The sequence below is a fragment of the Stieleria marina genome (genome assembly GCA_007741555.1).
In the GTDB taxonomy this organism is placed as follows: domain Bacteria; phylum Planctomycetota; class Planctomycetia; order Pirellulales; family Pirellulaceae; genus K23-9.
On the sequence record CP036526.1, the window covers coordinates 3,171,932 to 3,229,602 of the forward strand.

Sequence of the window (57,671 nt, forward strand, 5' to 3'; positions counted from 1 at the left end):
AGTTCCGCCACGCCCCAAAGACGCGCCCGTCTTGGCGTCATAAGCGACCAAGCCAATCTTGGCCGTGCCCATTTGCGTCGATCGCTGAGCGAACTTTATCTCGGGCAACTCGATTGGCAGGCCTGGAAAACCGATTGCGGGAATACCGATGTAGGCTTCTTCGCTATCGGTCCCGACGCCGCCGCTGCGAGGTTCCAGGACGATGTCAGCGTCTTCCACTTTGGTCGCTAGCCGTCCGCCACCCTGAAGTACTTTGTGTCGAATTTCGCCGACCAAATATCCCTTGTCGACCGCGCTGGCTAGAAACTTGTCGTCAACAAAAACGGTGTAGTTGGCGAAGTCGTTGAACCGAACGTTGGACATCGCACGATCGATCGCTGACGAGATCAAGATTTGTTCGTTGCCGGTCCGCGCGGTGTTGGACGTTTTGGTGGTCGCGCATCCGGTTAAGACGCAGGAAACTAACCCCAGCATCAGGAGGTTGCTGGCAATGTGTCGATTCAATCCGTTGATTTTCATTCTTATGTTTCCAGGGATAAGTGCGTGTTGAATAGCAATGATGCGGATGGCGCGATTGCGTCATCGGGCAGGTGAACATCCATTCTTCTTAGTGAGACATCGTCGAATCCGTTCTTGGAGCTAAGGGCGTCCCCTCCAAGACGCAAACCCAACACGCTTTTGCAAGAGTCCGCAGAAGACCCATTGTCTCGCGACGGGGTGGTGGGCGACTGGGGGTGTTTGCGGTGTTTTGCGAGAGACATCGAGATTGTGTCGAAAATTCGGAGAAAGTCTGTGTCACACCGGAGGTTTCACCGCGTAATAAGTTGCAGGCAGCGTTCCGCAAAGTTTTGCTGGTCAATTTAAGCACAGGGAACAAAAGTACAGTGACTTGCGTCTATATCAATCTGCCGCGTTAGATCGGACGTTTCGCCGCCGGCTTGCTCGCTTCGCTCGATCCGTCCGATAAGAGTGCCTGACTCACCACATCTCATATCCAACCACACGTGCGTGCCCCTTCGTGTGATGGGATGTGGTGAGCTGGGCACCCTGGGGGAGATTCAGTTGGGGCCTCCGTCCGTATCTTGTGTATTTGTGACGAATATTCGGATTAATCCAAACATTCGGGCCAGCTAAGCCGATCAATAGCGATAGACCTCCCTTGGCTGTTGTAGCCGCTGGGAACCGACAGATTGGCTGTCTTGACGACCCGATATCACGTCCCTAGACTCTCCAGAGTTAAGTTGATAGTGGCAAAGGGTTTACAACGATTGCCGCAGTTCGATTCTCGTTCGGTTGGGAGCCGGGATGACCAAGAAAGACATCGTGAGAGTAATCTCCGAAGAAGTTGGCCTGACTCAGCAACAGACAAAGCGGATCGTTCAAATGACCTTTGACGCGATCATTGATTCGTTGATACGAGAACGACGGATCGAGTTAAGGAACTTTGGCGTTTTTGAGGTCAAAGCTCGGGCGGCGCGAAAGGCGCGCAATCCGCGGACTGGCGACGAAGTCATCGTGCCCGAAAAGCACGTGGTGACTTTCAAGCCAGGCAAAACGATGGAAGCACGGGTGCGTGAATTGTCCGACAACGAACTGGCCAGCCAAGCGGCTGCGAAGTCTCAGTCTGATAGCAACGCACCAACCAAACCGGAAACGTCGGGTGAACCAGACAGCCACAGTGGCCGCTGGGATACCGATTGAAATTTAGACCGCTTGTTAAACCACCGGGTTAATCGCCACGGGGGATCAAGCAAACGTGATCGTTCACGGAGGAACGTCTCGATGCGACGAATTTTGCAACTGGCATTCTTGGCTGTCTGCTTCAGCTCCACAGTGGGCTGTTTCTTGCCAATCTACTCGGCGCGTCCCGAACGGCGTGTGCAGCAATTGCTGTATACCTCCGAAGACCTGCGATCATTGGTCGATGAATGGGAACGTTTCTGGTTCCTCGATTCGCCCAGCCACATGACGCCAATCCGTACTCACGGCGGCGTGATGTAGTCTGCTGTGGCAGTCCCCGACGACAACGCCGACGATCATTCGTCGGCATCTGTCTTGGCTGAATCCGGCTCTACTGACTCGCGAACCGTTTCGATGGCGCGGTCGATCTGTGCATAGGGCCGCTTTTCGTTCCACTGGACCTTTTCGACTTGATGTCGCTTCATCTCGGAGCGAAGGTTCCGTAGCGTCATCAATGCGCTGGCAGCTTCTTCAGCGTCTTTGGATTTTTCAAGGGCGTAGAATTGCAGTGCAAAGTTCCAGGTCGGTGAATTTCCTGCGAGCGAACTGACTGGCGTTGATGTCATCCCGCCATAGCCGCCCATCGAGCCGCCCATCGAGCCCGCGCCGCTGTAAGAATCTCCCACGCTTTCCTTGATGTCGGCGGATCGCGCGATGTAATTCTGTAGCGTCGAATCGATGCTGTCTAAGAAAACGATGGGAGCGTTGTTTTTGATCAAATCAAGCACTTCTTCGGGGCGAAACCTTTCGGCGTTGTAGTCAAGTTGCTGATTCAGGCAGGTCGCCGCGAGATAGTCCCACCACTTGCTGTCCGGTTTCGAGCCGGCCATCTGAATCGCTGATTTCAAAAGATCCGAATCGGGCCATGCATTACCAATGCCCATTTCAAATCCGATTTCGCCTTCTGGTTTCAGCTTCGATTTTTCCCACTGCTGGACGTAGCGATCCATTCGATTGCGAGTCATAGACTCCAGCCAGGGTACGCCCACCACGGAATCATTTACGGCAACCCCCATCACGTAGACGCTCCTATCGGCCAGCTGAATGACCGATCCTCGGCCGGCAAAGTTGGCGGGGAGAGAATCTCCGATCGTGCGCAGACGCTGGAGCACCGATTGGCAAAGAGTTTTCCCTTCTGCCGTCTGACTGATGATCCGTAGTTCGGGTCTTGCCCGGGAACGATCTTGCGATGATGCGTATGAGTTTCTGGCGCCGGTGATGTAGTTGTTAAGCGCCCATACCAGCGAAGATTTGCTGGCCGAGGTTCCTTCTGCAAGCTCGTGATTCAATATCGCCAGTCCAGGTTCGGCAAAGAACTTCGGAAAGACTTCGTTAAAATAAGCGGTGAAGCGATGCGAAGGACTCTCGTTGTCAAAAGCATTTGCATTCAACCCGAGGCCTGATGAAACGATTCCTCCCAACTTTCTTGCACGATCAGCCGCTAGCTCTGCGGCAGCCCGTCGCGCCTCGCTGTTAGCTTTACCGTTGACTGGCCGAGTGAGTTTTTCGACTGCATCCATTGCCAATCCGATCGCGTGAACGTCTTGTTCCCGACGTAGCTGCGACATCCAATGCTCCAGCGGTTTGCCTTGGTACAGGCGATCGCCGTCGTCATGAATTGGAAATTCGTGGTTGGACGTGACATTGACGCTGGCCACTTCGCCACGCCCGATCGTCACCACGTCTTCGCTTAGTTTTAGCGGCGCACCACCACCTTCGATTTCGATGCGGTAGGAACCTTTACGCAGAATCGTGCGGTTCTCGCCGGCTTGGTTGATGATCAGGCGTTCGATGACTTGATCGTCCTGTCTGACCAGGACCGTCAAGTCGCTTTGCTCGCTATGGATCACCAAAGTGCCTTTGTCCGTCTGAATTCTAAACAACAACCCAGCAACGATCAGAAACGCAGCTGCTGCAGCGGCAATTCCCCATCGCTGTCGTGGCGGAGTGGGAGGCAAACGATTCAGCGAAGCGGACGGCATGATGCTGACGGAATGATCTTCGCTCTTAGGGCGACGAAGAGCTTCCCGCAACATACCTTTCAGCCGACTGCCTTCTGAAAATGGTTCCAGCTTGGTTGCCAATTGCGACGCCGAATCAGGGCGATGGGCGGGATCTCGGGTCAGCATTTCGCCGATGACAGAGGCAAGTCCCGGGGCGACGTCAATTCGCAGAGTATTGATCGCAGGCGCATCCTGGTTGGTAATCGCCAAAACATGCGACGCCAAGCTTCGCCGTCGTTTGTGCGGCGGCCTGCCGGCGATCAGGCGATACAGCGTTGCGCCCAGCGAATACACGTCCGCTCTTGCATCGACTTCACGGCTGTCGACCAATTGCTCCGGTGCCATGTACGGCATCGTTCCCATCAAGTGGCCTACTGTCGTCAGCCGGTCGTCTTGCGAAAGCGGGTCATCGCCGGCAAGCACCAAGCCCAAGTCCAAGATTTTGACCTGACCATCGCGGCACAGCATTAAGTTCGACGGTTTGATGTCCCGGTGGATTAGCCCCGATTCGTGAATGTGGCTCAGACCTAGTGCGGTCTGGCGAACGATCTCACAAGCGTCAGCGATTTGGATCTGATTCATTCGATTGGCAATGCGGCCGACGTCCAGCCCGTCTAGATACTCCATCACCAAATAGTGCCAACCGTCTTGGTGCCCCGCGTCTGTCGCTCGAACAACGTTTGGATGTTCTAAGTTGGCGACCGATGTCATCTCGCGTTCGAAACGCTCCAGCCAACCCGCTTGGTCGACTCGCTCGCGAGGCAACAGTTTGACGGCACAGTTGCGTTTCAGTCGGTCATGCTGCGCCAAATAGACGGTTCCCATGCCGCCGCTGCCCAGAGTCTTAAGCAGCGAGTAGGGGCCAAGCTTTGTGCATGGCAACACCTCTGGTGCCAACTGGCTGGATTCGGATGACTGCAGCATTTTCCAAAGCGCGATCTGGCACGCGGTTTCTGCCTGCAGAGGATCGGCGGAAGGATCCGTGATTGATTTTGCGATCCAAGGTTCGTGCTTGTCGATCGATTCGATCGCGGAGCGGCAGTGGTCGCAGTCGTCCATGTGCGCAATTGCGGAATCAAATCCTTCGGCGGGAAAATTTCCGGACAGAACATCCGCTAGTTCAGAAGGGGCCAGGCAGTTTCGGCGGGCGGCAATTAGCATTGGAGGATTCATTGCTGGTCCTGAGGTTGGAGTACTCGCAAGACTGGTGGACCGTTTGTGACCCACTGGCCAAGGTGCTGGGAGCCGTTGCCAAACGTTGGCGGATCACGCAACTCGGTCAGTTCTCTTGCTGTTCACTTAGCACAACGAAGTGATTGGACAGCAAAACCAAAAAATCTTCGCAGCCTATGACTCCAGTCCCGCTAATTGACGCTGCAATCGCTGCAAAACGCGGGCTTTCGCTTTATAAACGGCCCATTTAGACACGTCCATTTCCTCGGCGACCGCGGCCGGTTCGCGTCCCTGTACAGCCGTTTCCCAGAACATTCGCCAGCTGCGTGGCTCGACCGTATGGCGAATCATTTCGCAGGCTCGAAGCTGAGCCGAAGCGACATCGCTGGCCAAATCGCTTGGCGGGTCAGCGTTTTCCAGCATGGCGATTTGATCTGCAACTTGATCGGCAATGGATCCCAGGCGAACTTGAGCTTCAGTGCCACCGACGCCATGTCCGTCGTCACGTCTCGCTTGATCACGAACCTTGTTGCGAGTGATCGTCCAGAGCCAGCCACGGAAACTTGCATCGGGTCTTTCATAATCGAAACGACCGATCGCAGCTGACACGGCCGCGAACGTTTCTTGCATCACATCGGCTGCATCAGCCGATTGGCAACCACAGCGACGCGCCCACGAATAGACAATGGGGCCGTAGATCTGCGCCAATCGACGCCAACTGTCCGCATCACCGTCACGTGCTCGCTGCAGTAGCGAGCCGGACGTCGACGGTTCGGGCGAATAGTCGGTTTGTGGCATCAGAGCATTTTTCCCCAAGCTACTTGGACAAGACTGGTTCGCCGTAAACGGGAGCTTTCCAGTCTGCGGGCAAGCGTCCTTGTGGGCGGACGCCTTTGGAGCCGGCTGAGATCAAGGCTTCGTCGGGAGTGATCAACGGCATGTCGTCTGGCAAATGTTTGACCTTGAAATCTTTGTACTGGATCTTCATCGCTGGACCGACATGGACTTGGACGGCTAAGACACCTTCCAACGTGCGGCCTTCGGGATCCAAGTCGATCAAGTCAGCGGTCGGATGTCCGTCGATCCAGTGCTGGTGATGATTGCCTTGGACCAAAACGCGGTAGTCATGCCATTGGTCGGCGGCGAATTGCTTGACCGGATACTTGTCAACGATCCACGGTTGGCCTTGAACGTCGACGATGACTTTCTCGCCCGTATGCGAAAGGATTCGGCGGCCTTTCTCTTCGTAGAGCATCCCGTTGTATTTGGGCGTGTTGCCGACCACATCGCACTGGTAGCCGGTGACTACGTGCAGCCCCAAGTCGGGACGCGATTTGCCACGGTACTGAATACCGCTATTGCCGCCTTCGGACACTTTGACTTTGACTTGCAAATCAAAGTTGCGAATCGTCGAATGTTTCCAACTAATGAAACTATTGGCCTTCAAGCTGCCGTCAGTCTTTCCCGTCAATGCACCGTCTTCGACCGACCAGTACTGGTTGTCGCCAGTCCACCCTCGTAGCGTCTTGCCGTCAAAGATTCGCACGAAACCATCTTTGCCGACGTTCGCGCTGACCGCTGCCGCCGCGATCGGATGGGGATCCGTTGACTTGGTAAACGGCACTTTCAATGGATCAAGCGGCCCGCCCAATTCGGCGACGCGTTTGGTCGTGCGCTCACGCATGGAGGCCAGTGTTTCGGCGTGATTGGGATCGTTGGCTAAGTTGACCAATTCGTCCGGATCGTTTTGCAAGTCGTGCAGGAATTCGTGGTTTCCGTGATCGATGTAGCGGACGTATTTGAACTGTTGATTGCGAATGCCCTCGAACGCTGGAATGCGGTTTCGCACGGCAAAATGCTCGTGAAAACTCTCCGTGCGCCAGTCCGACGGTTTGTCGCCGCCCACAATCGGTTTCAAACTATGGCCTTGGTATCGATCGGGAACCGCAACACCCGCTTCGTCCAAAAACGTTGCCGGCAAATCTAAGTTCAATGCGATGGCGTCGCTTACTTTGCCACGTTGCGATTCGGGAACGCGTGGGTCGGCGATGATCATTGGGACGCGTAGTGATTCTTCAAAGTGCGACCACTTCCCGGCTAATCCGCGATTGGCCATGTGGTAACCGTTGTCCGCCGAGTATACGACGATGGTGTTGTCGGCGAGTCCTGCTTTGTCGAGTTCCGCCAAGAAGCGGCCGATCGCACCATCAATGCCACTTACCATTCGGTAGTAGGCCCGCATGTTGGTTTGATATTTTTCGGGCGTGTTCCAGCGCCAAAAATATCGCTCCCGGTTGATAGTTGTTTTCAAAAAGCTGGGCAACGCATTGAAGATCGCCGGATCGCTCAGACGTGGTGACGTAAACGAGATGTCGTCGTACATGCCATCGACACTGCGTGGCCAAGCGAAGTGCCCGATCCCGGGGCGTCGGTCACCGTCTTCGGCATGGCACGCGTTGAACCACATGTTCAATGCAAATGGTTTGTCCTTGGGCTGCGATTTGATGAAATCGATGCCGCGGTCAACGATGACTTCCGTTTCGTGCCGCAAACTTCCGTCCGCTTGCTTTTTGTAAAACGGGTTTCGTCCAATCATCTCGAACTCATCGAAGTGATCTTCTTTCTTGTATTTCTTGGGCATTTTGGCGTGCCATTTGCCAAAGTAGCCCGTTCGGTATCCGTTGTCGCGAAGGATGTCGCTGTAGAGTGTTTTCACTGCGTCGGCGCGAGCCACGTCGGGCGTCGCTGCTGTTCCGTAACTGCGACCTGTCAGCCCGCTCAAGATCGTCGTGCGACTGACCCAGCAGATTGAGTGACTGACAAAGGCATTTTCAAAACGCACGCCACGCCTGGCCAGCGCATCAATGTTGGGTGTTTTGACAACCGAGTTGCCGTAACATCCCAGCGTGCTGGTGGTTTGGTCATCGGTAAAAAAGAAAACGATATTGGGCTTGTCGGCGGCAGCCAAATGGACAGCGGTTGATGCCGTTATGAACAGTGAAAGCAGAAAGTATTTCATTGTGTGTAAGTCGTTTTCAGGCAGAGAAAGTAGACGGTGACTTGTTGGGAGCCAATTGTAGTCGCAAACGTGATCGCTTAGCGGGGCATGGATTTCAGGGCCAGCCAAGGAATCAGAAAGAACACCAACACAAACAGTTTGATCAGACCCATCGCGCAGTAAAAGATGACGTCCAGTTCGTGGCTGCTGAGGTCAAACAATGATTGATGGATCTGATAGACGGTCCCAGCCATCAATTGTTGAACCACGAAAATGAGCAGCAAAAAACCGAATCCAATCAACCAGCAGCGAAGCAGGAAGGATTCGATCTGTTGGATCGGAACTTTGTTTGAATCAGGCATTTCCGTTTAAACCTTTCAGAGTTCGTGAGCTACGACGGTGTATCGACTTCGTCCCAGTCGGCGTTCTCGAAACGCGTAAGCCAGTTGAACGCATGTTGGCGTTCGACGATGACGCCACCATCTAGGTTGGCTGGGAGCGGTTGCTCGTTCAGCTTAGCGGCTCGTGCTGACCAAAGGAGACGCTGGTTAAAATCCATCGCTTCAAGGATCTGAGACACCGGTCGAAGTTTTGCCATTTGCAAGATTTGTCGATCGCCGCGTTGGACCATTGTTTCGGCCACCAGCGGTACATCGCAAATGCGGTCGGCCAGTGTCAGTTCTTCGTGGAAACCCAGCGTCCACTGGAGGACATAGAGCGCTTCGTACCGCCAAGCCATGTTGGCAACCGTTTGCTCCGACGGCGAGTCGTCCTTTAAGAACGCCGTTTCTATTGGGCTGGTCGCTTCCAACACCATCGGGCACTTGGCCTGCAACTGGGACAAAGGAATCGGTCGACCCGACGCCAATGACTCGGCACGTACCGCAACGATGAACATTGCGATCGCTCGCCACGCTGCGTCTTCGGCAGTGCGCAGGATTGTTTCCTGTTCGCCGACGACGGGAGGTAACACGTCCGGCGTCTCAATGCCCAGTTCTGCCAGACGCGATTCGCTGACCGATTTGCGTGCGCGAGCGTCGGCGGGAAACGGGATTTCTGCTTCGGCCGCCGGTGCGCCCGAATCGGGGTCGACCAAGACAGCACCCGCGGGATCACGAACGGTTCCATCGGGCAGATAAAAAATCGAATTGGAGTGCCATCCCCAGTCCGCCATCGAATCCAAATAATCATGCTGGATACGAAAACTATATTGATGATGCACGCGTTCGATATGCCGCATGATCGAATACAGCGACGCGGTCATTTCGCGTTTGCCGCCGTCCATGATGAAACCGATGAATCCGCTCAGGTGTTCCATCAAAGCGGGATCACTGTGGTCTCGCTGCACATCAAATTCGTGCGGAAAATCCAGCGGTGTTTCCGTTGCGATCGTTGAGTAGGCGTTGACCTGAATCGTCACAAAAAGTTCCTTGTCAATTGGCTCCCTGCGTTAAACAGTTGTGCCGAATCGCGGGGCAAGTGTTTGATTGGTTGCCGTGTCTTTGCAGCAACCGTTACCTGCATTCTATTGGCAAACATTCGACTTCCCCAGCCGACGCAATGCAATTTCCCTGTCGGCGATCTGGGCGTGCAAAACGTCGGGTGCTGCACGTCGCTTGCAATACGTCGCTTGCTGTCCATGTGCTAAGTCTTTAGGGAATAGTCGATGTAGCATCCAAGTCGCGCAGCATCCGAAATGGTGCGGCCATGACGGACCGCCTTGATCGATTGCAACCGTGCTTTGCGATAAAAGGGGATCGTGTTGAAATACGGCGTCTTGCGTTGTGGATCACACCGCAGACGATTAACCGGCGGTGAACTTGAATTCTGGGAGATCTAATTCGCGTGCACGATGAGCCCGGGATCAAGTGCCTGATGTGCAGGCTGATCGGAATCTCGCGATGGCTGCTGAGCAGGCTCTTTGCACGGCGGATTGGGGCGTTTGCACTTATCGAGAACTTCGCCGCCGGAATGCAGCACTAGGTCACCGATTTCCAGCTCGTAATGTATGGCTGCGTGAAGCGGCATGTTTCCAACGTCGTGGCACTGATTGCAAGTGGAGGCATCGTTTAGCGAGGCGTGGAACTGCAGTCGTCCCGATTCCGCCGTGTTGGATTCGTTGGCTCGGTGAAGTTCATTGGCTGGTTGGGATGCAAAGCTACTGGCTAGTCCCAGTAGTTTGGCGGGAGCCTTGAAATTGACCGTGGTCGAAATCTCGGCACCATCGCCGTCTTGAGCAAGTTGGATCGCTCGCTGGCGAAATTGATCGATCGCATCTCTTGCCAGGCTGTCAACCAAATCGCGATTCTCTGACAAGACTTTCAGGGGATCAATCTTGGTGCGGAGCAACTCGTCGCTGCGTGACGTCGAGGCCTCCACGCGATCATCGTGCGAATTGTGCAACGCGGGCAGAACGATCGCCGCGGCCAAGAGAATACCGGTCGTCGCAAAAACGCGCCGCCGCAGACCGCGATCCATGATCAGCGAAGACTCCAGGACTCCTGATCCCAACACCGCAATACCGCCGATCACTAACGCGACGGATCCCGTAATCAGCGAGATCAGAAAGAGCAGAATTGCGACCTGAAAATTCCGCCGCCGCTGACCATGGCTTAAGAAAGCGACTGACAAACCTACCGTGACCAATCCAAGTTCCAGAGCAAACATCGCCGAAGCCTCCTTGAATTTGAAGAGAACGCTTCGGCAGCTATCGAGCCGGCGAGCGTCATGAGACGAGGCTTCTAATTTAGGCGTTGGGTGACCAAGATTCTTTCGTATTGGATGGATGTAGTCAGAAAAACAAAGTGTAAAATTTCACAATGTGTTTGTGATCCAAATCACGAGCGTTTGCGATGGAGTAGAATCGCGGCCCCGGTGCACTTCCGTTGCGTTCAGGTTGCCATCGGACAGCGATGGACCGAGCAATCCGTGTTTTTGGGTGAGGTTTCCATAAGAGTTTTTCGAGCGGGGGTTTCGACCAGTGTTCGAAACCAATGTTTTTGATTCGTCTCTTGAATTTGCTGCAAATTAGCTGGCTCACGCATGCGTCCACAAAACCTTTCTGTTCGCTGTGATCTGTGTGGCATGCCGACGACGATTCTGTTTGGCTTGCATGCTTTCGTTGCATTGTGTCTGGCGCAGAATGTTGACGCTGACGAACCGTTTACCCCCGATGATGTCTTTCGGCACTGGCGAGCAAGGCAGTCGCGAACCGATCACGTTGAATGCCGTTTGGATGCGATCGTTCACTATTCCGCAGAGACGCAATCCAATGATGACGATTTAGGTCGGTCGTCGACGCCTGGTCGTTCGGTGAAAAAGACCGTGTCGATGCAGTTGGACGGTCCCGCAAAATTTCGCTTTCACCACGAAGGTTCGCAATGGCATCAGAGGTTTGGAAGGATCTTGCGAGTTGATTGGGATCGTTTTTGCAATGGCAATCAGTACGTCAATCTGGAACGCGCGTATGAAGCAATTCCTGATTGGACACCCAGGCCGCACGTATCGAACCGACCGAATTTAGAGTTTATGCATTTCGGCTGGGATGATCAGATTTGCACGCCGTTGCTACTTCACTATCGCGCATTCAATTCGCGTTTCTGCCCCTTTGAAAAGGTCGAAGACTGGCTCGTCGAAGGACGCGATGTCGTCGATGGCCAGACGTGCATCTTGCTGAGCGGCAAAGCGTTCAGAGGCGGGTTCCAGGTTGGTCACTATCAGGTCTGGGTTGCGCCGGATGCCGAGATGTCAATCAGGCGATTGAAGGTCATTTTCAATAACCAATTGGCTTGGCAATACGATATCGACTACACCGAAGGGGCCAACGGTTTGCAGCCTGCATCGTTTCGGTTCAAACGACTGCGAGGAGCAAGGATATTGCATTTCGCGAAGATAGAAGTCAGCGAGTTGAATCTGAAACGCCCTATCAATGCGAGTGTGTTTGAATTGAAAACGTACACTTCCGCCCCGCAAATTGATGTCAGTCATTAAGCAAATGCCGGCGGTTCGTGATCAAACGCTGTAGAAAACCTGCGGCGGAAAATACATTGAGCGTTAAAACGTTGGCTACCAATGTAGGTATGATGGCCAATCACATTTAGCACGCGTTTCGCCACGCATAATTTGTCTTTTGGAGACCCCCCCTCGATGTCGTCACTGACCCGTCGTTTCGCGCTTAAGTTGATCGGTTTTGGAAGTGCTTGCTTGGGGCTGAATCAGGAATCGCAGGGGCAAGAAACCGCTGCGCCCAAGAAGGCGAAGTCGACGATCGCGGAGCCCACCGTCAACTGGAGCAATACGCATGATCGTGTTTTCTTGGGTGGCGAGTGCTGGGCGAATCCAATGGAAAGCTGGAGGATTTCCGATGGTTCCGCCGAGTGCCTTTCGACGGGCGCAGACCGCAATGTGCATTTGTTGACGCATCAGCTGACGGACCCGACCGAATCATTTGAAATGTCCGTCGTCGTGGATCAGATGGAAGTGAAGAAACAGGATCTGGGGGCAGGATTCAAGATCGGTGTGAAGAGCGAACTGAATGAATTGCGTAGCAATGCTTTTGCAAAGAGTGGTATTAAAGCTGGTGTAGTGGATGGCACGTTGATTTTGGCAAATCGATCGCTGCCTTTCGATTGGCTCGCATCGCCTCAGTCGGTGACGCTCAAGCTGACCGGAAAACCAGCCGACGGAAAGGTCGAACTGACTTTGACCGCGACCACACCATCGAACGATCGCGTTGCTGCGATCACGGCGAAGGTTCCGGCCGACGCAGTCTTGGGAAATGTTGCGGTCGTCAACAATTTCGTGCCCACGGGCAGGAAGAAGGTGGAGGGAAAAAAGAAGGGCAGCTTCAGCAAGTTTGGGGGGGCCCGCTATCGATTTACCGATTGGAGCGTCAGCGGCAAAGCGTTCACGATCACGCCGGAGAACCGATTCGGGCCCTTGCTGTGGACGATGTATTCGTTGAGCGATTCGCGTAGCGAGGAGGGGTTTGTGATGAAGCTCTCCGCACTTACGGGACCGATGGGAGAGAACGATAATAAGGACGTCGAACTCTGGATTGAAAAGGATGGTGACTGGAAATCGTTGGGTACCGCCCCGTTGCATCAAGATGCTTGGACCGCAACGTTTCGCATCGCCAATTGGGACGAAACATCAAAGACACCCTACAAAGTCGTCTATCGCGAAAAACAGCGTGATGGAAGCGAGGCTGAATCGGTCTGGACCGGCAGCATAAAAGCCAATCCTTCCGGGCGTCCGTTGCGACTGGGTGCGTTGACGTGCCAGAATGATTACGGATTTCCGTATGCTCCCGTGGCGGAAAACTTGATCAAGCTTGATCCAGACATGCTTTACTTTTCCGGCGATCAGATTTACGAAAGCCATGGCGGTTTTGGAATCATCCGCAGTCCCGCCGAGCCAGCGATTTTGAATTACTTGCGCAAGTTTTATCAACACGGCTGGTCGTTTCGGCATGCCATGAAAGATGCACCAACGATTTGCTTAGCGGATGATCACGACGTTTTCCAAGGCAACGTTTGGGGCGAAGGCGGCGCGCCGATGGACGTCGAATCTGGTGGTACGTCCAGCAACGGTGGGTACATCGAACCGGCTCGAATGGTCAACACGGTTCACATCACCAATTGTGCGCATCATCCTGATTTCTATGACGCGACCCCTGTCCAACAAGACATCAGTGTCTACTACGGGGACATGGTTTACGGCGACGTCAGTTTTGCGATCATCGCCGATCGTCAATGGAAAAGCGGTCCGCAAAACGTCGAAACCGGCAGCGGTCGTGCCGACCATGTCAAAGACCAGGACGTCGACACCGCCTTTTTGGACAAACCCGGTTTGGTGTTGCTAGGCGAACGGCAAGAATCGTTTCTGCGCCATTGGGTCGACGATTGGCGCGGGCACAAAATGAAGGTGTTGCTCAGTCAGACTGTTTTTGCGGGCGTCGCGACTCATCACGGAGCTTACAACGGATACTTAAAAGCCGACTTGGATTCAGGAGCTTGGCCGAAGACGGCTCGCAATAACGCAATCAAAATCATCCGCAAAGGCATGCCGCTGCACATCAACGGTGACCAGCATCTGACCACGCTTAGCCAGTACGGTGTCGATGCGCAACGCGACAGCTGCTGGTCGTTTTGTACGCCAGCCATTTCCGCTGGTTATCCGCGCTGGTGGCGTCCGGACGAAATGAACATGCCTCACAAGAATCGGCCGGACCATGGCCGTGCAAATACGGGAGAATATTTGGACGGTTTTGGTAACAAAATTTATGTCTATGCTGTCGGCAATCCTGACGTTGGCACCGAAAAGAACCGCTACGACAAAGCCCACCAGAAAGGAAGTGGCTTTGGCTTGGTTACAATCGATACCAAGGAAAAGACCTATCACATGGATTCCTTTCGATTCAAAGTGGACGCCCTGGACGGTAACCCGGAAAACCAATTCCCTGGTTGGCCGGTGACAATCCACCAAAAAGAAAACGCTGGCCAAAATCAGTTAAGCTAGCGGTCGACGTTTCCCCCTTTCCCCATTTACTTCCCGCCTCAATCGAATCTCACGCTAATGTTTCGCTGCATCTTTTTGACCACTCTGTCGGTTGCCTTGGCTCTCCCTCCTCAATCAGGCCGAGCTCAGGAGTCACCCACCGATTCACAATTCGCACCCATCTTTAACGGCAAGGATTTGACTGGTTGGCATGGGATGCCGCATTTTGATCCGAACAAATTGGCTGCGATGTCCGAGGAAGATCGCCAATCAAAGATCGAAGAATGGACGGCCGACGCCAAAGAGCATTGGTCCGTCGAAAAAGGTGACTTGGTAAACGATGGCAAGGGAGCGTATTTGGTCACGGACAAAGACTACACCGACTACGAACTGAAACTGAAGTACAAAACCGTGCCCGTCGCTGACAGTGGCATCTACTTGAAAGGCAACCCGCAGGTTCAGATCTGGGACTCAACGCAAGAATCCAAGTTTTCGTTGGGCGCAAATTTGGGTAGCGGTGGGCTCTGGAACAATAGCAAAGGTGCTGCGGGGAAAGACCCGTTGGTGCTCGCGGACAAACCGTTTGGTGAGTGGAATCAATTCAAAGTGCGGCAAGTAGGTTCACGCACGACGGTTTGGCTCAATGACAAATTGGTTGTCGACAATGCCACCATGGAAAATTTTTGGCAGCGTGACAAACCACTCTTTGCTTCAGGACCGATTTGTTTGCAAACACACGGCGGCGAAATTCGCTGGCGTGACATCGAAGTTCGCGAATTGTCCGTCGCAGAAGCCAACGAAGTTTTGGCCGCGCGGAACGATGCCGAGTTTACTTCTTTGTTTAACGGCAAGGACCTGAGTGGATGGAAAAATGCAGTCGATAACTACGAAGTCGTCGATGGTGCAATTCGATGCAAGAAAGGCAAGGGCGGCATGCTGTTGGCTGAAAAAGAGTACGCCAACTTTGTCGTGCAGGTTGAATTCAAACTCCCTCCCGGCGGAAACAATGGTCTGGTAATTCGTAGCCCAGGCGATGGCGATGCTGCCTATGCGGCGATGTGCGAACTGCAAGTTCTGGATTCGGAACACCCCAAGTATGCCAAGCTGGATGATCGGCAGTATCACGGATCGGCCTACGGAATGGCTGCGGCTCACCGTGGATTCCTTCGTCCAACTGGCGAGTGGAACTTTCAAGAAGTGACGGTCAACGGCAGCACAATCAAGGTTGAACTCAATGGCAACGTCATCTTGGATACGGACCTATCGACCATCACCGATTACTTGGCCGACAGGAAGCACCCGGGCAAAGGACGCGACAAAGGCTTTTTTGGGTTTGCAGGACATGGCGATGCAGTCGAGTTTCGCAACGTTCAAATCACCGAGTTATAGAACCCGAGTGGACGTCCCGGCCTGAAAATCAGGCCTGTAGATCCCGAGTGCCAGAATCTGCGATCGCCATCGCTGAAATTGCCCGTTTGCGTCTCAAACTCGCCAGTCGCGTGTTTGAGACGCGTTTTGTTTACGCTTCTTTTCTTTTAATCAAATAGCATCATGTACTTGCGTATTCTTTTCTGCCTTTGTGCGTTTGCGTCCTTCGGTTCGTTGTTATCGGCTGCCGATCAACCCAACGTGGTCATCGTGATCACGGACGATCAAGGCTACGGCGACTTGTCGTGTTTGGGTAATCCGATTTTGAAGACGCCTCAAATTGACGAACTGTACAAGCAGTCGCTTCGATTGACGGACTATCACGTCGCGCCGACTTGTTCGCCTACACGCTGTGCTTTTCTGACGGGCCACTGGACGAATCGTACGGGCGTTTGGCACACGATCATGGGGCGTTCGATGTTGCGAGAAAATGAAGTCACGATGGGGCAAGTCTTCAAGGATGCCGGTTACGCTACGGGCATGTTTGGGAAATGGCACTTGGGTGATAACTACCCGTATCGTCCGGAGGATCGCGGCTTTACCGAAGTCATGCGGCACGGTGGTGGTGGTGTCGGTCAAACGCCTGACCATTGGGACAACGCGTATTTTGATGGTAGCTATTGGCACAACAGTCAGCCGACGCCTGTCAAAGGGTTTTGCACGGACGTTTTCTTTGACTACGCGAAACGGTTTATCAAAGACTCCAAAGACGCCGGCAAACCGTTTTTGGCTTACGTTGCGACCAATGCACCGCACGGACCAATGCATTCACCTGAAGAGTTTTCCAAACCGTATCAAGATCAGAACACCAATCTCGCCAATTTCTATGGAATGATCGCCAACATTGATGACAACGTTGGCAAGATGCGAACGTTTCTTGCCAACGAAGGGCTTGCCGAAAACACGATCTTCATCTTTACGACTGACAACGGCACGTCGGCGGGTGACAAGGTCTTCAATGCAGGCATGCGAGGTAAGAAAGGGAGCGAGTATGACGGCGGTCACCGCGTGCCGTTCTTTGTTCATTGGCCAAAGGGAAACCTGACCGGAGGACGCGACGTCAATGAAATCACTGCGTATGTCGATGTGTTGCCAACGTTGATCGATCTTTGCCAAGTCGCTCCGCCGGCGAACGTCAAATTTGACGGGACCAGCATTGCGTCCTTGTTGGATGAAAAGGTCGACGCAGATTGGCCGGACCGAATTTTGGTGACCGACTCACAGCGCGTCAAAGATCCGATCAAGTGGCGCAAGAGTGCCGTGATGACTAGCCAATGGCGTTTCAATAACGGCAAAGAACTGTACGACATGAAAGCCGATCCGGGGCAGACAAAAGATGTCGCTGCGGATCACCCCGAAGTGGTCCAGCGACTCACCAATTTCTACGAATCGTGGTGGGCTGAATTGGAGCCCACGTTTGCGAACGATACGGCCATCTACTTGGGGCATCCGGCAGACAACCCTGCTCGCTTGACGTCGCACGACTGGATCACGACGAAGATGACGCCGTGGAATCAGGCTCAGGTTCGCAAGGCGATGAATGGCGATTCGAACACGGGTTTTTGGAATGTCAATGTCTTTGAAAGTGGCAAGTACAAGATCCGTCTGCGACGCTGGCCCGAAGAAGCGGATTTAGCAATCAACGCTGAGTTGGCACCCGGTGCGGATGTTCCAGGAGTCGCCGCCTACCGAACGACCAAAGGTAAAGCGATCCAGCCGATCCGCGCTCAGCTGGAAATCGGAAATGTCATCGCGGCCAAGAACTTTGATGCAAGTGACAAAGAGGTTGTCTTTACCGTCGATTTGGAAAAAGGCAAAACACGGATGTCTGCGATTTTCACCACCGCAGAAGGCGAAGCTTTCGGCGCATACTACGCGTATGTCTCCAAGTAGCGAATCCGCATCACACATCGGATCTGCTCTGGGCAACTAGAGTTCTCGCACGGCAACGGGTTGAGCCCGTTTCCTCCAGGGCATGCTGATGCTTGCCCTGTGCGAGGTTCCGTACCGTTTCATGCCATGGTCAACTTTGTCGATTGCAACGGTTTGACCTCTTTTCAGGAGAGCACCGAATGTGTGCATCCTGCGCTCGTCGATTCAATACTAGCGATACAATCGACACAACGCTTTTCAGTTCTGACCTGGAAAAACCCGAACCATACTAACGAAGGAAACAAACGTTCCAGGCATCAATGGCGGAGTATCTGCGATGCGAAATGCACCCACCCAATCTATCCTAGCTCTCGTTGCGATCGTAATCGTTGGCGGGTGTGCCCACCAACCAACGCTCAATCGAGCGAAGCGGCCTTTTGTCGTGTCCGGTAGCCAGCGGCCCACCGCAGCACTGTCAATTGTCGACAGTCGGCATGCGTCGCCCCAGCCTTTGGCTGTGAAAGAATCGGCTTCGGCTGTTCAGCACGTAGTCGTGCAGTCCCCAGCCCCAGGCCATGCTGGGCAGTCGGTTGTCATCCCGCAGCCCATTGTCAATCCGGCTCCGGTGACGGAGCAAGTCTCGGCATCGATCCCGACTCCTGCTGCAGTCCCTTTGGCAGTCGTTCAAGTTAGCAATCAAACCGAGCATCAATCTGGTTTGTTGTCACCGACCATCGCGTCTGGTTTCAACGACTATCAGCGGCAAAACGAGCGTCCAATCCACATCGAAATTCCGCCTTCCCTGCAAAGCAAGTCCAGAGAGCCTTGGAAGTTGGGTTCAACTGAGTTGGTTGACGTAAATCCTGAAACCACGTAAATCCTGAAACCACAGAGTTCGCAGGCAAACGCGTTTGTCGCCGGGCTAAACGCGACGGCAGTGGTTTTTGCAAGAGCAGCAAACCGCAGGTGCAGATAAGAAGCAGCAACAGAAAGCAATAACCGAGACTTTGTCGGACCAAATCGGCAGCTGCGAGTCGAAAGCGTATCCGGCACGCTGGAACAGGGCGCCGGACAAAGCTATTTTGAAGGCTTCCCTTTTTGCTCTTCGATTGCAAGGTCTTGTCATGCCCAACGCCGCCCGCATTCTGGCTGTAATGCTTTTTACAGCCGTTTTTGTTTTTGCCCCTGAAGTGGCGAAAGCCCAGAACGGACGGTTGATCGAAGGGCTCTTTCGAACGCTCGCTGAGCAGCAGTTAGAAAAGGAAAAGTTGAAGCGGACCGAGTCGCAAAAGCGTCCGCCGGCGCTTCGTCCGCCCGGCCAAAACACAATCAAACCGTCCAACGATCCCTACCAAGTCAAGTTGCCGTCTGGATTTGGTGGACGCCCTGATTCAAAGCTAGATTCGCGGCCCAAACCAAAACTGCGTCCCAACGGTACTGTCGCGCCGACTTCATCGATCAATGTTCGCAGTCGCGAAGCCTCTCAGTATGCCCAGCGGTTGGTGGCGTTCAATCGAAACATGGATCCGTTGATTTCGCAGCTGCGCAGCGCAGCTAGAAAACATCCCGAAGTTCGCAGCCTGTTGCCACAGGCTTACCAGATCGCTGCTGATTCGCGTGCTCTTCTGCAGCGATGCAACGGGATCTCTTCGCTCAGCCCAATTATCAATCCGTATGCGGAGCTCGACGCGCGTTGGCGCCAAGTGTCGTTTGCTCTTCGTTCGATCAATGGAATAAGCCCCGAAGTGCTTTCGTCGGTCCAGCAGTGCGACGAAACCTGTGCGGCAATGTGCAAGCAGCTGCAGATCCAGCCTCAGTTTGATCGGCACGCCTTGCACGATCAGATGGTGATTGCGTCGACCTACATGCAATCGATTGTCGATGATTTAGAAATTGCCGGCATCGATCCAGGTGCCGCGCGCAAACTGACGCACGATTGTCGCTTGCTCCGTCAACGAATCCTGCGTGCAGCGGATCACGTCGAAGACGCCAGCTACGATGAAATGGCCGCCTCGTTTTCTGATTTTGTTCAACACTGGGGCGCGTTTGCACAGCAAATCTACGGTCTGGGAAACCCTCACTTGGATCGACGTCTGGCACGCATCAGTGAATGCGGCGATCAAACGTATGCCATTTTGTGGATGTCACCCCCGGCAGCGTTTCGCGACGTCGCCGAAATCGCGCATCGGATTGACACATCGATCGAACGCTTGAGCCAACAGATTACGTTGCTGTCGATCGCGGCGTTACCCAGCGGCGATCAGTCGCGAGTTCTGAATGCCACACGCGATCTGTACCAGCAAGCAGTGGCATTGGAAAAAGCGGCCAACGCAAAGGCAGACGTCGGGCAGTTGCAGTCTTTGTTCGCTAGCCTGGACAACACTTGGCTTTCCGTGCAATCGGACTATCCCAAAATCCGGACGGTCAACCGCGGTTTGTTGGGCGACATCGAGCGTGCCTGCGGAGAGCTTCGCGTAGCGTTGGGAGTGGCTGGTAGTGAATCGTCTTCGATCTCTGCTTCGCAATTGATTCAAGCGGCTGCTGCGTTGGAAGGAACGTCCGAATTTATCAACAGCGAACTGAGAAAGTACTCGCGCGATCTAACGCCTAGTTCGTTTCGCAATTCGGTGACATCGGCTGCTCGCGAATTTTACACGCACGCACGTGAATTGCATGAAGAGATCAGCAAGCCCGGACGCCTGAGCGATCCTCGCTACCTGAGTCGGCTGCAACGCGAAGCCGAGCATTTGCTCGAAGGCTGGGATCAGCTCTCGAAGGACATGGATCACATCGAAGAACACGGTTTGTCGCGGTCCAAGGCATTTCAGCTACGTCGTACTCAACGCGATATCACGCCTTTCGTAGCGCAAATCGCCGCTGCGTTACTAGCCGAGTGATCCAATTGACTGCCGGTTGCGTAAACTATTCCAACACGGTTCTCTCTTGAGAGCCGTTCGATTTTCCAACTCATCTGATTCATTATGACGATCCAGCGAAATCCGACCCGCGCCGTAGCGATCGGAAACATCATTGTCGGCGATGGAAATCCGATTGCGGTTCAGAGCATGACAGCCACCAAGACCCAGAATGTGGAGGCAACCGTTGTTCAGGCAAACGCTTTGGTTGCCGCAGGTGCGGGGGTAGTCCGGATCGCGGTGGACAGTGACAAGGATGCCGCTGCATTGGCGGAAATTCGTCAGCAAACCGATGCGAACTTAGCGGTCGATTTGCAAGAGAATTTTCGATTGGCCAAATCAGTAGCAAAATCGGTCAACAAGATTCGCTACAACCCTGGTCACCTTTATCACCACCAACGTGACAAACCTTGGCAGGACAAAGTACGGTTCATTATTGATCAGGCTGCAGAGAACGATTGTGCGATTCGCATCGGAGTGAACTGCGGCAGCGTTGATCCGGCCAAGAAAGAGAAATACGATCCGTCGGATTCGATCACGCCGATGATTGAAAGTGCTTTGGAGCACTGCGAGTTCGTGGACTCGCTCGGATTTCATCGCTACGTGGTGTCGCTCAAAGACAGCGATCCGCAGAAAGTGGTTCAGGTCAATCAACGATTCGCAGCCGAACGCCCCGATGTTCCGCTTCATTTGGGTGTCACCGAAGCCGGCATGCCGCCTGATGGAATCATCAAAACGCGGATGGCGTTTGAGCAATTGATCGGCAAAGGAATTGGTGACACGGTTCGCGTCTCGTTGACGTTACCGAATCCGCGCAAGCCCGAAGAAATCGCGGCCGGATTGGAAATCATTGATGACATCCGTGCGGGACGCGTTCGAACCGTGGTGCGGTTAAACGAAAAGGCGCTGAACATCATTAGTTGCCCCAGCTGTTCGCGCGTCGAGAACGAAGCGTTTATCGATTTGGCCGCAAGCGTCAAAGAAATGACGGCGTTCGCCAAGGATTATGACATCACCATTGCGGTCATGGGTTGCCGAGTGAATGGCCCCGGTGAAACCGATGATGCTGACCTAGGACTTTGGTGCGGCCCCGCGAAGGTTAATCTTAAACGAGGCACCGAGGCGTTGGGAGCATTTGGCTACGACGAAATTCTGCCAAAGTTGAAGAGTGAACTGGATACGCTGATTGCCGCTTTGAAATAAGGATGCTGATCCGCTAGTTTTTTTGAGCAACGTTTCTTGTGCGACGACGATCTGTCGTTTTGCAACTTGTCGTAGTCACCGTTAGACTCATGGCCTTCTATTCTGGGGCTTGGTGTCGAACGTTGCGGCAAGCTTCCTTGATTTTAATTTCAACAGGAAGTGATACTGTGATGGCGCGTTGCTACAAGTGTTGTTCAAGTCTTTTGTTTCTCAGTTTTGTGGTGGCCCTCGGCTGCGACAATTCGGCCACTCCGCTTCCTAAGAAATCGGTGCTTGCACAAGCCGACAAGGAAGACGCGTCTGTCCCGGCGGCGTCGCAATCTGATATTACGGATGAAGAGTCAGGTGCGTTTGGGTTGCAGTGGGCCAAGTCGCTTAGCGAGGGTGATGTGCCGACCGCCAGTCAGTTGATCGACTGGGACGGCATTCTTGATCGTTCGATGGATGGGCTGACGGACGACCCAAAGTTTCGCAGTGGGTTTAAAAGGGGAGCAACGCCTGCACTGGGGCAGTTAGTCAGGCAGATCGCAAAGGTGACTCAGGGAACAGGCACCTACGAACTGGTAGGCGTGGTTCGTCGCAACGGAGAGCCTCATGTCGTGCATCGGCTGATTGATGATCAAGGTGCGATGAACTACCACGATCTTCACCTGCGGCGTGACGGCACGCGGATCGTAGGCGATGAGCTGTTTATCGCGGCATCAGGCGAAGCGTTTTCGGATACACTTCGAGGATTGGTCGGGACGGCATTACAGAGCCAGCGGTCGATTGTCGACCGAATTAGTGGCCAGTCGGCTAACGAACTGAAGCGTTTGGAAAACCAAATGGCCATCAGCCGAGCGGTTCAGGCGGGGAACAAAGCCGAAGCTCTTCGCTTGTACGGTTTGCTAACGCCCGATTTGAAGAAGCAAAAGATTCCGATGTTGTATCGAATCATGGCAACCGACGTGGAAGACGAAGCGGCCTATTCAACGGCCGTCAATGAATACATCCGCCAGTTTCCCGAAGACGCGTCGGTCGGGCTGATTTCGATTGACGCCGCAGTGATGGGCAAGAATCCTGAGTTGTTGGCCAAGGCTCACAAAGCGTTGACCGGGTGGACCGGTGGCGACGAATTGCTGGACATGATGATTGCAGCCAACTTTGCCGCGATGGATGAAGTCGAAATGGCAAAGGAAATCGTCAAGGACGTTGACGTTAGCGACAGCAAGGATGCCAACATTCACGATTACCGTCTTGCTGTTGCTTTGGCGGCCGATGAACACGCTGAAACGCTGGCACGACTGCGTTCTCTACGTGATGACTTTGGATACGAGTTTACCGATTTGCGTCAAGCCGAAGGCTTTGAGCGGTTCGCAGCGTCATCCGAGTTTCAAGAATGGCTCGCTGAATAGGACACCAGTCCAAGTCGTAAAAGGTGCAAGTTGGAATCGGTTGTTCGGCGTTTAAATCAGGCTGAGGTTTGATCTGTGCGTAGGCAGTCGCGGCGTCAGAAATTTGCAACGTTCTGCGCCAACAAAGTTTTTTGAATTAGCAATTTTTGGCGACACTCACCCAGTGCTCTGGATCAGTGTCATAATCCTAGACCTATCCCAACGGTAAAAGAAATGAAATTCCTCAAATCGATCGTGATCGCAGCGGCACTGGTGTCGTGCCTTGTCAGTGAATCCAATGCTCAGAACACGCCGATTCCCAAACCAGGGCCGGAGTTTGATGTGTTAAAAGCAGACGTTGGAGTTTGGGATGTCACGATCAAGACTTGGGCAGGGCCCGGTCAGCCGACCATCAGCAAGGGAAAAGAGACCAATCGTATGCTAGGTGGCTTTTGGTTGCTGGCGGATTTTCAAGGCAGCATGATGGGGGCCGACTTTCAAGGGCACGGGATGTACAGCTATGACGCTGCCAAAAATCGATATGTTGGCACTTGGGTCGATTCGATGAGTGCATCGAAAATGGAGATTGTGGGCACCTACAATGCAGACAAAAAGACGATGACCTACGAAGGAATGGCACCCGGGATGGATGGAAAGCCGGCCAAACATGTTTTGAAAACGGTGTACTCGGACGACGGCACGCACGTATTTAAGATGCACGTGCATACCGAGGCTGGAGCGGTGAAGGTCTTTGAAATGAGCTACGCAAGAGCCGAAGGCAACTGACCACCGAGGCGCGAACCCGAAGCATTGGTTTGGCAATGTCCTGACGACACATTGATTGCCGCCGCGCGATTGAGAATTTCTAGTTCGACGAGAAAGGGACGATGATGATGCGATATGGATTGTGTTTGTTGGTCAGCATGTTTGCGGTGACGTTGGTGGCAAAACCGCCGTTGACCGATGGCGAAACCGATCCCGTGATGCTGGACCTGGATCCTTACCTGATCAAAGCAATGCGCGGGAGTGCGGTAAAGATTCTTCCCGGGCGATTCGGTTCCGAAGGCAGCTTGGTTGATTTGGTTAAGGAACCTGCGTTCAAAAAGCTGGTCGCCAAACACGAATTGAAATTGTTCAACGGTCCGATGCTGGGAGCCGTGACACCGACGTCAGTGCGGATTTGGGTGCGCACTGCGGGCGCAGCGTCGTTTCAAGTTGTCGTTGGTGATCAGCTTTCCGAGCTAGTAGCGACAACAGAGCAAAGTGATTTCACAGGGATCGCCATGGTCGAGGGGCTGAAACCTTTTATGCAGTACACTTACAAGATCCTGCTCGATGGCGACGAATTGACTGATCCGTCATTTCGATTCCGAACGTATCCATCGCCGGGGATGCACCAGAAATATGCCGTCGCGTTTGGTTCTGGGGCTAGGTACGTGCCGCCAAAGGAAGGCATATGGAGCGTGATGGCTGCGTCGGAGCCGTTGGCTTACCTCGGGCTCGGAGACAATGTTTACATCGATGCAACCGATCGTCGTGATGTCCAGCGGCTGCACTATTACCGCAGGATGCTTCGCAAGGAGTACCGGCAGTTCATTGCTCAGACCGCGATCTATGCGGTGTGGGACGACCATGACATGGGCATCAATGACTGTGCTGGCGGCCCCGGTTTAGACCAACCATGGAAGCTGCCAAACCTAAATGTTTTTCAGCAGAACTGGAACAATCCGTTCTATAGCCATGACCCAAAGACGCCAGGCACTTGGCACAATTTTGTGATGGGCGATGTCGAGTTTTTTATGTTGGATGGGCGGTTCTATCGCACCGACAGCAAGAACAAAAAGGACACGACCAACACAATGCTTGGCAGGGAGCAAAAGCAATGGTTGCTGCAATCATTGAAGCAATCGACTGCGAAATTTAAGGTGCTGTGTTCCGGTACCATGTGGCACGACTTGGCGGACAAAGGCGGAAAAGATTCTTGGGCGGGAAAGCGTTTTAGAGACGAACGCAATGAAATTTTCGGACTGATCAATGACGAAAAGATCGACGGCGTCGTGTTGATCTCAGGTGATCGACATCGCACCGAGCTTTGGAAAACAGAGCGTCCAAACGGTTACCCACTGTACGAATTCTTATCGGCCAAGGTCACTAACATGCACTCGCATGATGTCCGCAAGGAAGCCGAGTGGTCGCTCAATGAGGGGAATTTCTGGGGAGAGCTGGGGTTCAATTTTTCCAATTCCGATCCAACCGTGACGTTCACGGCCATCAATCAGGATGGTGCTGTCATGAAGGCGTCTACTTTTCGGCTTAGTGAACTGAGTCACTAGAGTGGGACGTGTCGAGTGTGGGCTGATTGGTTGCCAATAGGAATGGTCGTCACTCAGTTTGGTGCACTCCGCCGAAGTCAATTTGATGGAGCCGAGGGCCTGAGTGATGAATTGTTGCCTGGCTGGGTAACTCGATTTGGTTTCACGTCGCAGATGTCATTCAATTTGGGGTGCTCTTAATTCACGGAACACTATCGATGCAACACTCTGCGAGCCAGGAATCAAACAACAAGGCGGCTGACTTGACTGGTTCGTTGATTCGGTTGCTGGTCATTGTTTCGCTTGGTGCCGTCTTCTTTGTCGCGATCATGTTGCTGAGCTCCTGTTTTGATGCGCGGCCGGGAGTCGACCGGTTTGCGCTGATCGTTTTGATTTGTTGTGCGGTGGCTTCAATCGCATTTCTGATCTCGGCCTACACGTTGATACGCACTCGTTTCTTGTATGCGGGGCTGTCGACAGCCGTTGGGATCTCCGTTTGGGTTTACATCGTTTTGCTTTTCAATATGCAATACAACGGTGTCAGTTTCTGAGCGAAGCAGAAATAGCCTGTTCTCAGTCAGGGTGGGCCTATTGGTAGTCCACGCTGGATTCTATTGGGGCGGTCCGCGTGATCGTCTCGTCTTGGTTTACTCGCGCTACGCTGCCCGATCAAATCAGCACGTCTGAGCGGTGCTAGATCGATAGGACGTAATGGATTGCGATAATCCACGGGAAGAATCACCAAAAAGTCAGAAAACAAACTTCAGCTTCAGCGACCGTTTTCGAGGCTTGATGCGAAACTGCGTCCGGCGAATCGTGTTCAATATGTGATGCAAACGCGATTCAAAGCATCGCGGCGTCGCCCGTTTACTTGGGAGGCGGTTTTGCCAGTAGTTTCATTGATCGTTGCTGTTTCGAATCAACGATTCACCTTGTCTTCGGAGTCTATTTGATGAGCGTAGTACAGAAGTGTTTTTTGGCCGTAGCTATGATGGCAGCCATGGCCGCCAGTTCGGCAGTGGCTCAGCCACCCGGTGGCGGACCACGTCCCGACGGTGAACGCGGGCCCGGTGGTGAGCGTGGGCCCGGTGGTGAGCGTGGGCCCGGTGGTGAGCGTGGTCCTGGCGGTGAACGCGGCGCAGGTGGTGAACGCGGTGGGTTTGGCGGGCAACGTGGTGGCGGTGGACGTGGAGGACCAGGCGGCAATGGTGGCGGTCCGCCCAGCCCCGAAATGATGATGCGTTCGATGCCTGTACTGGCTGCGTTAGACGCCGATCAAGACGGCAAGATTTCGAAGTCGGAAATCGCAAACGCGACGGCTGCTCTGCAAGCTTTGGACAAGAATGGCGATGGCGACTTGACCGAAGAAGAGATGCGTCCGGATTTTTCACGCGTCGGGGATCGTTCGGGGCGTGGCGGTGGCGGCGATCCGATGGAGATGGTCAACCGATTGCTAGAGTTTGACAAAAACGAGGACGGCAAGTTGACTAAGGATGAGTTGTCCGAACGCATGCAAGGGATGCTGACGGCAGCCGACAAAAACGGTGACGGCGCCGCGGACAAAGAAGAGTTGATCGCGATGGCCAAGCAGCGGATGGAGCGTGGTGGCGGCCCAGGCGGGGGTGGATTCGGCGGAGGTCGCGGCGGCGGACGTGGAGGAGAAGGACGCGGCGAAGGACCGGGCGGACGTCGAGGTGGTGGCGGAGAACGCGGGGGAGAGCGTGGCGGAGATCGCCCGAGTCGACCACCATCCGAGTAGACGTTGCCAGGACGAGTTTCCTGTCGGATCCTGCTCAGATTGTGAGACGCTATTAAGCATCAACGCAAAACGCTCCCGGTAAAGGGAGCGTTTTTTTTGGTTCATTGTGTTGTGTGTTGCAGCTTCGTCTTGGCAACCGAGAATCACGCGGCGTCGCGATGCGTGCTGGTTCCGCTGGTAGAGAGTCGCTTGGCTTGCCCGACCCAGTCTTCGCGTTCGATCCGACCGCGGAAACAGAGAATGTCGTTGAACTTTGCGATGTGGGATTCGGTCCACGCAGCGACCTGATGAAAAAAGAACACACCGTTTTCGTTCAGGAGATCTTGGTTTGTCGCACCAACGCCCCAGATACGCGTCAGATCGTCAGGAGTTTCCGGGCGCTGGTAATAGACCAATCCAAGTTCTGGGTCATGTGCCGATAGATCGTCGTTGACCGAGATCTCTTCCAGTTCGCTTTCGTCGGACGGCGAAAACAGTTTGAACACCGGTGCCGCTGGTTCCGGTTCATCGATCATTGATTCCGTGTCGACTTCAAAACTTTCAACGACATTGTCGTCCAGAGTTTCTTCGACGTGAAATTCTTCCACGTGGGCGTCCAGCAACGACGTGTGAGCTTCGATCTTTTCCATCAAGGCGGCGTTGGCGGCTGCTAGTTCGGCCAGTTTGTTGGCGTTCATCATGGCGATATCGCGTACCGTCGTCACTTCGCTGCGAAGTTGGTTTGATACGTCAGCGATCGCTTCTCCGGCCATGTGCGGAGCCACGGTCGCAGCCGACTGATGCTGAAGGGCTCGAGCGTTGGCGATTTCTTGAATCGTTTCGTGACGAAGGCGCTCGATTCGCTTTTCCGTTTCGATTGTTCCTTTGGCGGACCGTTCGGTGGTGACATAGACCAACCAGAGTGCGGCAAAGAAGACGTAGACGCCAATGACTGCCAAAAGCAATCCGAGATCCGAATAGGCCAATAGGGACGACAGCTGAAACATGGCATGGCCTTCTTTTTCGAAAGACGATGTTCCGTAACGTGCCACTACGATTAGGGCGTAGCTGAACGGAACTTCTAACGCTTAAACAAATGAGTTCAATGGAAACGAATTGAATGATTTATCGGAACAGTTGCACACCAACTCCCGTTCAAATGCAATTCGCGCGTCGTCTTTTGAGGATTTTGTCTCAAGCAGGAAAGATAGAGTGTTTAGTGAAACAAAGAGCATTGCAAAATAAGCTAGCAATCGATCGGGCAGTCAATCAACGTCCGTCGCGAAGACGGTGGCCCAGGAAGTCGTCCAAGTCCGGTTCGGCTTCGATCTCGGCAACGGTTCTTTCGATATCGTATTCGACGCGGCGAAAGACAATTGCTTCGCCGTCGTAGATGACGTAGCAGCTGCGTGGATCACCGTCGCGAGGCTGCCCGACACTGCCGACATTGATCATCATTCGCGAATTGGTATCCGCGACGGTCAGTCCAGCACCGGTATCACTGGGACGCACAAAACGCAGGTCCGTGGTAAAGACGCCCGGCACGTGGGTGTGTCCTTGGAAGCAAAGATGCGGCACCATTGAAAATAGCTTTTCCATTTTCTTGGCGTTCTGCGTGTCTTCTGGAAAGACATATTCGTTGGTCGGCTGACGCGGCGATCCGTGCACGAACAAGCAGCTTCCTTCGCGAACAGTGCGAGGCATTTGGCACAAAAACGAAAGTCGTTTTCGGCTGGCTTCGGGGCCACCTTGGCCGGCTTCAAGTTGACGCCGAGTCCAAAAGATCGCTTGCTCGGCAGCGACATTGAAACCTTCGGGGTCGAACAACGCACTGCTGTCGTGATTTCCTAAGATACAGAAATCGAACTCCATGGCTTGGTCCAAGCACGCGCAGGGATGCGGCCCGTAACCGATCACGTCCCCCAGACAAACGATGCGATCAATTTTTTGGCTTGCCACATCTGCCAAGACGGCTTCCAGGGCGGCCAAGTTTCCGTGGATGTCACTAAGGATCGCGGTGCGTGTCACAAGTGGTCTTCGTCAAATCCGTTGAATGAAAAAATGAGTTACCGACCGTGCCGCAATCGGTCACCCAATTGATTCGATAAATCTGACTCGGCGTAAATTTTATCGACCGTGGTATCGATGTCATAGTCGACACGTCGGTAAGTCAGCGTGGGGCCGTTTTCGGCATCAGTGTCCAAAATCGCGTAGCACGGTCGCGGATCGTCGTCGCGGGGTTGCCCGACGCTGCCGACATTTGCCATGACTTTGCCACCGCCCAGCCGATAGACATAATCGAACTCGTCAGGCGAAATGAATTCGCAGTCCGTCGTAAAGACGCCTGGCAGGTGCGTGTGCCCCATGAAGCAGTACTGTTTGACTTTGCCAAACAGCAGTTCCATCTTGCGTTGGTCAAAGACGTATTCGGGGAAAACGTATTCGTTGGTGGGATCACGTGGGGAACCGTGGACGAATTTAAAATCACCATCGTCCTTGAACCGCGGCAGTTCACCCAAAAAGTCCCAGCGAGCGTTGACTTGGGCAGGCGAGCCTGGGCCATTGTCCAAACGGTCGCGGGTCCAGTAAATGGCCTGCAGAGCCATCGGGTTGAAGCCGTCGGGGTCAAACAGAGCCGCTTGGTCGTGGTTGCCCAAGATCGTGACGGCGGCATTTTTCATGACCAAATCCAGGCACTCGCAAGGATTTGGCCCATAGCCGATGATGTCGCCTAGACAATATATTTCCGTCACGGAGAGCGATTTAGCATCGTCCAGCACCGCTTCGAGCGCCTCTAGATTTCCGTGAATGTCGCTGATTAACGCTCTCTTCACCGGACAGATCCTAAATCTTTGTACATTTTTAACTTGAGCAGAATCGGGTAACGCATCACGCCCACTTATACGCTAATCGGTCAGGGGGCCGTTTTGCCTACAGGATTGTAGCGGGAAACGAAAAACCACAACAATCCCCATGAAAACTGCCTCAGCCGGAATAAGTTCCGCCAACCCGTCTCACACACTGATCGACTACGACATGACGATTTCCGACTGGCCCGTTCCCGACAGTCTCGCAGCGCCTTCGGTACCGGCATCGATCGACGACGCTATCCAGATTGCGATCGAAACGACGGGGCATTCCGGGTCCATCGCTGTTTTGGAAGGCGAATATGTTCACCAGGCTCATCAATTGCCCGATGGTCAGCGAACGGCGGCGTCGCTGGCTCCGGCTCTTTCGCAGCAGTTGGCTTGGTGTGCGAAACGTGAAAAACTTCCGCATTTTGTTTCGATCGCGTCCGGGCCAGGATCCTTTACCGGACTGCGAATCGGAATCACCACGGCCAAAACATTTTGTTACGCCCGACAGTTGCCGCTGGTCGCCGTGGATTCGCTCCAGGCGATCGCTGCTAATCTGTTTCAACAGAACCAATCGATCGAAGATCTGATTGTGGGCATCAATGCGTTTCGAAAACAAACTTTTGCAGGCCACTTCACCCGCTCCGGCACGCTCCCGGTGTTGTCGGATTTGGCACATCAAGAGGGGCACGGCATCGTCCAAGTCTATGATGCGTCCGAGTGGGCCGACGTGCAAAGAGATGCCGGGGCAGAGGTGCGTTTTGGTGGAGAAGCAAAGGTGTTTGACGAAGCTTATCAAACACGTTTTGTAGACCGGGAGACCCCGGATGCGATTGGGGTCGGCCTGTCGGCGATCCGTTTGGCAAAGCGGGGAGAGTTTTGCGACCCGATGGCGCTAAAACCTCGCTATCTGAAAGAGAGTTCAGCCGAAGAGAGGCTGAAGAGCTGAGCGATCGGGACGACGTCAGGGAGACGCGAAAGAAGGTGAGTCTGCCGCGTGGGATTGAATGCTCCCGTTCAGCTGAATCGCTGCGTTTTGTCCGGCGCCTTACCAGTCTGTAGCGGGGCGTTACTACGCCGCGAGCTGGTTTCTTAGATGGTTCAGAACGATGGATTCGCTTTCTTTGCGAATGCCGTCGCTGCCGTAATAGATGACCGTGTTTTTGACGAAGTCACAGATCGCAGTCAGCTTTACACTTCGCGGGCCGTGAACACAGAAATACAAACCACATGCCTTGCCTCCTCGAATCACTTCACGCTTGGTCATCGGAAATTGGTTCGGTACCAGGTGACCGATTTCGCAAAGACGAAGTTCGATATTGGCCACCAGGGTTTCAAAGTCGATGGCTCGCGTTGTAAAGCTAATCATAAATCTGCCGGTTGAAGGGAGGCGTTGAACAGATTGGTTTGCTATCACCAAAGTAGAGCTCAATGGCGTCGCACCCGTGGTATCGGCGGCCATGTTGGAAGAGGTTAACGGCGCAAAGGATCTTTGCTGACTGCGGCAGGCATCTTCGCGGACTCGTGACGATTATGCCGACTGACAATCCGCCGCCGTTTTGTTCAACGTTACGGGGGGCCGCAATAAGGCACCTAGCGGCAGTACAAACTGCGTAGTGCGAATAGATTGTCACGGCGGAGCAGCAAGAAGATGCGATTGCCTGTCGTGCCGATTGCATCGGTGCCGTGACGGGCTAGTGCGACCTGAATAGTCCTGGCGTGTCCCGCTGCGTGATGCGGCCAAAGATGTCCCGCATGATCGCTTGCTCCAAGCTGGAATCGCGTCCAAGCGGAATCCAGCCGAGCGTTTGCGGACTATCGTCGTAGTCGTCCCCTTTTCGCAGCATGGTGCCGTCATGACGACGCGACGCCGTGGTTTCGGTCGCGTACTGAGTGCGATCGGTGTCTTCCAGTTCTTTCTGCACGACTACTTCCAAGCTGTACGCAGCGCCTTGAGGTCGCACGATGACCGTTGCTTTGCGGCGGATCGATTGCAGTGTGCTTTGCAGTCGTTCAAATCCAGGCGTACTGTCGCGGCGCCACGGTTCCAATAACGTCGCGCCGACAAGGTAGCCCGTTTCGATTCGACCATCCATCACCATGCCGCCCGTGTTCTGAACGGGTTGTTCGCGGGCGATACGAAAATAGTCGTCGACGGCGTCAACCGTTTGTTGCCACACGAACTTGTCGCTGGCCGGCGGCAATTGAACGGGATTGGGCATGAATGTTTCGGGTTGCTTGCCAGCCAAGCGATATTTCAGTTGGCCACACCCGATCGAAGCAACGGACAGACAAACGCAGGCGACCCCGATCAACGCAGCGATACGCCGGTTGAAGAAAGGTTGCTGAGTTTGGTGCGATGTGCTGTTCATCATCATGCAGGTGGGCATCTTGCAGCGGTTAGCGACGTGCGCCGAGCCGGCTGTTTACCGAAACCGGTTTTGCCAATCGTTTCCGAGCCTAATAATTCTTTGCGTTGGGGAGAGTTGGGATCGCCGGCATGTTAAGCGGCATAGCGCCGGGGATATCCTCCGGAAAGATCGACCAGACCGGAACTTTGTCCCGCATCGCTTCGATCATTGCCTTTTGTGATTTCGCAACCTTGGCCTGCTTCAGTTTTTCCTTGATCGACTCTTGGACTTGAGCACGCGGTTTGATCCCGGCGTCCTCGCGATCCAACACACGAACAATGTGAAATCCTGTTTCGTCTTCGATGATCTCGCTCATCTTGTTCAGTGGCAGCGAAAAGATCTGTTTGTCTAATTCCTTGGAGGCGAGTGAGCCTTGCTTGGTCCAACCGTGCAAACCACCCTCGGCAGCAAACGGCTCTTCGCTTTTTTGCTTTGCAATCGCTTGCAAGTTGCCACCGTAGTAGGCTTCGGCGCCCATTTGGTTCAATTTTGCAAGCGCGGCTTCACGTGATTCATGGTTGGCAAACAGAACGGTGAACTGTTCCCACGTGGCACGCGATTGTTGAAAATAGTCGTCGCGGTGCGTGATGTAGTGCGTGTTGATTTCGGACAGCGTGACGTGAGGATCTTTTTCGACGCTGCTGCGCATGTACATGTGGCCCAGCATGGCATCCATAAAATCACGTTCGCGTGCTTTCAGCGACGAACCTTGTGTTCTTAATTTCTTGTCCAGTTCGACCAGGGTCGTGCATTCGAACTTTTCTTTCAGCTGCTTGACTTCCGTTTCGTAAAACATCTGACGCGCACGTGAAGACATCATCTCGGCAGCTTCGCGTCGTTTGTCGGCTCCCTGCGTGCCGACCTGTTCCAACAAAAACGACTCTCGCATTTGTTTGCTTTGAATTGCTTGCTGCAACATTCCGCGGGTTAGATTGACGCGAGCGGTGAGCAGGATCTCTTGGGGAACTTCCTGGCCGGCCTTTGCGAGAACTTCTTTGATTCGTGCGTCGACTTTGCCTTTCACGTCACCGAGCAAAATTTGCGACGTGCCAACGACAGCGATCACGGCAGCCGGATCGGTCGGCAGATTGGCGTCTTTGGCTTGCGCAATGGCCGCCGCAATGTGCGGAGGTGGGCCGCCTGCGGCAGGGCCGCTGGAAAGCGGTTGCTGTGCGAACGAGGTCGTTGCTCCGATCTGCAATGCGCCCAGGGAGAGCGACAGCAGGATCAAGACAAATTTGTAGATAAAGGTGCTGCGCGACGGCATTCCTAGCCCTACGACGTTGGGGGTGAGATCGGCAATCTGGATCTGGCTTGTAGCCAGATCTTGCCCTCGTTCACAAGCCCAAACCAAATCGAAGCAACATCAAACATTCCTAGGCCGCTTGGCCACTCTGTGGCGGAGTGTTTGGCTGGATAATTTAAGTGATTTAGGTGGTCTGTTCTAATGGCAAATGAACCATCACAAACCCCGTAAATGCTTTGGCCGCATGCTCGTACGGAAGTCCTGCGTTCAACGCTACGGCTACAGCCCGAGTGATGAATTTGGATGAAGGGACTAGCGAGCTATGGCATTTTTGCCAAAGCGGCGTCCGACTCTCCCAGTGGGAGAGTGAAAGAAACTGCTGGGCAATGACCAAAGAGCTGCTTGGCTGATTGGTCATTGTGCCAAAAAGTGAGGCAGATAAACAAAAGCTATCCGCTGCGGCGGCTAGATACCCAAGTCACCGAACAGTGGCGTGCTGAGATAACGTTCGCCCAGGCTGCACATGATCGTGACAATGCGCTTGCCTTTCATCTCGGGACGAGCGGCGATCTGAGCGGCGGCGTACATGTTTGCTCCGCTACTGATGCCAGCGACGATGCCTTCTTGCTTGGCCAGATTGCGGCCCCATTCGAAGGCGTCTTCGTCTTCGACCAACACGACGTCGTCGACAATGGATGTATCCAAGTTAGCGGGCACAAAGCCGGCACCGATCCCTTGGATGCGGTGTTTGCCGGGGCCACTTCCGCTGATGACAGCCGAGTGAGTCGGTTCGACCGCGAATGCTTTGAAGTCAGGGTTCTTGCTTTTTAGGTAACGACTGACGCCGGTGATGGTGCCACCGGTGCCGACACCTGCGACGATGGCGTCAATCTGTTGCCCGCTGTCTTCCCAGATTTCGGGACCCGTCGTCGCTTCGTGAATCGCTGGGTTCGCTGGGTTTTCGAACTGTTGTGGCATGAACGCGTTGTCGGTGCTGTCGACCAATTCGGCAGCGCGATTGATCGCTCCCTTCATGCCTTCGCCTGCTGGTGTCAGTACCAAATTGGCACCCATTGCACGAAGCAATGCGCGACGTTCGACCGACATTGATTCGGGCATCGTCAAAGTGAGTTTGTAACCTTTGGCTGCACACACAAAAGCCAGTGCGATGCCGGTGTTGCCGCTGGTTGGTTCGATGACGTGCGTGTCGGCATTGATCTTGCCGTCCGTTTCGCCCGCTTCGATCATCGCAACGCCGATTCGGTCCTTGACGCTGTTAAGCGGTTGGAAAAATTCGCACTTGGCGAACACCGTCGCGCCGCCATCGGGAACAAGGCGGTTGATTTTGATCATTGGTGTATCGCCAATGGCGCGCGTGGCGTTGTCGTAAGTCTTTCCGCGAGGCATGTTCTCAGTCCTTTTTATAGAAACATCTAGTTGTCCCGTCAGGCCATGACAGGAGAGAGCGGTAAGGCCGCTAGTGTGGCAACTTTCGCAAAAGAGCAATGCCGTTAAGCAACGTCCCACGTGTCGCCAGCACTGATCAACTTCTGCAAATCGCCAGGGCCTTTCTTTTCTTTGGCTTCCGTCACCTGGTCGTTGATTTGGTCGTCGTACGTGGCGACTCCCTCGACGGCTCGTAGAACGCCCATCGGTTCTGGCATTTCGGGGTAACGCATACGAGCCATCATCATTTGAATGGCCGGGTTCATGTCTTTTTCGTCATGAATCAACAAGTCGTCGGCGGGAACGTCCGCTGTATTGACGACTTCCAAGTGGTTGCCCACCAGTCGAACGGCTTTGTCTTTGTTTTCGCCGAAAATCAGTGGCTTGCCATGCTCTAGTTCGACGGTGTTGTTGGGGCGCTGTTTACGTTCTTGTGCGTAAGCCATCGCACCGTCATTAAACACGTTGCAGTTTTGATAGACTTCGACCAGCGACGTGCCTTTGTGTTCTGAAGCCCGTTTCAGCATCGCGCCCAAGTGTTTGACGTTTGCATCCATGCTGCGTGCAACAAATGTCGCTTCGGCCGCCAGCGCGACGGATAGCGGATTGAGCGGGTGATCGATCGATCCCATCGGCGTGCTCTTGGTCACTTGGCCTTCGCTACTGGTCGGGCTGTACTGGCCCTTGGTCAAACCATAGATCCGGTTATTGAACAAAATGATGTTCACGTCCAAGTTGCGACGCAGCGCGTGAATGAAGTGGTTGCCACCAATCGACAACGCGTCGCCATCACCGGTGATCACCCACACCATCAAGTCGGGACGAGTTGATTTGAGCCCCGTCGCAAATGTTGGCGCACGTCCGTGAATGCTGTGCATCCCGTAGGTGTTCATGTAGTACGGAAAGCGACTGCTGCAGCCGATGCCGCTGATGAAAACGATCTTTTCACGCGGGACACCCAACTCTGGCAAGACTTTTTTCATCTGAGCCAAAATCGAATAGTCGCCGCAACCGGGGCACCAGCGAACGTCTTGGTCGGAAGCGAAGTCAGCGGCTTTGAGGACAGGAAGGTTCATAGAAAAACGTTGGGCAGTAAGCAAAAATCGAGAGTGGTAAGAGCAACAATGGCGATCGGATGCGATCAGCCGGCTTTGCTCTTGGTTTGCGGCACGGAGTGTTCTTTGATGGCGGCGACCAGTTCTGTCACTGCAAATGGCTTGCCTTGAACTTTATTGACGCCGATGCAGTCGACCAGGTATTCGGCACGAAGCAACAACCGCAATTGGCCCATATTCAGCTCGGGCACGATGACCGTTTTGAACGAACGCAGCAGGTCGCCGATGTTCTTTGGCAATGGGTTCAGATAGCGAATGTGTGCGTGACTGATTCGCATGCCTTCGGCTTGGCACTGTGCGACGGCGGTGTGACAGGAACCGTACGTTCCGCCCCATGAAACCACCAGTGTGTCGCCGCTGGTTTCGCCGAATACTTCTTGATCCGGAATTCGCTCGGCGATCATGGCGACTTTTTCGGCACGTCGGTCCGTCATCAACTGGTGATTGGCCGGGTCGTAACTGACGTTGCCAGTGCCGTCTTCTTTTTCCAGTCCGCCGACTCGGTGCATCAAGCCTTCGGTCCCAGGGATCGCCCAAGGTCGAGCTAGTTTTTCGTCGCGAGCGTAAGGCATAAACGGTTCGTCGCCGTCGGCACCTTCGGGGTGCGTGATCGTGATCTTTTCGATCTGGCTGACGTCCGGGATTTTCCACGGTTCGCTGCCGTTGGCGATATAGCCATCGGACAACAGAATGACCGGAACCATGCATTCGGTTGCGATCCGCCACGCGTCGATGGCGGCTGCGAAACAATCGCCAGGTGACCGTGGTGCCACGATGGGCAGCGGCGATTCGCCGTTTCGACCGAACATGCTTTGCAGCAGATCGCTCTGTTCGGTTTTGGTCGGCAGTCCGGTACTGGGGCCGCCGCGTTGGACATTGATCACGATCATGGGCAATTCCAAAATCATGCCCAGTCCCATCGCTTCGCCTTTCAGAGCGATGCCGGGGCCGCTACTGGCAGTGACAGCCATTGTTCCGCCGAATGCGGCACCAATGGTTGAACAGACCGCAGCGATTTCGTCTTCGGCTTGAAATGTTCGCACGCCAAAGTTTTTGTACTTGGTCAGTTCGTGCAGAATGTCACTCGCTGGCGTGATCGGATACGTTCCGTAAAACAAATCCTTGTCGCTCAATTCGGCCGCCGCAATCAGACCCCAAGCCAACGCTTGGTTGCCCATGATGTTGCGGTATGTGCCTTTGGAAAGCTCCGCGGCTTCGACTTGGTAGCTTTCGCCAAACGCTTCGGTGGTTTCACCGTACGCCCAACCGGCTCGCAACGCGGCTTCGTTGGCAGAGGCGACATCGGGTTTGCCGCCGAATTTGTTTTCGATGAATCGCAACGTCGGATCTAGCGATCGCCCAAATAGCCAGTAGACCAAACCCATCGCAAAAAAGTTTTTGCAGCGGTCGGCAATTTTTTGACTGAGCCCATGTTCGGCAACCGCCAAACGAGTCAGTTCGGTCATCGGGACTTTGAAAACTCGGTAAGTTTCTTCGATCACCGAAGCGTCCAGCGGATTGGCTTCGACCTTGGCGAGCTTGAATTCTTTTTCGATGAATCCGTCTTCGTTGGCGATCAGGATTCCGCCTTTGCGAAGATCACTGAGGTTGGTCACCATCGCGGCTGGATTCATTACGACCAAGGCGTCCAACTGGTCGCCCGGCGTGAAAATCTCTTCGCTGGCGAATTGAACTTGAAAACCCGAGACGCCGGCGCGTGTACCGCGGGGGGCTCGAATTTCAGCTGGAAAGTCCGGGAAGGTCGCGACGTCGTTGCCAGCAAGCGCGCTGGTATTCGTCAATTGAGTTCCTAGCAGCTGCATTCCGTCTCCGGAGTCACCTGCGAGCCGAACTGTGATGCCGGTAACGGATTGAACGTCTTTGGAAGTCTTGGGAGTAGCCGTCATGGAAAGCAGCGATATTGAGGGTGCCACAGAAGAACTGTGCGATAGACGCACAGCTGGCTTCGGCGGTTCGTTTGGTTGGGTTTAACGGTTGTATCGATCATTCCGATGCCGGAAGGTTATCGAAATTCTATAAATACGGCCGCAAAAGGTAACTACGACCAAACGGGTTTCGCGGATTTTGAGCCAGAATTATCGTGTTACGGTCAAAAGTTCCGCGAGTCCGGAGGCCTGGTGCAGGTGACCAGCGGTCCGCGGGCGGACAACGTTTTACGGCCATGAAATCCGTGATTCGCCGGTTATTCGCGTCGGAAGCCCGTGTTTTGCCGCCGTTTCGAAATCTACAAGTCGCGTCGCTGCAACTACGTCCAACGCCTCCGATTCCTCTGCTTCAAACCAGGCATTGATATGAAAAAACAACTTTGGCTGCTTTTGTTTTTAATGTTTCACGTCACTTGGGTCGCTCGTCCAACACCCGCGCAGGAGCAGGGATTGGCCGCAGCGGGTGTCGTCCAAGCACCCTCCGTCATTGATGTGACCCAAGACGCTCGTTTTAACAGCGTCGCGTATGTGCAAAACGCGGCTGAGTTTCGGTTGGCGTGCGAGCAGGCGTACCAGTTAGCGCTGCTCCAGCTTCGCCAGGGGCTCCTCGATGTGCGTTGGACGGCCGACGAAGTTCAGATCGTCGACGGTGGATTTCAGGCGAAGCCGCCGGCCGTGATTTTGGACGTCGACGAAACGGTGCTGGACAACAGTGCATTCAATGCTCGCAATATTTTGTCCGGCAAGCCGTATGCGATGAGCACATGGAACGCTTGGTGCAACGAATCCAAAGCCGGCGTGATCCCAGGTTCGCTGGAATTTGTGCGAGCGGCCAAGCGGTTGGGCGTCGAAGTTTTCTACATCACTAACCGTCGTGATGAAGTGAAGCCGGCGACGTTGGAAAATCTGCAGCGATGGGGGTTTCCTGTTACCGAACACACTTTGATGACGCAAAATTCCAAGGACAATCGTGATGGGCGCAAAACAACTCGCCGCGCTGCGGTTGCCAAGGACTATCGCATCGTGCTGTTGGTTGGCGACAACCTGAGCGACATGTGTACGGAGGTCGAAGTTCGCGACACACAGCAAAGAAACGATGTCGCGCGGACGAAAACTGCTGTCTTGGGATCACGATGGATCCTAATCCCAAATCCGGTCTACGGAGCTTGGGAGCGTGCGCTACCCAAAGACGCTACCGCATTGAACATCGAGCGGCCTTGAAACCAGGGCCTTGAAGACAGGGCCTTGAAGACAGGGCCTTGAATCTCAGGCTCTAAGTACCACGCCCTGCCACTCTGGCCTTAGGCAGCGAACGCTTCGGGTGAGATCTTTGTCGGTGTCGTTGTTTGCAAGTACTTTGCCAGGAGCATGTGCTCTGGCGTTCACTCTGTTTTCCAGCGGATGTCGCCTTTGCGAAGACGGACTTGCCATTTTTTGATCGCAGGGACTCGACGCACCGCGTTGTCCTCGCCGGCCCAGAAATTCAACGTTGTCCCCGTGATTTCGCGTAAGTTCTCTGTAGCGAGAACGCGGACGGGCATGGAATTGGAATCCAGCATTTCGATCAAGTCGTCGTCGGCGCTTTCGACCAGCTGGCTTTGCGAAAATCCGATCAGCAAACGCATCAGGTTCTTTGCATTGGCCGAATCCATCTGCGCAATTTGGTCGTTCAGCAAAGTCGCTGACGTCGCATCGCGGTTCATCGCGTTACGCAGTTCGCCGAAATGTTCCGTCCAATACGAACGCTGTTTGGGTTGTGACAAAATCCCGTCGGTTCCAAAGTAAACGTCGGGTTGTCCCAAGTGCAGCATTAACTGCGCGGCCAAGGCGGCGACTTCGGCTTGACGAAAACTGGTCGCTTCGCGCAGTGACAACGCCAATGGTTGTTGCTGAGCAAGCAAATCCATCAAGCCTTTGCGAGCACTCTGATCCAAGATCGAACTTTCCGTGTCTTCGGTCGCCCAGACAAGTGGTTCGATCAAGTCGGACACTTTGGGCGCATCATCGCCTCGCGCCATCCATTGTTGGTCTGCCAGTAGCTTTTCGTCGCCTTCTGCGGATGCCACCACGAATTCGCTGGCCAACCCGGCGGGGTCCGCGACAGCGACAATCCGCGCGACAGGAACGTGGTTTTCGGGTTTAAAAGGATCGAATCCAGGACGACGCAACCAGATCACTTCGATCGCCGCGACTGAGTCCGCCGTTGGAAACTGCAATTCGATGTCGCGTCCCATGACCTGAAACGGCATGACCACATCGTCCTTTTTGGATCGAATCAGGACTTTGCCGTATTCCAGTTTCAATCCCGCCGTTTGTTTGTCGTTTCTCGCTGCCAAGAAACTCGCTTTTGTGGGGCCGACAAAAGTCACTTTCGCTTCCGTGTTGATTACCAGTTCGGAACGAAATTTGGGTGCGTTGATCAAAGTCGCTCGCGGACTGATCGACATGTCTTTCTCCACTCGCGTCCAATTCGCATTAGCAAACGCTTCGTTCGCTGTTCCCGTCGCAAGCAAGATTGTCCGGCCACTGACGGCTTTGGCCACTGCTTTGTCGTCCGCCGGATTAAGGGCCGGATTGTTGAGAGCTGGATCGGTCACTGCGGGCGCACCGTCCGGTGCACTTGCGTCGGGCGCATCGGCGGTTTTGTCAGCGGCAGTCACAGCTTCCGGCGAAGCCATCTTTTCGTCGGCCAACTCTTTAGCTGTTGGAGGGGTGGCCATCGCGATCTCCATCACCGTATCAGGTGTTTTCGATGGCAGAGTTGTCTCGTCACCGGCAGGCAATTCTGTCATCTCGGGAGCGGTATCGACCGCAACCGTTTCCGGATCAGGTTTGGGAGCTGGCAGCGGAAGTTCGGTGATTTCCGTCTCGTCGGTCGATTTGATTTCGACGCCTGGCGTACCAACCGTTTCCATGATCGGTGCGTTTGCCGCAGACACTTCGATGTCGTCAGCCGCACTTTGCACTGATTCGTCTTCCGAGACATCCGTGTCGAATGTCGGATCGTCGACCACCACATTGGTGCGTTTTCCATCGGCACCAATTGTGCCCAGTTTCTCTTCGTTTTGTGCGATTGGCCCCGTCATCAGGGGAGCCAAGACGCGAGACAGAGCAAACAGAAACACGCCCGCCAGCGCCAGCGATACCAGCCAAGGAGTGATTCGCGATGGGCGAATCGATCCGCCATACATGTCTTCGGCGGTCGCGCGTGCACGGCGATGGCTCTCGGAAACCTCGGCTTCCCGGAGTCGTTGCGGTGCATCGCTGACTCCCGAGTCGCCCGCACCGACCGGCTTGACCGGCCCGATCGATGACTCCAAAACCGATTCTACCGGTGGGCTGGCCCCAAACCCGGAGCCTTCGGGTGACAAGCCAGCTTGGTCGGGCAAACTGACTCCCGAAAAACTACCCGAAGCAGCGGTCGGGATTTCTTGAATCAAGCGATCCGGCAATTGATAAACGCGATCACGAAGCGCTTCGCTGACATTGGCTGGTTGGCCCAAAACCATCGTCAAAATTTGATGACACGCCGCGGCTTCTGCCAAATGCGTGTCCGATTCCAGGCACGCTTTTTCGACCTCGGCAATCTGCTCAGCCGACAAAGTGCTGTCCAGGTACTCGCTGATCACGTTCGCTTCATCAAGCGGACTGACCGCATCGGGCGACGGCGCTGACAAAGTGCGACTAACCAAGGTGGCTCGAATTCGCTGAACCAGCTGAGTCGCAAAACCACTCTCTGCAAGTTTTTCCCGCAGCGCTTCGGCGTCTTTGGGATCCAACGTGTTGTCGAGATAGGCAAGCAGGGTTCGGAGTGTCAGTCGCATGGATCAAGACGGGGTTGGGAGGGGAGTCTAATCGGGCCTTTAGCGATGAACTCAGCGAGAGTTGTCGCGCAAAGATCGTCTACCTAATTAGTGACGTGGCGCGAGGACATCCGTGCAACCATTTCCCAAAATTCGCCAATTCATTTTCTGCTCGACTCCAGCGGTCATCAAAACGGCCTGACATGGAATTTTTCGTTACAATCTGGCGTATGTCGACAAGCATCCCCCCCGATGAAACCATTCCCGCGAAACCCGCCGCTAAATCGAGGGTCGGTGTTCCGCTGCTATCACCCGCATTGCTCGGGCGATTGGAGCGTTTGGAATTGGTGTCTCGCAAAGTATTTCGTGGGCGTCTTAAGGGCGAACGCGTCAGTCGCCGCAAAGGCCAGAGCGTCGAGTTTGCGGATTTTCGTAATTACGTTCCCGGCGACGATCTGCGATTGATCGATTGGAATCTGTATGCCCGGTTGGATCAGCTGTTTTTAAAACTGTTCCAAGAAGAAGAGGATTTGCATTTTTACGCGCTCATCGATGCCAGCGAATCGATGAACTTTGGCGATCCCAAAAAACTGTTCGTTGCAAAACAGCTTGCCGCATCGTTGGGTTATGTCGGGCTCTGCCGGGCTGACCGGATCAGTGTCGCGGCATTGGGCCCCGAAGGACGACGCGCACCGGTGCTTCGCGGTCGAGCTAGTCTTCACAAAATGCTGGCTTACCTGGATTCGTTCGGCAGTGGACACAATGTTTCGCTTCACGACGGCGTGCGTGATTTTGCGATGCGAAACTCCGGTAGCGGCGTGGTCGTTTTGCTGACCGACATGATGGACAAGCAAGGGTACGAATCGGCGCTGCGAATGTTGGTTGGTCGCCAAATGGATGTGTTCGTGATGCACATTTTGTCACCCGAAGAAATTGATCCGCCGCTGCGTGGCGATCGCCGGCTCATCGATGTCGAAGACGGTGACAATGCCGAAGTCACCATCAATGCGTACGTGATTGATCAGTACAAAGAAACAGTCAAGAATTTTATCGCGTCGATCAAGTCCTTTTGTTCCAAGCGATCGATCGTCTACGTGCCGGTCCGAACCGACACGCCTGTGGAAACGATTGTGACAAAATATTTGCGTGAACGCGGAGTCGTGCGATGAGCTGGATATCGACACTGACTTGGCCCCAGTGGTTGTTGCTGGGTGCGGTGCCGCTTGGCATCATCCTGCTGTACTTTTTGAAACTGCGCCGCGAACCGGTCGAAGTCCCCAGTACTTACCTGTGGGCGCGAACGGTCGAAGATCTTCACGTCAACAGTTTGCTTCAGCGACTGCGACGAAATCTCTTGCTGCTGCTGCAATTGTTGGCCGTGCTGCTGGCTGCTTTGGCACTGCTACGCCCAGGGCATCGCGGTGAAACGTCTGGCCAAGGACGTAGTGTGCACTTGTTGGATACGTCAGCCAGCATGTTAACGGCCGACGTCCCAGATGACGCGAGCCGGTTTGCGAAAGCCAAGCGTCTGATTGGCGAACGAATCGATCTGATGAACGATACGGATCAATCGATGTTGGTGACGTTTAATGATCGTGCAGAAGTTCTGCAGTCCTTTACGTCCGATCGGCGCCGACTGCGTGACGCACTGGCCAGAGCCGAAGTGACCAATCGCCCCACGGATATTTTGGGGGCTTTAAAGGCGGCTGATGGACTTGCTAATCCGAAGCGTTCCAGCGAAGTTGGTGACGTCAACGACGTGCAGGTTGCCGATGCGTTGAACGCTGACTTGTTGCTTTTTAGTGACGGCGGATTCCAACCGGCGACCGAGTTTGACTTGGGCAATTTGACGCCCGAATACATCAGCATCGGTCGCGAAACGGTTGCCAATTTGGCGATCACGGCGTTCTCCGCCGAGCGGAATGTCGAAAAACCCAGCGAGGTCCAAGCGTTTGCGACAGTCATCAACTATGGCACCAGCGAATCCTCGTCGACCGTTTCGTTGTTCGTCGAAGATTCTTTGATTGACGCGTCAACCGTCTCGCTGGAACCTGGCGAAGAAACAGGCGTGTCATTCACGATGGATAGCGAAGAAGCCGTCTCGCTGCGATTGGTGTTGGAAACCAAAGACCCGTTTATGTTGGACAACGTGGCTTACGCTGGTCTGACGCCTATGAAAACGGTGTCGGTCTTATTGATCACCGAAGGCAACACGCCGCTGGAGTTGGGATTGTCGACGGAAAAGTCTGCGAAAATCTGCATCAAAGATGTGCAGTTTCCAAGCTATTTAGAAACAGATGAATACAAACAACGAGCCGACGCGGGCGTCGATGATTTGATCATCTACGATCGCTGTTCGCCCGAGACGATGCCGACGACGAACACGTTCTTTATCGGTGCGTTGCCGCCGAATGCTGACGCCGGTGTTGCTGCGACTGACGGCGCGGAAAGTGTTTCTGCCACAGGCGATGCGAATGTCGCTGACGGCGTGAGTGATGGCGTGACTGCCGACGCTGACAGCAAAGGCTGGCGGTGGGCGACGCCGCCCGGGCCGGTCGTCCTGATCGACCTCGACCGTACGCATCCTTTGATGAGGTATTTGGAAGTCTATTCGCTGTTGATTTTCAGCGGTCGCGCGATCGAAGGCCCGCCTGGAATGTCCGAACTGATTGACGCGGATGTCGGCCCCATGCTGTGCATCGCGCCTCGTGACGGTTACCAAGATTTGGTGTTGGGTTTCGATATCATCAGCCTGGACGAAGATGGTTTGACGCAGGCAAATACGAACTGGTATGCCGAACGATCCTGGCCCGTGTTTGTGCTTAACGTGCTGCGTTATCTAGCGGGTGCTGCGGAAGCCAGCGGAGCGCCGTCGTATCGGCCCGGCGAAACCGTTCGCGTGCGAGTCGAAAGTGCGTTGGAGGAAGTTCAGATCGGTCGCGTCGGCACGGAGCTGAAAAAGATGCGTCCCGGGCCATCAGGTGTGGTCGAAGTCGTCGATACGGAATCGGTCGGTAATTACCGAGTCGAAGCAGACGGCAAGCTAGCGGATCTGTTTGCCGTTAATCTGTTCGATCCCCGCGAAAGCGACCTGGGGGCACTGCCCAGTGTCGATCTGGGTTATGAAGCCGTAGAGGCAGTGACCGGCGGCGTGGAATCCAGACGCGAATACTGGCGGATCTTGCTGATCGGAGTGTTGATCATGCTAGCTGCAGAATGGTGGTTATACGCCAAGCGAGTGGCGTAATACGACCGAATTTGGCGGTCCTGTGCAATGTCGCAGGACACGCTTAACGGGAAACCAAATGGAACCTATCCATCTCAGAATCCCGTTGGAATCTGCCCCCGTTGGAACCTGTCCAGAGAGCCGTTTTGCCGGCCGGAGCATTAACACTGCTTGGCGAAATTGCTGCAAGGCGAAAAACTTCGCCTTGCCTTTCTAAACTTTCGCGGCTGTTTCGATGCCGTAGGCCGAAAGCGTTTCGCGCAGTTTTTCGGCTTCTGGAGTTTCCAGTGCCGTCATTGGCAAGCGTAATTCGCCCGTGTCGCGGCCGACCATCGCCATAGCTGCTTTGAGCGGAATGGGGTTCGTTGCCAGGCCCAGCATGTTTTGACAGAGCTTGAACAGTTTGTGGTGCATCGCCATCGCTTCGGCCATATCGCCTTCTTTGGCAGCACGGACCAAATTGATCATGTCGGTCGGCACCAAGTTGCCGGCCACTGACACGACGCCTTCGGCACCGACGCTCATCATCGGCAGCGTCAGCGAATCGTCACCGCTAAGCACGGTCAGGTCGGTGGTGCCAACGATGGCACTGCATTGGTCCAGTTTTCCGGTCGCTTCTTTGACCATTGTGATGCCGTCGATTTCCGACAGTCGCTGAATCGTTCCGACTTCGATTTCTTTGCCGCAGCGTCCTGGAATGTTATAGACACAGACTGGGATGTCGACGTGTTCAGCAACCGCTTTGAAATGCTGAAAGAAACCTTCCTGAGTAGGCTTGTTGTAGTAGGGAGCGACTTGAAGCGTTGCATCGGCGCCTTCATCGGCAGCCCGCTTGGTCAATCGCAACGCTTCTGCCGTGCTGTTGCTGCCGGTGCCGGCCATGACCTTCACGCGTCCGGCCACAATTTGAATGACTTCCGAGATCAGTCGGTCGTGTTCGTCGTGCGAAAGCGTCGGAGATTCACCCGTCGTTCCAGCGGGAACCAAGCAGGTAGTGCCCGAGTCGATCTGAAATTCGATTTGCTCGCGGAGGCGTCCATAGTCGACTTCACCATCGGCAAACGGAGTGATGATGGCTACCGACAGACCGGCATAATCTGAACCTTTGCGTTGCGGCATGGAGATACTCAAGAAACTGGTTGGATCGAAGGAAACGAGTGGCGAAAAGTCTTGGCGATCGTCGCGCGTGAGCGGAGTGAAATGGGGGGTTGCAACCTGTCCGGTTGGAACCGACAAACTGGACGCTTGTCCCACCAAATTGCGGTGGCCGATCGGCTGCCAAGACGAAATGATTCGCAGCGAGTTTATCAAGTCAAGTCAAAACACGATAGCAACTAAATCCGCGGTCCAAACGGATCACTGGGCTAGCCTGGCCAAAGTCGCCAGAATTAATTTCCCAATCCGCAAATCTCGCCACCGGCTGCGTTCGATTGGGACCGTCTAATGCCGCCGAGACGATCGCAGCGGGGGAGATCAGCCAAGTCCACGGTCGAAAGAAAACCGGGGGGCGCGGCGTCTGATTGGGACGCCGAAGCAGAAGCGTGCCGCCCTGCATTCTCAGGCGGACACCTGTTGGCAGGTCGCTGTTGAGAGATCGCGGGAGGGCCGATAACTGTGTGTTTCGCGATCGTGATTCGCACACGGTTTCGGCCGGTGTCGTCTATTCAGGCAAATGCCCTGGCAGCAAGTGCATGGACAGCAAGTGCATGAACAGCAACTACCTGGATATCAGCTACGCAGATACTTGGACGCAGTTGTTCACTCGAGCTAGCACTCCGGCTTGGCGGATCGTCGGCAACAACTGTCGCTTGAGTTCTTCGGACGGCAGGTGGCCACGCAGCACGACGGCTGCGTTTTCAACCGTGACTTGCAGAGCGGATGCGTAGGATCGCAAATGATCATTGACGCTGATCATCCTTCGGATCCGCTGCACCATGCGGGATTCACGTTGTTCTTGGTCGCTCATTACGGCCGACTCCTGATGGGGCAAATGAATGACTTGGTCGATTTCGTCTCCATTAGTTAAAGCGGAAAAGGAGGGTGATTGTGTCATCAAAAAATCCCAAGTTTGCGACAAAACTCTGGTGAAGATCATTCGCTCGCTTCGCCGGCAATCTGATTTCGATGGCGTTCGTGAAATCGAGCATTGAAGTGTGCCCCAGCACATACGCTGTGCAGCCTTAGGATTGCCGCCGACGTCGTGAATCGGACAATTGCCGCCAAAACGGCGATCAGTCGCGACGGTTGCGTCAGTTATCGCAAGCCAATTCGCGTAAACCGTCATCACCCCGATTTTACTTGCTGCGACGCGCTACGCCAAAATATCGTCGATGATGCGGCCGTGGACATCCGTCAAACGAAAATCGCGGCTCGAATACCGGTAAGTCAATTCTTTGTGATCGAACCCCATCTGGTGCAAAATTGTGGCGTGCAGATCGTGCAGCGAGACCGGATTTTCCACGACCTTCATCCCTAGTTCATCGGTCGCTCCGTACGTCGTCCCACCGCGAACACCCCCGCCAGCCATCCAGATCGTGTAGCCATCGATGTGGTGATCACGCCCCACCGTGGCCGGATTCTTGACCTTTTGCACCGTCGGCGTCCGTCCCATTTCGCCGCCCCAGATGACCAACGTGTCTTTCAGCATGCCGCGTTGTTTCAAATCTTTCAGCAATGCTGCGATGGGGCGATCAGATTCGGAAGTCAATCGTTTGATGTTTTTGACGATCGATCCGTGGTTATCCCAAGGTTGGCCGGCACCATGATAACACTGGATATAGCGGACACCGCGCTCGGCCAGGCGACGGGCAATCAGCAGGTTGCGACCTTGGATGGTATCCCCGTAGTCGTCCAGCACATGCTGCGGTTCGCTGGCCAAATCAAACGCATCGGTCCCGGCCGACTGCATGCGAAACGCCAGTTCCATCGAATGAATGCGACTTTCCAGCCGCTGGTCGCCTGGACGCAATGTCGCGTGACGTTGATTCAAAAATTGAGTCAGCTGGACTTGAGCTCGCTGGGTACCGACCCGAACATCGCTGCGAGTCAGGTTGGGAACCAGTTGCCCACCGCGGGCTTCGGTATCAATGTGCGTTCCCTGGTAAACGCCAGGCATGAACGCGCTGGTCCAGTTCCGTGATTGCGCCGTGGGCAGCCCGCGAGGACACAAGACGACAAAGCCGGGCAGTTCATCGCTTTCGTTTCCAAGTCCATACAACAACCATGACCCGAGGCTTGGACGTGCAAGCGTCGAGTGGCCGCAGTTGGTTAGCAGTAGTCCTGGTGTGTGGTTTGCGATTTCGCCTTGCATCGATCGGACGACACAGAGTTCATCGGCGTGCTTTGCGACGTTTGGAAACAGTTCGCTCACGTTCAGTCCGCTTTGTCCTTGACGCGCAAACTGAAACGGCGACCCAAAAATATGACCGGCGCGTTTTCGTTGTACTGGTTGAAGCGTTTTTTTGATCGACTCTGGCAGCTCCTGCCCATCCAGCCGGCTAAGCTCGGGTTTGGGGTCAAACGTGTCCATCTGGGATGGCCCACCATTCATAAACAAGTGAATGATGCGTTTTGCTTTGGCTGGAAAGGGCGGCTGCCGCTGAGCCAGTGGCGATTCGTCGACTGCACGCTCCGCCGCTTGCGAGGCAGTCGATCGTCCGACCAAGGAAGCCAGCGCCAGCGAGCCCAACGAAGTCGATTGCAAGAAAGATTTGCGAGAGAATTGATTCACAGCTTTGTGTCCTGGTGGCAACTAATCCAAGTACTGAAATTCATTGCTCATCACCAATGATTGAGCAACCAACGGCCAAGGATCATTCTTGAATCGATTCGGGTTCTTATTCGCTGCAACGATCCTTTGCTGGAACTCAACAAAGCGGCTTACACGAGTCCGTTCGTTATTGGCGGGGGATCGTTGCAAAATTTTGTCAAACAAAAAGTCAATCTTCTGATCATCCGCACTGAGTTGTGTGAACCGGTCGGACTGCACAAGTTGCTGCATTTGGTCGCTAACGAACGGCGAATTCATTAGGAATAACGCCTGGGGCGCGACGATGCTTTCCCCGCGCGTCGGCTGTGTTTGCATGGGAGATGGAAAATCAAATGCCCGCAGCGTGGGATCCAAATTAAATCGATTGATGTACCCATAGATCGTCCGCCGCCGCGCGTAGTTCTTCGCTCCCGCTTTCGCTGGCCAAAGTTGTTCAGCATGCCCACCCAGGCTCTGATCAAGTTGGCCGCTTACGGCTAGAACGCTGTCGCGAATCGCTTCGATACTGAGGTGTCTGCGATTGGCACGCCACAGATATCGATTGGTTGGGTCGATGCCTTCGCGTTCCGTGCAGCTGACGTTGGGGCCGCGGCCCGTCGTTGCACAAATGCTTTGCGCAAAAGTTTCACTCGTAACGATTTGTCGTACCAATCGTTTGGTGGACCATCCGCTGCGAACAAAATCGGCAGCCAGATAATCCAGCAATTCGGGGTGAGTGGGAGGTGATCCTTGCAGTCCGAAATCTGACGGGGTGTCCACCAAGTGCGAACCGATCAGCCAACCCCAAATGCGATTGACATAAACTCGGGCCGTCAGCGGGTTCTCTGGATTTGCGATTCGATTGACTAATTCCAGCCGACCGCTGTTGTCAGAATCAAACGGTCGTTGCTCAGGTTCCAGGACTTTTAGAAATCTTGCCGGCGAATCTTCACCGCGAGCTCGTGCGTCACCTCGAATATGAACAAACGATCGGGGACGTTTCTTCTTTTCACGAACCACCATCGACCGCGCAGGCGCGCCGGGGTGAAACAGCAAAAGCTCGGCCAAGTCTGTCTCGCGAATCTTCTGTGCCACGGACCGATTGTTTCCTTTGGCTTTCTGGCCCTCCGCGTCGGCGATTTTTTTGTCGATCGTCGCTCGCTTCTTCCGATAGTCGGCCCGCTGTGACGGTGTCGCTTGGTAAGCAGCCAGGAGCGGTTGCTTTTTTTCGTCCAGTGGGTGAGGACGATCCAGCGAGCCAAAGACACCGCGAAGCGAATAATAATCGACCGTAGGTATTGGTTCGTATTTGTGATCATGGCATCGGGCACAAGCGACGGTCAGCCCAAGCAGTCCCCGGGTCGTCAAATCGATCCAGTCATCCAACGCTTCGCTGGCGGCGCGATTGGCATGTGGAGCCACGCCCAAAAATCCCAAGGCTGCCATCTCAGGCGACTCTGGCTTGGCACCCAACAGATCGGCCGCAAACTGTTCCTTCAAAAATTTGTCGTACGGTTTGTCCTCGTTAAAGGCGTTGACGACATAGTCGCGGTAGCTGAACGCGAACGGAAAGTAGTGGGGCGTTTTTGTGTCAGCACGATACGCACTGTCGGTGTCCGCGTAACGCGTCACGTCCAACCACATGCGAGCGATATGCTGCCCAAAGGCGGGCGAATCAAGCAGCTGATCGACCGCTTGTTGGATCGCTGCGTCGCGGTCTTTGCCGATTGCTTGCTCAAATGTCTCGATCGCTTCCCGGCTAGGTGGCAATCCTGTCAGGACATAGTTAAGCCGGCGATAGAGTTCAGGTGAACGTGCGCGGTGCGATGGCTGCAATCCGTGCGGCTGCATTCTTGCGAACACAAACTGATCGATCGGTGCATCATTCCAGGTTACGTTTTGGTTCTGCGGTGGCTGCGGATTCGTGACTGGTTGAAACGCCCAGTGCTGCTTAGATTTTTCAAAGATGAATGGCTGATCGCCCAATCGTGAAAACTCCGTCTCACCCATGTCTTCCAGCGGTCCGGGAGCACCTCCGGCGATCCATTGTTCAAGCAGCGCAATTGATTCTTCACTCAGCGGTTCATCCGGCGGCATTTGCAAATCGTCACGCTCATAGCGAACGGCGACCATTAGCAACGACGCGTCCGGCTCGCCGGGGATCACAGTTTTGTTGCTGTCGCCACCTTCGATCCATCCCGCCTGGCGATCAAGAAGCAGCCCGCCCTGCTGTTCGCCGGCGGTTTCGCTATGGCATTCGTAGCAATGCTGGACCAAGATCGGGCGGATACGTCGCTCAAAAAACTCCGCGCCCATTTTATCCTGATTCTTTATCGCCGAGTTTGGTTCTTGGGCGGATAAAGGACCAGCCATCAGAAATGCGGCAGCTGTGTTAAGCAACAACAGCCACGTAGCGATGAAGTGAAAACGCGAACGCATATTCGTTGATCGGGGCGACGAGGTGAGAATGTGTCGAGGCGGGGCTCTTGCGAGCTATTATGGCGGAGTGTCGGGAGCTAGTTGGGTGGGGACTCTCGCCATTAGTGTAACGAATCCAGTGTAGTGCAAATTTGACAGACTACGAATCAATATCCCTGCAGGGTGCTGTTCGCCGAACGTTCCTTTGGGAGCTCTTCAGCTGCTGGGGAGCGCAAATGAGCATTGGAAGGCGGCAACGTGTCCGTGAGGGCGACGGATTGACGCCGGGTGTTGGCGATGGCATTGCGAATCTAAACTGCGTTTTTCTGATTCGGACGCGATGCAGATATACTCCGCCATGGATTCCGCTGAAAACGAACCGTCTTCCGAACCCCAGGCTGGCGCGGATGCTCTCGAATGGCTTGACGACGTTGGTTTTCGTCGTATCGATCAAGCAGGCGAGTATTGGCTGGCGATCTTCCGCTGCGGCGTGTCGGCTGATTTGCTCGATACGCTGCGCCGACGATTGCAGGATCACTTTGGCGATTTCGACGACCCCGATGCGGTGCTGGAGAACCTGAGTGGGTTTGTGGTTGCCAGCCGAAGTCCGATCGCACTTCTGGCGTTGTTCGAACGCGACGAATCCGCGTTGTTATCCTTGCTGCATGTGTTTGCCACCAGTCAAACGTTGTCGCAGTTTTTGATTGATGACCCTGAGGGGTTCGATCTGATGCGTGCCAGCGACGGACTGCCTGCGCAACGACGTTTTTTGGTGGACGAATTGGTCGCCGAGATGCGGACAGTGGAAGATCGCCCGCGTGCAGCAAAGACGATTAAGAGTTTTGTGCATCGCGAACTGGTGCGAATCGCGTACGGCGAATTTGTTCGGAACATGTCGCCTGACCAAACGGGACGGCAATTGGCTTGGGTTGCCGATGCGGCCATCGAATCCGCACTGGAGTTTGCGAGCCGGGATTGTCAATCAAGACTGGGGCAACCGCAGCGAAGTGACGGAGGGATTCCGAGAGTCACTGTGCTCGGACTATCAAACTACGGCGGGCTGGAACTGAATTATGCGGCACGATTGGATGTCGTCTTTCTTTACGACGCGATCGATGAAAAGAATCCTTCGCATCAAGCTTACTACCGCGAACTGACGGAGTTGACGATCGAATTGGTTGGCGGACCGATGGACCCCACAGCAACGGATGAGCCTTGTCTCGGATTTGGTTGCCATTTGACAAGCGGACCGCATGGCAATCAGTCGCTAATTTGCAGTGTTGGCGAAGCCGTCGACGAGCTGGAGTCCAGAAATCGTACTTGGCAGCGGATGGCATTTGCCAAAGGACGCGTGGTCGCTGGCGATGAAGATGTCGGCACGGCGTTTTTACAACGTGCTCAGCCATGGATCTATCATCGATTTATCAGCCACAGTGATTTTGACGACGTACGGGTTCTTCGTCATAAGCTTGAGCGGCGAACGTCAAAATCGACTGGGGGAAAATCGTCTGCGGATGGCCAACCGTCAGCACGCCAAAGCCATGACGTATTGCGTACCGCTGGTGGCCGCCGTGACATTGAATTGACAGTTCAGTTTTTGCAACTCTTGCACGGCGCAGAATGTCCGTCCGTTCGTGAAGCAAACACAACCGACGCTCTGATCGCTTTGGAAAAAGAAGGCTGTCTGCTTCATGCCGAATCCGAACTGCTGACGATTAACTACGCTCGCTTGTGCCGTTTGCATCATCAACTGTCGGTCATGTTTGGCAAAGACACCTCTGTCTTGCCAAACGACGAAACCATGTTTCGGCATCTTGCTTGGCGTTTGGGCATGCGGTTGGAAGACCGTCCCGTTGGCGACGGCGAGAGATTTCGCAAGCAATTGGACGATGCTTTTGAGATGAATGGCACCGTGATCAATCACTTGATGATCGACGCTCCCAGTGTTGAGACATTGGACTCCAACGGGGAGCGGGTACGGCAGTCGATAGAGACGGAGTTGTTGTTAGACGTCGATGCGAGTGACGAACTGATTGCTGCAACGTTGAAGCAGCACGGAATCAATGACCCGCGAGGCGCGATGGAAAATCTGCGGGCGCTGAGTGTCGAATCCGTGCGTTTTCTTTCGCCACGTCGGTGCCGTCATTTTTTGGCTGCGATCGCCCCCAGTTTATTGACTCAGATCGCCAAGACGCCTTTTCCGGATCAAACTTTGCGTTCGCTGGTCGACGTCACTGATTCTCTGGGGGCAAAAGCCACGCTCTGGGAATTGCTGGGTGCCAATCCGCCCACGATGGATTTGATGGTTCGTCTATGTGCGTCGGCCGAATACTTGCGGCGTATCTTGATCGAGAACCCGGGGATGATCGATGAACTGATCGATTCACTTCTGATGAACCGTTTGCCATCGGGCGACCGGCTGGACGCGCAGTCGATCGAACTGTGCCGTGGCGCTGATGAAGTGGATCTGATTTTGAAAGGGTTCAAGAATAGCGCGCACCTGACGATTGGCGTTCGCGATATTTTGAACAAAGAATCGATCGAATCGACTCATCAAGCGTTGTCCGATACAGCCGAGGCGGTTGTGCGGCGTGTGATCGAAAGCGAACAGGATCGGCTGTCGCAACAGTATGGTGATCCGGTCGACGAAACAGGGCAGCCCGTCGAATTGCTTGCACTAGCGTTGGGCAAGTTTGGTGGGCGGGAACCAAATTATCACAGCGACTTGGACGTGATCTTTTTGTATTCAGGCAAAGGCGAGACTCAGCGCCGAGTGGGTGGGCCGCGCCGGACCGTGCCGAACCATCAGTTCTTCAATCAGTTGTCTGAACGCGTGATCAGCCGCATTGATCGCGGCGACAGGGTCGGGCAGCTTTATGAACTGGACGGACGCCTCCGACCAACGGGGGACGAAGGCACGTTGGCGGTTTCGATCGAAGATTTTCTGAAGCGTTTTGAGCACGACGTCGCGCCGCTTTGGCAGCGACTGGCGCTGTGCAAAGCAAGGTCAATCTCGGGCAGCCGACGCTTGCGTCAATCGATGGACGCGAACATTAAAAAACTGATCATCCAGACACGTTGGCACGCGAACATGGCAACGGAAATTCGCAGCATGCGAATGCGGATGCAAGAAACTGCGTCGCCAGACAATTTGAAACGCGCCGAAGGTGGTACGGTCGACGTGGACATTATTGCGCAAACACTGACGTTGCGTCATGCGTCCGAGTCGCCCGATTCGATTCGCCAAGGCACGGTTGCTGCTTTGGATGCGATGGCGGCCGCCGGAATTGTGGCTGACTCCCAAGCAATCGAACTGACGAACAGTTATCGTACACTCCGACGAATCGAAAGCCGTTTGCGGTTGCTGAACACCGACCGTCGCCACGAATTGCCCCATGATGATCGGTCACAGAGAAATTTGGCCTTCTTGCTGGGGGAATCGGAACCGGCGATGATCGCGGCCCAATCCAAACAAGCACGGCACTCGATTCGCAAGTTGTTTGACGAGATTTTTGACTCGCTCAGCGACGGCTAACGTGTTCATTTGCATCTGACCCGCCTCAATTTCCTTGCTCTCAGCTTTTAAAAATGCCCGATCGCGATCCCACGCAACTACGTTCTCACCGTTGGTTTGGTCCTGACGACATGCGTTCCTTCGGGCACCGATCGCGGCTCAAAGCGATGGGGTTTGACGATATCGATTATCAAGATCGACCGGTTGTTGCGATTCTGAATACCTGGAGCGAACTAAATACCTGCCATTCGCACTTTCGCAATCGAGCTGACGAGGTTCGTCGCGGCATTTTGCAATCCGGAGGCTTTCCGGTCGAAGTTCCGGTGATGTCGCTGGGCGAAATGTTGATGAAGCCTACGACAATGCTTTATCGAAATTTGCTGGCCATGGAGGTCGAGGAAGTTTTGCGTTGCCACCCGATCGACAGCGCCGTGCTGATGGGGGGCTGCGACAAAACTGTGCCCGCGATGTTGATGGGGGCTATCAGTGCAGATATCCCGTCAATCTTTTTGCCGGCCGGGCCGATGCTCAGCGCCCGCTGGAAAGACGTCACGTTGGGCAGTGGGAGCGACGTGTGGAAATACTGGGACGAACGCTTGGCCGGAAATCTTTGCGATCAGGATTGGAAAGGAATCGAAAACTGCATTGGTCGATCGGCGGGCACTTGCATGACGATGGGGACCGCCAGCACGATGGCCTGTGTCACCGAAGCGATGGGGTTCAGTTTGCCCGGAGCTGCTGCTACGCCTGCGGTCGTCGCCGAACATTCGCGACTTGCCACGCGCACCGGTCGCCGCGCGGTCGAAATGGCTTGGGAGCAGTTAAAACCGTCGACCTTTATGACCGCCGAATCGATCGACAATGGCTTGATGACTTCGCTGGCGATCGGTGGCAGTACGAATGCGATTGTTCACTTGATCGCGATCGCTGGTCGGTTGGAAATCGATTTGACATTGGAGCGTTTCGACGAACTGTCGCGCGTCACTCCCATGATCGGTGATATCCGCCCGGCCGGCCGTTACTTGATGGAGGATTTTTACAACGCAGGTGGACTGTCGGCTTTGCTCGCACGGTTGACCGATTTGCTTAACACCGACTGCACGACAGTCAGCGGAGTAACCTTGGGAGAGCAGATTCGGGGAGCAGAAGTCATCGATGATCAGATCATTCGGACACGCGACAACCCGGTTGCGGCTTCGGGTGGTACGTGTCTGTTGAAAGGCAACTTGGCGCCCAACGGATGCGTGATCAAATCCGTTGCCGCCGATCCCAAACTGCTCAGTCACAAAGGACCGGCCATTGTCTTTGACGACTATCCGAGCATGAAAGAACGCATCCATGATCCTGATTTGGATGTCACCGCCGACAGCGTTTTGATTTTGCGAAGTGCGGGGCCGCTGGGCGCCCCGGGGTTTCCTGAATGGGGCATGCTGCCGTTGCCCAAAAAACTGTTGGAAGCCGGCGTGCGTGACATGGTGCGGTTAAGCGATGCCAGAATGAGTGGCACCAGCTACGGCACGTGCGTTTTGCATATCGCTCCAGAGAGTGCCGCCGGTGGGCCGCTTTCATTGGTGAAGGACGGCGACCAAATCGAAATCAATGTGCCCCAGCGGACGATCCATTGGCACGTCAGTGATGAAGAAATCGAATCGCGTCGTGCAGCAGCGCCCCCGCTGAAAGCTGTTCCCGATCGCGGCTATTCGCAGTTGTATGCCAAGCATGTCACTCAAGCCGACCAGGGCTGTGATTTTGATTTTCTGGCTGGCCGGTCGCCCGGGCAAGAGCCCGGGATTCACTGATTCAGTTTGCGGTCAAACGATTCGGTGTTCAGTCACCCCAGCCACCTCCTACAGTTTTATCTCTCGCCTACTATTTCACGCTCATGAAAACTGCTGCCTTCGATCCCGCTCACTTACGCGATTCCGTTTTTGCTGTTCCACCTTTGGCCCGCGATTCGGACGGGAAGCCATGTGCCACCGAAAACAAGCGGATGATTTCGCATTTGGAATCTGGCGGTGTCCGATCGATTCTTTATGGTGGCAACGCTGTTTTTTATCACATCTCAATGTCGGAATATGCCAGCGTGCTTGCCATGTTGGCGGACAGTTCGGGCGACGATACCGTCATTGTTCCGTCGATTGGGCCTGCGTATGGGCTGGCGCAAGATCAGATCGATGTGCTTCGTGATTTCGAGTTTCCGACGGTGATGTTGCTGCCATCTCGGGACGTCATTGACCAAGAGGGGATCGCGACAGGCGTTCGACGACTGGCTGACCGTTTGGGAAAACCCATTGTCCTTTATCTCAAATTCGACGAATGGTTGGAGCCGCGACTAATCGAAAAGCTGGAATCCGACGGAGCGATCTCCTGGATCAAGTATGCCGTCGTGCGAGATGACCCCGCTGTTGACGATTATCTCAATCGCGTGATCGATATCTTTCCCCAAACACGCATCGTCAGCGGTATCGGCGAGCAGCCTGCGATCGAACACTTGCGTGATTTTGGAATCACCGGCTTCACCAGCGGATGCGTCTGCGTCGCACCGGATCGTTCGATGGAGATGATGCACGCGATCCACGACGGCGACTTTGCCAAAGCCGAAGAGATCCGCAAGTGGTTTTTGCCGCTGGAAGATTTGCGAAACGAGATCAATCCGATTCGCGTTTTGCACCACGCGGTCGATTGCGCTG

42 protein-coding genes (2 of these 42 running past the window's edge) are annotated in these 57,671 nt (G+C 54.4%); 21 read left to right on the forward strand and 21 right to left on the reverse strand.

Features of this window, described 5'->3' with window-relative positions; translation table 11 throughout:
- On the reverse strand, nucleotides 1-519 hold the 5' portion of the coding sequence (locus K239x_RS11030; protein ID WP_145417888.1) for a DUF6655 family protein. 291 nt of this gene lie to the left of the window's left edge; 519 of the gene's 810 nt are visible here — the first part of the coding sequence; the start codon lies at nucleotides 517-519; its stop codon lies beyond the left edge, outside the window.
- A 786-nt stretch (nucleotides 520-1,305) separates the two neighbouring features.
- Here K239x_RS11030 and K239x_RS11035 point away from each other — a divergent pair.
- Both K239x_RS11035 and K239x_RS11040 read left to right on the forward strand, forming a co-directional pair.
- Nucleotides 1,306-1,701, forward strand: a complete 396-nt coding sequence (locus K239x_RS11035; protein WP_145417890.1) for an HU family DNA-binding protein — start codon at nucleotides 1,306-1,308, stop codon at nucleotides 1,699-1,701.
- 81 nt (nucleotides 1,702-1,782) lie between these two features.
- Nucleotides 1,783-2,001 carry a hypothetical protein gene (locus K239x_RS11040; protein WP_419189932.1) on the forward strand — a complete coding sequence of 73 codons (219 nt, stop codon included), beginning with the start codon at nucleotides 1,783-1,785 and terminating at the stop codon, nucleotides 1,999-2,001.
- A gap of 35 nt (nucleotides 2,002-2,036) precedes the next feature.
- Here K239x_RS11040 and K239x_RS11045 read toward each other — a convergent pair whose 3' ends face one another.
- The 6 genes from K239x_RS11045 to K239x_RS11070 form a co-directional block, all read right to left on the reverse strand.
- On the reverse strand, nucleotides 2,037-4,916 hold the full coding sequence (locus tag K239x_RS11045) for a serine/threonine protein kinase (protein ID WP_145417894.1): 2,880 nt from the start codon (nucleotides 4,914-4,916) through the stop codon (nucleotides 2,037-2,039).
- Nucleotides 4,917-5,090: 174 nt separating this feature from the next.
- Nucleotides 5,091-5,714, reverse strand: a complete 624-nt coding sequence (locus K239x_RS11050; protein ID WP_145417896.1) for an RNA polymerase sigma factor — start codon at nucleotides 5,712-5,714, stop codon at nucleotides 5,091-5,093.
- A 19-nt stretch (nucleotides 5,715-5,733) separates the two neighbouring features.
- Nucleotides 5,734-7,935: a sulfatase-like hydrolase/transferase gene (locus tag K239x_RS11055; RefSeq protein WP_145417898.1), complete on the reverse strand. Its 2,202-nt coding sequence runs from the start codon at nucleotides 7,933-7,935 to the stop codon at nucleotides 5,734-5,736.
- Nucleotides 7,936-8,012: 77 nt separating this feature from the next.
- Complete coding sequence (locus K239x_RS11060; RefSeq protein ID WP_145417900.1) at nucleotides 8,013-8,276, reverse strand: DUF6868 family protein; 264 nt, start codon at nucleotides 8,274-8,276, stop codon at nucleotides 8,013-8,015.
- A 29-nt stretch (nucleotides 8,277-8,305) separates the two neighbouring features.
- A complete protein-coding gene (locus K239x_RS11065) occupies nucleotides 8,306-9,334 on the reverse strand; it encodes a DUF4272 domain-containing protein (protein WP_145417902.1) in 1,029 nt (342 codons plus the stop codon).
- A 416-nt stretch (nucleotides 9,335-9,750) separates the two neighbouring features.
- On the reverse strand, nucleotides 9,751-10,581 hold the full coding sequence (locus K239x_RS11070; RefSeq protein ID WP_145417904.1) for a hypothetical protein: 831 nt from the start codon (nucleotides 10,579-10,581) through the stop codon (nucleotides 9,751-9,753).
- A gap of 375 nt (nucleotides 10,582-10,956) precedes the next feature.
- Between K239x_RS11070 and K239x_RS11075 the strand changes: the two genes are divergently transcribed.
- The 12 genes from K239x_RS11075 to K239x_RS11130 all read left to right on the forward strand — a co-directional run bounded on the left by K239x_RS11075 (nucleotide 10,957) and on the right by K239x_RS11130 (nucleotide 27,274).
- On the forward strand, nucleotides 10,957-11,904 hold the full coding sequence (locus K239x_RS11075) for a hypothetical protein (protein ID WP_145417906.1): 948 nt from the start codon (nucleotides 10,957-10,959) through the stop codon (nucleotides 11,902-11,904).
- A 156-nt stretch (nucleotides 11,905-12,060) separates the two neighbouring features.
- Nucleotides 12,061-14,433 (forward strand): alkaline phosphatase D family protein, encoded by a 2,373-nt coding sequence (locus K239x_RS11080; RefSeq protein WP_145417908.1) that lies wholly within the window; start codon nucleotides 12,061-12,063, stop codon nucleotides 14,431-14,433.
- Nucleotides 14,434-14,490: 57 nt separating this feature from the next.
- The gene (locus K239x_RS11085; protein ID WP_145417910.1) at nucleotides 14,491-15,801 is read left to right on the forward strand and encodes a 3-keto-disaccharide hydrolase; all 1,311 of its coding nucleotides are present in this window, start codon (nucleotides 14,491-14,493) and stop codon (nucleotides 15,799-15,801) included.
- A gap of 162 nt (nucleotides 15,802-15,963) precedes the next feature.
- Nucleotides 15,964-17,733: an arylsulfatase gene (locus K239x_RS11090; RefSeq protein ID WP_145417912.1), complete on the forward strand. Its 1,770-nt coding sequence runs from the start codon at nucleotides 15,964-15,966 to the stop codon at nucleotides 17,731-17,733.
- Between the two features lie 316 nt (nucleotides 17,734-18,049).
- Complete coding sequence (locus tag K239x_RS11095; RefSeq protein ID WP_145417914.1) at nucleotides 18,050-18,589, forward strand: hypothetical protein; 540 nt, start codon at nucleotides 18,050-18,052, stop codon at nucleotides 18,587-18,589.
- A 247-nt stretch (nucleotides 18,590-18,836) separates the two neighbouring features.
- On the forward strand, nucleotides 18,837-20,609 hold the full coding sequence (locus tag K239x_RS11100; protein WP_145417916.1) for a hypothetical protein: 1,773 nt from the start codon (nucleotides 18,837-18,839) through the stop codon (nucleotides 20,607-20,609).
- Between the two features lie 84 nt (nucleotides 20,610-20,693).
- Entirely contained in the window at nucleotides 20,694-21,830 is a 1,137-nt protein-coding gene (gene ispG, locus K239x_RS11105; RefSeq protein ID WP_145417918.1) for a (E)-4-hydroxy-3-methylbut-2-enyl-diphosphate synthase, read from the forward strand.
- 170 nt (nucleotides 21,831-22,000) lie between these two features.
- Entirely contained in the window at nucleotides 22,001-23,224 is a 1,224-nt protein-coding gene (locus K239x_RS11110; protein WP_145417920.1) for a hypothetical protein, read from the forward strand.
- A 213-nt stretch (nucleotides 23,225-23,437) separates the two neighbouring features.
- A complete protein-coding gene (locus tag K239x_RS11115) occupies nucleotides 23,438-23,989 on the forward strand; it encodes a DUF1579 domain-containing protein (RefSeq protein WP_145417922.1) in 552 nt (183 codons plus the stop codon).
- 101 nt (nucleotides 23,990-24,090) lie between these two features.
- Entirely contained in the window at nucleotides 24,091-25,536 is a 1,446-nt protein-coding gene (locus K239x_RS11120; protein WP_145417924.1) for an alkaline phosphatase D family protein, read from the forward strand.
- A gap of 197 nt (nucleotides 25,537-25,733) precedes the next feature.
- Entirely contained in the window at nucleotides 25,734-26,066 is a 333-nt protein-coding gene (locus tag K239x_RS11125) for a hypothetical protein (RefSeq protein WP_145417926.1), read from the forward strand.
- Between the two features lie 401 nt (nucleotides 26,067-26,467).
- Complete coding sequence (locus K239x_RS11130) at nucleotides 26,468-27,274, forward strand: EF-hand domain-containing protein (RefSeq protein WP_145417928.1); 807 nt, start codon at nucleotides 26,468-26,470, stop codon at nucleotides 27,272-27,274.
- A 143-nt stretch (nucleotides 27,275-27,417) separates the two neighbouring features.
- Here K239x_RS11130 and K239x_RS11135 read toward each other — a convergent pair whose 3' ends face one another.
- The 3 genes from K239x_RS11135 to K239x_RS11145 form a co-directional block, all read right to left on the reverse strand.
- Nucleotides 27,418-28,260: a hypothetical protein gene (locus K239x_RS11135; protein WP_145417930.1), complete on the reverse strand. Its 843-nt coding sequence runs from the start codon at nucleotides 28,258-28,260 to the stop codon at nucleotides 27,418-27,420.
- A gap of 262 nt (nucleotides 28,261-28,522) precedes the next feature.
- Nucleotides 28,523-29,281 carry a metallophosphoesterase family protein gene (locus K239x_RS11140; protein WP_145417933.1) on the reverse strand — a complete coding sequence of 253 codons (759 nt, stop codon included), beginning with the start codon at nucleotides 29,279-29,281 and terminating at the stop codon, nucleotides 28,523-28,525.
- A 38-nt stretch (nucleotides 29,282-29,319) separates the two neighbouring features.
- Entirely contained in the window at nucleotides 29,320-30,087 is a 768-nt protein-coding gene (locus K239x_RS11145; protein ID WP_145417935.1) for a metallophosphoesterase family protein, read from the reverse strand.
- Between the two features lie 139 nt (nucleotides 30,088-30,226).
- Between K239x_RS11145 and tsaB the strand changes: the two genes are divergently transcribed.
- Nucleotides 30,227-31,057 (forward strand): tRNA (adenosine(37)-N6)-threonylcarbamoyltransferase complex dimerization subunit type 1 TsaB, encoded by an 831-nt coding sequence (gene tsaB, locus K239x_RS11150; protein WP_145417937.1) that lies wholly within the window; start codon nucleotides 30,227-30,229, stop codon nucleotides 31,055-31,057.
- A 123-nt stretch (nucleotides 31,058-31,180) separates the two neighbouring features.
- Here the strand turns inward: tsaB and K239x_RS11155 are convergent, their stop codons facing one another.
- From K239x_RS11155 to K239x_RS11180, 6 genes are all read right to left on the reverse strand, one after another.
- Entirely contained in the window at nucleotides 31,181-31,477 is a 297-nt protein-coding gene (locus K239x_RS11155) for a hypothetical protein (protein ID WP_145417939.1), read from the reverse strand.
- 325 nt (nucleotides 31,478-31,802) lie between these two features.
- Nucleotides 31,803-32,486: a hypothetical protein gene (locus K239x_RS11160; protein WP_419189933.1), complete on the reverse strand. Its 684-nt coding sequence runs from the start codon at nucleotides 32,484-32,486 to the stop codon at nucleotides 31,803-31,805.
- Between the two features lie 82 nt (nucleotides 32,487-32,568).
- Nucleotides 32,569-33,786, reverse strand: coding sequence for a peptidylprolyl isomerase (locus K239x_RS11165; RefSeq protein ID WP_419189934.1), 1,218 nt, complete (start codon nucleotides 33,784-33,786; stop codon nucleotides 32,569-32,571).
- 444 nt (nucleotides 33,787-34,230) lie between these two features.
- The gene (gene cysK, locus K239x_RS11170; RefSeq protein ID WP_145417941.1) at nucleotides 34,231-35,172 is read right to left on the reverse strand and encodes a cysteine synthase A; all 942 of its coding nucleotides are present in this window, start codon (nucleotides 35,170-35,172) and stop codon (nucleotides 34,231-34,233) included.
- Between the two features lie 104 nt (nucleotides 35,173-35,276).
- A complete protein-coding gene (locus K239x_RS11175) occupies nucleotides 35,277-36,287 on the reverse strand; it encodes a 2-oxoacid:ferredoxin oxidoreductase subunit beta (RefSeq protein ID WP_145417943.1) in 1,011 nt (336 codons plus the stop codon).
- Nucleotides 36,288-36,352: 65 nt separating this feature from the next.
- On the reverse strand, nucleotides 36,353-38,233 hold the full coding sequence (locus K239x_RS11180; protein WP_145417945.1) for a 2-oxoacid:acceptor oxidoreductase subunit alpha: 1,881 nt from the start codon (nucleotides 38,231-38,233) through the stop codon (nucleotides 36,353-36,355).
- A gap of 405 nt (nucleotides 38,234-38,638) precedes the next feature.
- Between K239x_RS11180 and K239x_RS11185 the strand changes: the two genes are divergently transcribed.
- Nucleotides 38,639-39,493: a 5'-nucleotidase, lipoprotein e(P4) family gene (locus K239x_RS11185; RefSeq protein WP_145417947.1), complete on the forward strand. Its 855-nt coding sequence runs from the start codon at nucleotides 38,639-38,641 to the stop codon at nucleotides 39,491-39,493.
- A 161-nt stretch (nucleotides 39,494-39,654) separates the two neighbouring features.
- On the opposite strand, the gene K239x_RS11190 is transcribed toward K239x_RS11185, so the two are convergent.
- Nucleotides 39,655-42,096, reverse strand: a complete 2,442-nt coding sequence (locus tag K239x_RS11190) for a hypothetical protein (protein WP_145417949.1) — start codon at nucleotides 42,094-42,096, stop codon at nucleotides 39,655-39,657.
- Nucleotides 42,097-42,305: 209 nt separating this feature from the next.
- On the opposite strand from K239x_RS11190, the gene K239x_RS11195 reads away from it, so the two are divergent.
- Together K239x_RS11195 and K239x_RS11200 are read left to right on the forward strand one after the other, a co-directional pair.
- A complete protein-coding gene (locus tag K239x_RS11195; protein WP_419189935.1) occupies nucleotides 42,306-43,244 on the forward strand; it encodes a DUF58 domain-containing protein in 939 nt (312 codons plus the stop codon).
- Entirely contained in the window at nucleotides 43,241-45,322 is a 2,082-nt protein-coding gene (locus K239x_RS11200; RefSeq protein ID WP_145417953.1) for a VWA domain-containing protein, read from the forward strand. Before K239x_RS11195 ends, K239x_RS11200 begins: the two co-directional genes overlap by 4 nt.
- A gap of 192 nt (nucleotides 45,323-45,514) precedes the next feature.
- Here the strand turns inward: K239x_RS11200 and dapA are convergent, their stop codons facing one another.
- The 4 genes from dapA to K239x_RS11220 all read right to left on the reverse strand — a co-directional run bounded on the left by dapA (nucleotide 45,515) and on the right by K239x_RS11220 (nucleotide 51,488).
- Nucleotides 45,515-46,420, reverse strand: a complete 906-nt coding sequence (gene dapA, locus K239x_RS11205; protein ID WP_145422312.1) for a 4-hydroxy-tetrahydrodipicolinate synthase — start codon at nucleotides 46,418-46,420, stop codon at nucleotides 45,515-45,517.
- A 613-nt stretch (nucleotides 46,421-47,033) separates the two neighbouring features.
- Nucleotides 47,034-47,354 (reverse strand): BON domain-containing protein, encoded by a 321-nt coding sequence (locus tag K239x_RS28465; RefSeq protein WP_419189936.1) that lies wholly within the window; start codon nucleotides 47,352-47,354, stop codon nucleotides 47,034-47,036.
- Nucleotides 47,355-47,612: 258 nt separating this feature from the next.
- On the reverse strand, nucleotides 47,613-49,031 hold the full coding sequence (locus K239x_RS11215; protein WP_145417955.1) for a DUF1501 domain-containing protein: 1,419 nt from the start codon (nucleotides 49,029-49,031) through the stop codon (nucleotides 47,613-47,615).
- Between the two features lie 21 nt (nucleotides 49,032-49,052).
- Nucleotides 49,053-51,488, reverse strand: coding sequence for a PSD1 and planctomycete cytochrome C domain-containing protein (locus tag K239x_RS11220; protein ID WP_145417957.1), 2,436 nt, complete (start codon nucleotides 51,486-51,488; stop codon nucleotides 49,053-49,055).
- Nucleotides 51,489-51,825: 337 nt separating this feature from the next.
- Here K239x_RS11220 and K239x_RS11225 point away from each other — a divergent pair, with 337 nt between their 5' ends.
- From K239x_RS11225 to K239x_RS11235, 3 genes are all read left to right on the forward strand, one after another.
- Nucleotides 51,826-55,002 carry a [protein-PII] uridylyltransferase family protein gene (locus K239x_RS11225; protein WP_419189937.1) on the forward strand — a complete coding sequence of 1,059 codons (3,177 nt, stop codon included), beginning with the start codon at nucleotides 51,826-51,828 and terminating at the stop codon, nucleotides 55,000-55,002.
- A gap of 53 nt (nucleotides 55,003-55,055) precedes the next feature.
- Nucleotides 55,056-56,780 (forward strand): L-arabinonate dehydratase, encoded by a 1,725-nt coding sequence (gene araD, locus K239x_RS11230; protein ID WP_145417961.1) that lies wholly within the window; start codon nucleotides 55,056-55,058, stop codon nucleotides 56,778-56,780.
- Between the two features lie 83 nt (nucleotides 56,781-56,863).
- Nucleotides 56,864-57,671: the 5' portion of a dihydrodipicolinate synthase family protein gene (locus tag K239x_RS11235; RefSeq protein ID WP_145417963.1), read on the forward strand. It continues 104 nt past the right edge of the window; 808 of the gene's 912 nt are visible here — the first part of the coding sequence; its start codon is at nucleotides 56,864-56,866; the stop codon falls past the right edge of the window.

What these genes read in the sequence shown, in the direction of transcription:
- K239x_RS11120 (WP_145417924.1), top strand. Translation starts at nt 24,091, where the DNA reads ATGATGATGCGATATGGATTGTGTTTGTTGGTCAGCATGTTTGCGGTG.
- K239x_RS11040 (WP_419189932.1), top strand. Translation starts at nt 1,783, where the DNA reads ATGCGACGAATTTTGCAACTGGCATTCTTGGCTGTCTGCTTCAGCTCC.
- K239x_RS11115 (WP_145417922.1), top strand. Translation starts at nt 23,438, where the DNA reads ATGAAATTCCTCAAATCGATCGTGATCGCAGCGGCACTGGTGTCGTGC.
- K239x_RS11165 (WP_419189934.1), bottom strand. Translation starts at nt 33,786, where the DNA reads ATGCCGTCGCGCAGCACCTTTATCTACAAATTTGTCTTGATCCTGCTG.
- K239x_RS11075 (WP_145417906.1), top strand. Translation starts at nt 10,957, where the DNA reads ATGCGTCCACAAAACCTTTCTGTTCGCTGTGATCTGTGTGGCATGCCG.
- K239x_RS11195 (WP_419189935.1), top strand. Translation starts at nt 42,306, where the DNA reads ATGTCGACAAGCATCCCCCCCGATGAAACCATTCCCGCGAAACCCGCC.
- K239x_RS11050 (WP_145417896.1), bottom strand. Translation starts at nt 5,714, where the DNA reads ATGCCACAAACCGACTATTCGCCCGAACCGTCGACGTCCGGCTCGCTA.
- ispG (WP_145417918.1), top strand. Translation starts at nt 20,694, where the DNA reads ATGACGATCCAGCGAAATCCGACCCGCGCCGTAGCGATCGGAAACATC.
- K239x_RS11110 (WP_145417920.1), top strand. Translation starts at nt 22,001, where the DNA reads ATGGCGCGTTGCTACAAGTGTTGTTCAAGTCTTTTGTTTCTCAGTTTT.
- K239x_RS11155 (WP_145417939.1), bottom strand. Translation starts at nt 31,477, where the DNA reads ATGATTAGCTTTACAACGCGAGCCATCGACTTTGAAACCCTGGTGGCC.
- K239x_RS11080 (WP_145417908.1), top strand. Translation starts at nt 12,061, where the DNA reads ATGTCGTCACTGACCCGTCGTTTCGCGCTTAAGTTGATCGGTTTTGGA.
- K239x_RS11225 (WP_419189937.1), top strand. Translation starts at nt 51,826, where the DNA reads ATGGATTCCGCTGAAAACGAACCGTCTTCCGAACCCCAGGCTGGCGCG.
- tsaB (WP_145417937.1), top strand. Translation starts at nt 30,227, where the DNA reads ATGAAAACTGCCTCAGCCGGAATAAGTTCCGCCAACCCGTCTCACACA.
- K239x_RS11100 (WP_145417916.1), top strand. Translation starts at nt 18,837, where the DNA reads ATGCCCAACGCCGCCCGCATTCTGGCTGTAATGCTTTTTACAGCCGTT.
- K239x_RS11180 (WP_145417945.1), bottom strand. Translation starts at nt 38,233, where the DNA reads ATGACGGCTACTCCCAAGACTTCCAAAGACGTTCAATCCGTTACCGGC.
- K239x_RS11070 (WP_145417904.1), bottom strand. Translation starts at nt 10,581, where the DNA reads ATGTTTGCTCTGGAACTTGGATTGGTCACGGTAGGTTTGTCAGTCGCT.
- dapA (WP_145422312.1), bottom strand. Translation starts at nt 46,420, where the DNA reads ATGCCGCAACGCAAAGGTTCAGATTATGCCGGTCTGTCGGTAGCCATC.
- K239x_RS11175 (WP_145417943.1), bottom strand. Translation starts at nt 36,287, where the DNA reads ATGAACCTTCCTGTCCTCAAAGCCGCTGACTTCGCTTCCGACCAAGAC.
- K239x_RS11035 (WP_145417890.1), top strand. Translation starts at nt 1,306, where the DNA reads ATGACCAAGAAAGACATCGTGAGAGTAATCTCCGAAGAAGTTGGCCTG.
- cysK (WP_145417941.1), bottom strand. Translation starts at nt 35,172, where the DNA reads ATGCCTCGCGGAAAGACTTACGACAACGCCACGCGCGCCATTGGCGAT.
- K239x_RS11130 (WP_145417928.1), top strand. Translation starts at nt 26,468, where the DNA reads ATGAGCGTAGTACAGAAGTGTTTTTTGGCCGTAGCTATGATGGCAGCC.
- K239x_RS11185 (WP_145417947.1), top strand. Translation starts at nt 38,639, where the DNA reads ATGAAAAAACAACTTTGGCTGCTTTTGTTTTTAATGTTTCACGTCACT.
- K239x_RS11200 (WP_145417953.1), top strand. Translation starts at nt 43,241, where the DNA reads ATGAGCTGGATATCGACACTGACTTGGCCCCAGTGGTTGTTGCTGGGT.
- K239x_RS11160 (WP_419189933.1), bottom strand. Translation starts at nt 32,486, where the DNA reads ATGATGATGAACAGCACATCGCACCAAACTCAGCAACCTTTCTTCAAC.
- K239x_RS11220 (WP_145417957.1), bottom strand. Translation starts at nt 51,488, where the DNA reads ATGCGTTCGCGTTTTCACTTCATCGCTACGTGGCTGTTGTTGCTTAAC.
- K239x_RS11135 (WP_145417930.1), bottom strand. Translation starts at nt 28,260, where the DNA reads ATGTTTCAGCTGTCGTCCCTATTGGCCTATTCGGATCTCGGATTGCTT.
- K239x_RS11125 (WP_145417926.1), top strand. Translation starts at nt 25,734, where the DNA reads ATGCAACACTCTGCGAGCCAGGAATCAAACAACAAGGCGGCTGACTTG.
- K239x_RS11190 (WP_145417949.1), bottom strand. Translation starts at nt 42,096, where the DNA reads ATGCGACTGACACTCCGAACCCTGCTTGCCTATCTCGACAACACGTTG.
- araD (WP_145417961.1), top strand. Translation starts at nt 55,056, where the DNA reads ATGCCCGATCGCGATCCCACGCAACTACGTTCTCACCGTTGGTTTGGT.
- K239x_RS11045 (WP_145417894.1), bottom strand. Translation starts at nt 4,916, where the DNA reads ATGAATCCTCCAATGCTAATTGCCGCCCGCCGAAACTGCCTGGCCCCT.
- K239x_RS11060 (WP_145417900.1), bottom strand. Translation starts at nt 8,276, where the DNA reads ATGCCTGATTCAAACAAAGTTCCGATCCAACAGATCGAATCCTTCCTG.
- K239x_RS11090 (WP_145417912.1), top strand. Translation starts at nt 15,964, where the DNA reads ATGTACTTGCGTATTCTTTTCTGCCTTTGTGCGTTTGCGTCCTTCGGT.
- K239x_RS11055 (WP_145417898.1), bottom strand. Translation starts at nt 7,935, where the DNA reads ATGAAATACTTTCTGCTTTCACTGTTCATAACGGCATCAACCGCTGTC.
- K239x_RS28465 (WP_419189936.1), bottom strand. Translation starts at nt 47,354, where the DNA reads ATGACACAATCACCCTCCTTTTCCGCTTTAACTAATGGAGACGAAATC.
- K239x_RS11085 (WP_145417910.1), top strand. Translation starts at nt 14,491, where the DNA reads ATGTTTCGCTGCATCTTTTTGACCACTCTGTCGGTTGCCTTGGCTCTC.
- K239x_RS11095 (WP_145417914.1), top strand. Translation starts at nt 18,050, where the DNA reads ATGCGAAATGCACCCACCCAATCTATCCTAGCTCTCGTTGCGATCGTA.